The sequence below is a fragment of the Actinomadura verrucosospora genome, from assembly GCF_039540335.1.
Lineage (GTDB): Bacteria > Actinomycetota > Actinomycetes > Streptosporangiales > Streptosporangiaceae > Spirillospora > Spirillospora verrucosospora.
Genome location: NZ_BAABEV010000029.1, coordinates 55,830 through 113,500, shown reverse-complemented (window position 1 = coordinate 113,500; position 57,671 = coordinate 55,830). Strand labels below are relative to the sequence as shown.

Sequence of the window (57,671 nt, the reverse complement as noted above, 5' to 3'; positions counted from 1 at the left end):
TCGATGCCGGACGCGGTCAGGGTGGCCGCCAGGGACGTGCCGTGGAACGCGCTGGCGTACTGCTTGGTCACCACGGTCTCCCCGGGGCGGGGGGCCGCCCCCTCGGCGAAGTCGCCGAGGGGGCTGCCCTCCTCGAACACGCGGAGCGCGGGGATCTTGCGGCGGAACAGGCCGCCGTCCGCGCCTCCCTGCTGGTAGCTCACCCGGGTGAACAGCACGGGCAGCCCGGCCGCCCGGCCCGCCTCGATCAGGCTCGCGGCGGCGGCCACCGCGCCCTCGACCGGGGCGCGCAGCGGCGACCCGTCCACCAGGTAGGCGCGGACGAGGTCCACCGCCAGCACCGCCGGCGACCGGCCGCAGCCGAGGCCGCGGCCGAATCCCGACGCACGGTAGCCGGCGGCGAGGTCGTCGCTCACCGGCGGTCCCGGAGCGCGGCGGCGGACCGCACGTCGACCGGCGGGCGCGGCGCGGGAAGGCCCGTCTCCTCCTCGCAGCGGGCGAGGATCTCCTCCAGCGGCGGGCCCATGTCGAACACCGGGATCTCCGTCCGCTCCGCGGCCGTCCTCGCCCGCAGCAGGCCGGTGGCCTCCTCGTCGAGGACGCCTCCGGCGGTACAGACGACGCCGTAGCCGTCGCGCGCGCCGTCCGCGGTGACCAGGCCGCGCAGCACCTCCAGCGCGACCAGCTCGGCGGGACGGGCGAGCGGGTCGCCCCACCCGCCGCCGCCCCAGGTCACGAAGTGCAGGACGTCCCCGGGCCCGACCGCGACATCGTGGATCTTGCTGGGCAGCACCTCCCGGGTGCCGTCCGCCCGCTCGATCCACTTGCGGCCCCGCTCGCCCGGGCGCCCGCCGTTCACGCCCCACGGGTAGGTGAGCCAGCGGTCGTCGTGGATCGCGATCGTGCCGGGCTCCTCGAAGCGGTACGCGACGTCGACCCCGTTGCCGCCCCGGTGCAGGCCCGCGCCGCCGGAGTCGGCGATCGTCTCCCACCGCTCGACGCGCAGCGGGTAGTACGACTCCAGGTACTCGCAGGGGATGTTGACGAAGGACGGCCACAGCGAGTGCCCGTCCGGGCCGTCCCCGACGGGGCGCCCCGGCACGCCGCCGAACCCGATCGAGTACAGCTGGAACCACTCGCCCTCGCGCGGCCCCGAGCCGTAGTGGCCCGAGTACATGAAGTGCGGCGAGGACGAGAAGCCGGCCGCGTTGAGGATCTCCGGGTTGGTCTGGCCGAGCAGCCCGCCGAACAGGTCGAACACCCGGCCGATGCCGTGGTTGCGGGCGTTCAGCGCCGCCGGGTGGCGCGGCTTCCAGAACGAGTCCTCGGGGATCGTCACGTCGATCAGCGGGTAGAAGCCGTCGTTCCAGAGGATCTGCGGGTCCGCGACGGTGATCACGTAGATGCCGAAGAACATCCGGACGAGGTTCTCGTTGATGAAGTAGTTCACCGGCCCGACGGCCTGCGGAGCGGCGTGCGAGAAGTCCAGATGGATCTTCTCTCCGGTCCGGGTGAGCGAGATCTTCAGCTCGTACGGGCCGTACCCGCAGCCGTCGTCGCAGATGTAGTCGGCGAACTCCAGCGTCCGGCCGTCCTCGAAGAGGGTGGCCAGCAGCACCTTCATGGCCTGGTAGTTGCGGTCGAGCAGGGCGTCCAGCGCCGACAGGTACGTCTCGACGCCGAACCGGGCGCACAGCTCGGAGACCCGCCGCGCGGCCGTGGTGCACGCGGCGACCAGGCCGTTCAGATCGGCGCGGTTCCAGTCGGGCATGCGCACCTGATTGAGGATGATGCGCAGCGCCGGCTCGTTCAGCACGCCGCCCTCGTACAGCTTGAACGGCGGGACGACCACGCCCTCCTCGTAGATGGTGCGGGCGTCGGCGGGCATCGAGCTGGGCGTCTTGCCGCCCACGTCCGACATGTGCCCGAACATCGAGGACCAGCCGACCAGCCGTCCCTCGTGGAAGATCGGCACCACCAGCAGCCAGTCGTTGGCGTGGCTGATCGCGGCCCCGCACGCGTACGGGTCGGACGTCATGAGGATGTCGCCCTCGCCGATCGTCCCGTCGAAGTTCTCCAGGAAGTCGGGGACCGAGAGCCCGAACTGGCCGACGACCATCTTCCCCGACGGGTCGGCGATCAGCGGGAACTCGTCGTGCTGCTCGCGGATGCCCGGGGACAGCGCGGTGCGGAAGAGCACCTCGTCCATCTCCTGGCGGGCGTTGCGCAGCGCGTTCTCGATGATGTCCAGGGTCACCGGGTCGACGTCGACGCGGCCGGCCGGCGCGGTCGCGGTCTGCAGGATCTCGGCCATCAGCCCTCCTCGTTCAGCGGACGGATCAGCAGGCTGCCGCTGGGGTGCACGGTCGCGGCGTGCCCGGCCAGCACGAGGGTGGTGGAGTCCATCTCCACCACCACGGCCGGCCCGGCCACGACGTCACCGGAGAGCAGCTTGGAACGGTCGTAGATGCGGGCGGGCGTCGTGGCGCCGTCCATCCACACCTCGGTCTCGCGGACGAGCGCGGCGGACGGGTCGCCCGACCCCTCCGGCAGGACGCGCCAGGCGACCCGCGGGCGCGGACCGCTCACCGTGACCCGCAGGTTGATCACCTCGCGCTCGTTGCCGAGCAGGAAGGAGAACAGCCGCTCGTGCTCGGCGTCGAACGCGGCGCCCAGCCCGGCCAGCAGCTCGCCGTCGACGGTGGCACGGTCCACCTCGACCGGGATCTCGAAGCCCTGCCCGTGGTAGCGCAGGTCGATCTGGTACGTCGCGGTCTGGCTCGCGCGCGGCACGCCCTCCGCCTCCAGCCGCGCGGCGGCGGCGTCGGCCAGTTCGGCGAGCGCGGTGCGCAGCTCGTCGTCGTCGAGGGTGGAGAAGCGGCGCACCATCGTCCGGGCGCTCTCGTCGCGCGGGCAGGTGGTCGCGTCGCCGTAGGCGCACAGGACCCCCGGCGACGGCGGAACGATCACCGGCCAGGAGCCGGTCAGCCGGCCGAGGGCGTTGGCGTGCAGGGGGCCCGCGCCGCCGAACGACATCAGCGCGAAGTCGCGGGGGTCGTAGCCCTGCCGGACGCTGATCAGGCGGAGCGCGCCGAGCATGTTCTCGTTGACGATGTCGATCACGCCGGCCGCCGCGGCCTCGACGCTCGGCAGGCCCATCGCGTCGGCGATGGAGCGCATCGCCTTGCGGGCCGCCTCGGCGTCCAGCGCGATCTCGCCGCCGGCCAGCCGCGTCGGGAGGTAGCCGAGCACGACGTTGGCGTCGGTCACGGTCGGGTCGGTGCCGCCCGCCCCGTAGGCGGCGGGGCCCGGGTCGGCGCCCGCCGACTGCGGGCCGACCCGCAGCGCCCGGGTCAGCTCCGGGACGTGCGCGATCGAGCCGCCGCCCGCGCCGACCGTGCGGACGTCCACGCTGGTGGCGCGGACGGTGAGGTCGCCGACGGTGGTCTCCCGGCCGATCCGGGGGCGCCCGCCGAGCACCAGCGCGACGTCGGTGGACGTGCCGCCCATGTCGAAGGTGAGGAAGTCGGGGAACCCGGCCTGCTCGGCGAACCAGACCGCGCCCGTCACCCCGCCGGCCGGGCCGGACAGCAGCAGCGAGACCGGGTCCTCGGCCGCCTTGGCGGCCTTGGTGAGCCCGCCGTCGCTGCGCAGCACCGACAGCGGCGCGTCGATCCCGCTCGCGCTCAGCGACCGGTCCAGGTTGCCCACGTACCGGGCCACCTCGGGCTGGACGTAACTGTTCGCCACGGTGGTGACGGTGCGCTCGTACTCCCGCATCTCCGGCAGGACGTGGCTGGACAGCGAGACCGGCACCCCGGGCAGCTCCTCGGCGGCGAGCTCCGCCACCCGCCGCTCGTGCGCGTCGTTCGCGTAGGAGTTGATCAGCGAGACGGTCAGGGCCTCGATGCCGGCGCCGCCGAGCCGCCGCAGCTCCGCCCGCGCGCGGTCCTCGTCCAGCGGGGCGACGACCGAGCCGTCGGCGGCGATCCGTCCCGGGATCTCCACGGTGTGCTCCAGCCGGGCCAGCGGCTCCGGCTTCGGCCAGATGATCCAGCCGGCGAGGCCGCCGGGGACGAACGACCGGCCGATCTGCAGGACCTGCCGGAACCCCTCGGTGGTCACCAGCCCGACCCGGGCGCCCCGGCCCTGGAGGATCGCGTTGGTCGCCACGGTGGTGCCGTGCAGGACGTGCGCCACCTCGCGCATCTCGATCCCGGCGTCCCGGCACACCTTGCGGATGCCGTTCAGCACGCCCTCCGACTGGTCCGCCGGAGTGGACGCCGTCTTGGCGCGGTGGCTGACGCCGGTCCGCTCGTCGACCAGCAGCACGTCGGTGAACGTGCCGCCCACGTCGACGCCCAGTCGATAACCCATCTGCTCTCCCGGTGCTGTGCTCAGATGACGCCGCGCTGCGACAGCGCGGCGATCTCGTCTTCTGGTAGGTCGAGGAGGCCGCCGTAGACCTCCCGGTTGTGCTCGCCGAGCCCGGGGCCGGGCCGGCGGACCGACCCCGGGGTCTCGCTGAGCCTGGGGAACGCGTTGTGCATCGGGAGCTCGCCGAAGTCCGGGTGGACGAGGCGCACGATCGCCTCCCGGGCGGCGAAGTGGGGATCGTCGAACATGTCCTTGGCGGTGTAGATGCGGCCGGCCGGGACGCCGCCGGCGTGCAGCCGCTCCAGCAGCTCCCCGGTCCCGATCCCGGCCGACCAGGCCGAGATGATCTCGTCCAGCTCGGCCATGTTCCGGCCCCGGTCGGCGTGCCCGGCGAACCGGGGGTCGGCGCTCAGCTCGGGCCGCCCCATCGTCGCGGCGAGCCGTCCGAACACGGTGTCCTGGTTGGCGGCGATGAGGATCATCTCGCCCGACGCGGTCGGGTAGACGTTGCTGGGCGAGACGTTGGGCAGCACGGACCCGGTCCGCTCGCGCTGGTACCCGGCGACCGCCCACTCGGGCAGCAGCGACTCCATCATCGCCAGCACCGCCTCGTAGATCGCCGAGTCGACGACCTGGCCGCGTCCGGTGGCGTGCCTGCGGTGGACGGCGACGAGCGCGCCGATGGTGGCGAACACCGCCGCCAGCGAGTCGCCAAGCGAGATACCGGCGCGGGCGGGCACGCCGCCGGGGTCGCCGGTGACGTAGCGGATCCCGCCCATCGCCTCGCCGATCGACCCGTATCCGGCCCGGGGCGCGTAGGGGCCGGTCTGCCCGAACCCGGACACGCGCACCAGGATCAGTCCGGGGTTCGTCTCGCGGAGCCGGTCGAAGTCCATCCCCCAGCGCTCCAGCGTGCCGGGGCGGAAGTTCTCGACCACGATGTCGGCGCGCCCGATGATCCGCCGGGCGAGGTCCTGCCCCTCGGGGGTGCGCAGGTCGCAGGTCACCGACTTCTTGTTGCGGGCGACCACCGGCCACCACAGGGACTTGCCGTGCGGCTTCTCGCGGCCCCACTGGCGCATCGGATCGCCGGCGCCGGGCGACTCCAGCTTGATCACCTCCGCGCCGAAGTCGCCGAGCAGCTGGCCGCAGAACGGTCCGGCGAGCAGCTGCCCCATCTCCACGACGCGCAGGTCGGCGAGCGGGCCCCTGGCGTCCGGCGCGGCGCCGTCGTGCGTTGACATCTACCCGGTCCTCGTTTCCGTGTGGTCGTTCCGGTCGTTCCGGTCGTTCCGGTCGTCCGGGGCGGGGGCGGCGCGCAGCAGCACCGCCTTGGCGGCGAGCACGTGCGCCCGCATCACCGACTCGGCCCACGTCCCGTCCCGGGCGCGCAGCGCGGCGGCCAGCTCGCGGTGGTGGGCGGAACTGCGGGCCAGGTCGGCGGGGGAGTAGCGGTGGAAGGTCCGCATCACGAGCGGGAGCTGCACCACCGCGTTGAGCATGGACACGAGCCGGCCGCTGGCGGCGGCGGCGCGGACGATGTCGTGGAACTCGGCGTTGAGCTCGGCGACCCGGTCCAGGTCCTGGCCGGCGCCCGGCTCGACGGCGGCCTCCATCAGGCGGCACAGCTCGTCCATCTGGTCCACGTCGGCGTCGGTGACGCGGGCGGCGGCGCGCCGCGCGGCGGCGCTCTCCAGCAGCATCCGCAGGTCGTAGATCTCCTCCAGGTCCTCGGCCGTCCAGTCCGGGACCCGCGCGCCGCGGTGCGGCAGCACCTCCACCAGGCCCTCGACCTCCAGCCGCCGCAGCGCCTCCCGGACGGGCGTCCTGCTGGAGCCGGTGGCCTCGGCCAGCTCGGCCTCGCCGAGGCGCGCCCCGGGCGGGTGGACACCGTCGAGGATGTCGGCGCGCAGCCGTGTGTAGACACGGTCCACGGCACGGACCATCCGAACCTCCTCGGGTCGATTGCATGCAAGATAGACAGAACGTGAGCCTTGACACAAGAGACTTCCCAGGACAATCCTGCAGATGGCTCTGGATTGCATACAAAGGATGCTCATGGTCGAGATCATCGAGGTGGCGCCCCGGGACGGGCTGCAGAACGAGTCGGCGATCCTCGCGACCGCCGACAAGGTGCGGCTCATCGAGCGCAGCGTCGCGGCGGGCCTGCGGCGGATCGAGGCCGTGAGCTTCGTGAACCCGAAGCGGGTCCCGCAGATGGCCGACGCCGAGGCGGTGATGGAGCGGCTCCCCAGGCCGGACGGCGTCAGCTACGCGGGGCTCGTCCTCAACCGGCGCGGGCTCGACCGCGCGCTCGCCGCCGGAGTGGACGAGATCAACGTCGTCGTGGTGGCCACCGACGAGTTCAGCCGGCGCAACCAGGGCTGCACGGTCGAGGAGGGCGTCGCCGCCTGGGCCGCCATCGCCGCGGACGCCGGCGCCGCCGGCGTCCGCCGCACCGTCACGATCGCCGCGGCCTTCGGCTGCCCCTTCGAGGGCGAGGTCCCCGCGGACCGCGTGCTCGACCTGGTCCGGCGGGTCGCCGAGAGCGGGCCCGACGAGATCGCCGTGGCCGACACGATCGGTGTCGGCGTCCCCGCCCAGGTCCGTGCGCTGCTGACGGGCGCCGCGGAGATCGCCCCCGGCGTGCCGCTGCGCTGCCACTTCCACAACACCCGCAACACCGGCTACGCCAACGCCCTCACCGCCCTCGACTGCGGGGCGAGCGCCCTGGACGCCAGCGCCGGCGGCTTCGGAGGCTGCCCGTTCGCGCCCGCCGCCACCGGCAACATCGCCACCGAGGACCTGCTGTACGCCCTGGACCGCTCGGGCGTCGACACCGGCGTCTCGATGTCCGCGGTCGCCGGGACGGCGGCCTGGCTCGGCGACCGCCTCGGCAGGCCGGTCCCGGCCCTGCTCGGCCGCGCGGGTCCGTTCCCCGCCGGAGCGGCGGTGCGGGACGGCTAGGGGGCGAGCAGGCCGTCGTCGCGGATCGTGCGGAGGACGTCGCGGGCCGCTTCGAGCGTGCGGTCGATGTCCTCCGCCGTGTGGGCGGCGGAGATGTGGTTGCGCTTGAGCGACAGGGGGAGCATCAGGAAGCCGCGGTCGGTCATGCGGCGGTGGAACGCCACGTAGGCGGCGTCGTTGTTGCGCATGAGGTCGCGGTAGCCGCGGATCGGGCCCTCGGTGAAGTAGAGGGCGAACACGCCGCCGAAGCCCGCCGCGGTCCCCGCGATGCCCAGTTCCGCGCAGATGCCGGTGAGCCCGGCGCGTACACGGTCGCCGAGGGCGTGGGTGCGCTGGTAGAAGTCCGGGTGGTCGCGCAGGTAGGTGATGGTGGCGATGGCCGCCGCGGAGGAGACCGGGTTGCCGTTGAAGGTCCCGGCCAGCAGCACGTCGCCGCCCGCGGAGCTGAAACGCTCCATCAGCCGCCGGGGTCCGGCGAGGCCGGCGATCGGGTACCCGTTGCCCATCGCCTTGCCGAAGGTGGTCAGGTCCGGCAGCACGCCGCAGACCTCCTGGTAGCCGCCCGGCGCGTGGCGGAAGCCGGTGATCACCTCGTCGAAGACCAGCAGGGAGCCCCGCTCGGCGGTCAGGGCGCGCAGCCCCTCCACGAACTCCCGGTCGGGCACCAGGGCGCCGACGTTGTGCGGGATCGGCTCCATGATCACTGCCGCGATCCGGTCCGGATGCCGCTCGTAGAGGGCGCGCACGGACTCCAGGTCGTTGAACTCGGCGATGAGCGTGGAGTCCAGCGCCTCCGGCAGGATGCCGCGCGACAGGGGGTCCTCGCCGTAGGCGCGGTCCGGCGCGGAGATCACGTTGCGGGCGACGGCGTCGTGCCAGCCGTGGAAGCCGCCCTGGAACTTGACGATCAGCGGGCGGCCGGTGACGGCCCGGGACAGCCGGACCGCCTGCGCGGTGGCCTCGCTGCCCGACATCGCCGAGATCATCTGCTCGGCGGACGGGATCGTCTCGACGACCAGCCGGGCGAGCTCGATCTCGGTCTCGGTGACGCCCCAGCCGACCAGGTCGAGCCCGCCGACGGCGGCGCGCACCGCGTCGTCCACCTCGGGCGCGGCGTGGCCCAGCAGGATCGCGCCGAACGCCGCGTGGTAGTCGAGGTAGCGGCGGCCGTCGGCGTCGGTGACATGCGCCCCGGACGCCGCGGTGAGCGCGTGCGGCGCGCCGACCAGGCGGGTCGCGGAGTTGACGCCGCCGGGGATCACGGTCCGCGCGGCGGCGAGCAGTTCCACGCCGCGCGATCTCTGCCCGGCCAGCTCGGCGGTGGTCATTCTGGGAGCCCCCAAGTGGTTGACGAAGATGGTCGGAGCCGTTCGGTCGAATAGTTCATGGAAAGGTGTTCCATGTCAACAGTCCAGAAATCAGGCTTGTTCTGACCAGGGTGAGCTCGGAGTTTTTTCCGGCCGACCCTTGACATGGGAATGGTCTGACGATCAGGATCCGTCGGCATGGAATCCCATTCCGTGCCGCTTCCGGTGCTGGTCGTCGGCACCGGTTTCATCGCCGCGCAGCACGCCGCGGCGATCCATGCCGAACCCCGGCTGGAGCTCGTCGGCGTGGTCGACGTCGACCCGGCGCGGGCCGCCGCGGCGTCCCGCGCCAACGGCGGCGTCCCGGCCTTCACCGACCTCGCCGCGGCGCTGGCCGGGACCGGCGCGGGCGGCTGCGTCGTGTGCACTCCGAACGACACGCACGCCGGCATCGCCGTCCAGATCGCCGAGGCGGGCGCCCATCTGCTGATCGAGAAGCCGCTCGCGACCGAGGTGGCCGGGGCCCGGCGCGCCGTGGAGGCGTTCGCCGCGGCCGGGCGGGTGCTGATGCCCGCGCACAGCCACCGCTACTACGACTACGCGCGGACGGTCCGGGACGTCCTGCGCTCCGGCGAGCTCGGCACGGTCGACCTCGTCCGGCTGTCCATCCTCGGCGGCTGGATCTGGCCGGACTGGCGCGGCTGGATGCTCGACCCCGTCCGGTCCGGCGGCCATGCCCTGCACAACGGCGTCCACCTGCTGGACCTCGTCACCTGGTGGACGGGCGACACCCCGGAGACCGTGTACGCGCGCGGCCGCCGCCAGACCGCCGCCGAACTCGGCGTCCACGACTACCTGGAGATGACGGTCGCGTTCAGCGGCGGCGCGACCGCCGTGTGCGAGATGAGCCGCGGGCACCGCCCGGCCTCGCTCGCCCGCCGCGACGTGGTGGTCGCCGGCACCGGCGGGATCCTCACGCTCCCCTGGGACGGCGAGGCCGGGACCGTCACCGACGAGACGGGAACCTCCCTGCTCCCGCCCGGCGGCGCCGACGGTTTCGCCGCCCAGATCGGCGCCTGGGCCGACGCCGTCACCGGAGGCCCGCAGGCCGTGACCGGCGCGGACGGGCTGCTGGCCGTGGCCATGGGCGTCGCCGCCGAACGATCGATCGCGACCGGTGCGCCCGTCCGCGTCGCCGACGTCCTGAAGGAGGCGCCCTGATGCGCGCGCTGAGGGTGCTGCCCTGGGGGTCCGGCGGGTTCGGGACCCAGGACCACCAGCACGACATGTACCTTCCCGCGTTCCACGAGCACGCCGGGTTCACGGTCGTGCGGAGCGGGCTCACCGACCTCGCGGCGGCCGTCCGGGAGTCGGGCGCCGAGGTCGTGTCCGTGTGCGCGCCGCCCGCCGAGCGCGCCGCCACCGTCGTCGAGGCCCTGCGCGCCGGCTGCCACGTCCTCGCCGACAAGCCGCTCGCCCTGGACGTCGCCGGGGTCGAGGCGATCGCCGCGGTGGCGGCGGAGACGGGCCTGGTCTGCATGCCCGCGCACCACCACCGGTTCGGCGCGGCCGTCCAGGCCGCCGGAAGGGCGCTCGCCTCGGGACGCGTCGGGCTGCCCTGGAACGTGCAGGCCGACTTCCTCGTCGACGGCGGCGACCCCTGCCCGGACGGGGAGCTCGCCAACTTCGGCCTCTACCCCGTGGACGTGGTGCGGGCCCTCACGGGTCAGGCCGTCCGCCGCGTGCACGCCCTGCCGGCCGGCGGGCGCGGCACGATCACCGTCCTCCTGCTCGACCACGAGCACGGCCTGACCAGCACGATCACCGTCGGCCGGCTGCGCGGCACCGCGGACGCCCCGGGCATGGCGCTGCACCGCTACCGCGTCAGCGGGTCCGGCGGGGTCATGGACGTCGACGCCGCCCGCCCGGGCGCGTCCCTGCGGACGGTGACGGGCAACCGCACCGCCTGGCACGGCCCCGGCACCGTCGGCCGGATGCTCACCGCCCTGCACACCGCCGTCGTCACCGGGCGCCCGCCGGAGGCCGGCCCGGCCGACGCCCTCGCCGCGCTGCGCGTCACCCGCGCCGCGGCCCGCTCGCTCGCCCTCGGCACGCCCGTGCCGATCGACTCCCCGGAGGTCTGAACCATGAAGTTCGCGACGTACCGCCTGCCGGACGGCACGGTCCGCCACGGCGAGGTCGTCGACGGCGGCCGCGTCACCGACCTCGGGCCCGGGGACCTCTCACCCGTGGTCGCCGCGCTGGCCGGCGGCGGACCCGGCTCGGTGCCGTCCGGCGAGCGGGCCCGCGCCCTGGACGAGGTGACCCTCCTCGCGCCGCTGCTGCGTCCCGGCAAGGTCCTCGCGGTCGCCGCCAACTACCAGGAGCACGTGACCGAGACGGGCGGGGAGCCGATCGACAAGGCGCGGATCTCGCCGCGGCTGTTCATCAAGCCCGCCACCTCCGTCAGCGGCCCCGGCGAGGAGATCGCGCTGCCGTCCGTCAGCCCCAGCGTCGACTGGGAGGCGGAACTGGTCGCGGTCATCGGGAGCGGCGGCAGGGACATCCCCGTCGAGGACGCCCTCGCCCACGTCGCCGGCTACACGGTCGGCAACGACGTGTCGGCGCGGCGGATGGACTACGGCCACGAGCGCGACACCGCCGACCCGGCGGTCGCGTTCTTCGACTGGCTGAACGGCAAGTGGCTCGACGGGTTCGCCGCGCTCGGCCCCTACCTCGTCACCGCCGACGAGGTGCCCGACCCGCAGAAGCTCGAGGTGACCCTGGAGGTCAACGGGCGGGTCCGGCAGCACGGCGACACCGGTCAAATGATCTTCAGCGTCGCGGAGCTGGTGGCGTTCGCGTCCCGGCTGATGACGCTGGAGCCCGGCGACGTGCTCTACACGGGCACGCCGTCCGGGGTGGGACTGGCATCGGGGGAGTTCCTGTCCGCAGGCGACGAGATGACCGTGCGCGTGAGCGGGCTCGGAAGCCTGGTGAACCGCGTCCGCTGAGCGGACCAGTGGCCGGGCGCGCTCCCGGCCACCGCCGAGAAGAGGCAAGTCAATGACCATTCGTTCCGGCAGACCGACGGCCGGCGCGACCCGGCGGGCCGTCGCGGCCGTGCTGGGCGGCGCCCTCGCGGCAGCCGCGCTCGCCGCCTGCAGCTCCGACCCGACGCAGAAGTCCTCCGGCGGCGATGCCGGCGTGCTGAACATGTACCTGTACCAGAAGCCGAAGACCTTCAGCCCCCTCGCGCCGAACAACGGCCCCGACCAGCTCGTCATGTCGTTCGTCTTCGACTCGCTGTACGGCGCGGACGCGTCCTACGGGCTGAAGCCGCACCTGGCCGCCGCGGCGCCGGAGGTGTCCGGCGACGCCAAGACGATCACCTTCAAGCTGAAGCCCGGCCTGAAGTGGAGCGACGGCGAGCCGCTCACCTCCAAGGACGTGGTCTTCACCTACACCGCCCTCGCCGACCCGGCGACGGGCAGCGCCCAGGCGGGCAAGTTCGCCGCGGTGACCGGCGCCAAGGCCCTGGCGGACGGCAAGGCCGACTCGCTGGCGGGGGTGACCGCGCCCGACGCCGCCACCGTGAAGATCACCACGACGCGGCCGGCGGCGGGCCTGCCCGGGCTGATCGGCGGCACCCCGATCCTGCCGGAGCACGTCCTCGGCGGCGTCCCGGCGAAGGGGCTCGGCGACAACGGGTTCTTCACCAAGCCGGCCGTGGGCTCGGGGGCGTTCACCTTCGTCGACTACAAGACCGACCAGTACGTGGAGCTGAAGGCCAACCCCCACTTCCGGGAACCGGTGTCGATCAAGAAGGTGTACCTGAAGCCGGTGACCTCGGACGTGGCCACCGCGCAGCTGCGCACCGGCGAGATGGACCTCACCCAGGTCTCGCCGACCGACCTTCCGACCGTCAGGAAGATGGACGGCGTCAAGGTGGTCTCGGCCAAGAGCCCCGGCTACACCCGGATCGCGCTCAACCAGACCCAGGGCCGGTTCAAGGACGCGCGCGTCCGGCAGGCCCTCCTCACCGCGATCGACCGCGAGGGCCTGGTCGGCAAGGTGCTCGGCGGGGCGGGCACGGTCGTGAACTCCAGCTTCTACGGGGACGCCGGCGCGTCGGCGAAGGAGGCCTACGCCTACGACCCCGGGAAGGCCAGGAGCCTGCTCGCCGCCGCCGGCTGGGACGGCTCCAAGCCCGTCACGCTGTCGTGGATCCCCGGACAGCGCGACCGCGACACCGCCGTGACGGTGATCCAGAGCCAGCTCAAGGCCGTCGGCGTGAACGTGGAGCTCAAGCAGGTGCAGGCGGACGAGCTGCTCTCCTCCTACGAGAAGAAGTCGTTCGACATGGCGCTGTTCGGCGGCGGCAACTACGCGACCGAGCCGTCCACCGTCGCGACCATCGACGCCTGCGACCAGGGCTACCCCGCGGGCGGCAACATCGGCCGCTTCTGCGACCCGAAGCTGGACGGCCTGCTGTCCCGGGCCGACGCGGTCGCCGACCCGGCGCAGCGCACGAGCCTGTTCCAGCAGGCCGCCGGGGTCGAGAACGCGCAGGTCCCGTACCTGTGGCTCTACAACCCGGACGCGGTCTGGGCCTACCGGACGCGCCTGTCGGGCTTCGAGCCGTGCGGCCTGCCGACCAACGAGGTCGGGACCTGGGACTTCGCGAACTGGAAGCTGAGCTGACCGGCCCGGGGCCGGGGCCGCTCGCCCCGGCCCCGGCCGGCACCGACGAGAGGGGGTGAGGCGTGGCGGCCTATGTCGTCCGGCGCCTGCTGGTGAACGCGCTCGTGTTCCTGCTGATCAGCGTCGGGATCTTCGTACTGGTGCGGGTCGCGCCGGGCGACCCGGTCCGCATGATGGTCGACCCCGAGCAGATGCGCGGGGGCGGCGCCGCCTTCATCGAGGCCAAACGGCACGAGCTGGGCCTGGACCGGTCCGTCGTCGTCCAGTACGGCCACTGGCTCTCGGGCGCGCTGCACGGCGACTTCGGCTACTCCTACGTCGGGCACCGCCCCGTCTCGGCGGTGCTCGGCGAGCGGGTCGGGCCGACACTGCAGCTCATGAGCGCCGCCCTGGTGGTCGCGCTCGCGGTGTCGATCGCGCTCGGCGTCGCCGCCGCGGTGCGCCGCAACACCGCGGTCGACTACGGCGCCACCGTCCTCGGCCTGGCCGCGGTGTCGGTGCCGCCGTTCTTCCTCGGCATCGTCGGGATCTACCTGTTCTCCCTGAAGTGGGGCGTGCTGCCGTCCGCCGGGATGACCACTCCGGGCGGCGGCGGCCCCGCCGACCAGCTCCGGCACCTGATCCTTCCGGGGCTGATCCTGGCGTTCGTCACCGCCGGGCCGTTCACCCGCTACGTGCGGGGCGGCCTGGTGGACGAGCTGGGCGCCGACTACGTCCGCACGGCCGAGGCCAAGGGCGCGTCCCGGGCCCGCGTCGTGCTGCGGCACGCGCTGCGCAACGCGCTGATCCCGCTGATCACCGTGGTGATGTACCAGATCCCGCAGATGCTGGCGGGCGCGGTGGTGATCGAGCAGGTCTTCGCCTGGCCCGGCATGGGGCAGCTCGCGGTCAGCTCGATCGGCCAGCACGACTACCCGGTGATCGTCGGGTTCGCGCTGTACGTGGCGGTGCTGGTGCTGCTCTGCAACCTGATCGCGGACGTGCTGTACGCCGTCGTCGACCCGAGAGTGAGCCTGCGATGACCGCGACGCCCGCCGGCGCGCCGGCCGAGAAGCTGAGAAGGCCCCGTCAGGGGAAGGCCGCGCCGCCCGGGAAGGGGCGGGGCGGCGAGGGCCGCGCCGGCTCCGCCTCGCCCCGGGCGCGCGCCGTGCGCCGGTTCCGCCGCAACCGCCTCGCCGTCGCCGGGAGCGCCGTGCTCGGCGCGGTCGTCCTGGCGTCGCTGCTGGCGCCGCTGATCGCCGCGCATCCGAACGCGGTGGACCTGGACGCGGTCCGCGAGGCCCCGTCCGGCGCGCACTGGTTCGGCACCGACACCTCCGGCCGCGACGTGTTCGCCCGCACCCTGCACGCCGGACGGGTGTCGCTGCTGGTCGGCCTGGCCGCCGCGCTCGGCGCGGTCGTGGTCGGCACGCTGTTCGGCTCGGTGTCCGGGCTGTTCGGCGGCGTGGCCGACAACGTGATCATGCGGATCGCCGACATCGTCATGTCGTTCCCGACCGTCGTGGTGATCCTGGTGCTCGCCGGGATCGTCGGGCCGAGCGTGACCGTGCTGATCGTCGCCATCGGGCTGACGCAGTGGCCGGTCGCGGGCCGGGTGGTGCGGGGCGTGACGCTGTCGCTGCGCGACCGCGAGTACATCCAGGCGGCCGAGGCGAGCGGGGCGAACGCGTGGTGGCTGATCCGCAAGCACATCGTCCCCGCGGCGCTGGCGCCGGTCACCGTGACCGGCACCCTGGCCGTCGCGCAGGCGATCATGCTGGAGACCACCGCGTCCTTCCTCGGGCTCGGCGTGCGGCCGCCGCAGGCGAGCTGGGGGAACATGCTGAACGACGCGCAGAACCTGACGCTGATCCAGACGATGCCGTGGCTGTGGATACCGCCGGGCGTGGCGATCGCCGTGACGGTCCTCGCCGTCAACTTCGTCGGGGACGGGCTCCGCGACGCCGTCACGCCGGGGGGACGGACATGAGCGCGCCCGCCGGGAAGGCGACCCCGCGGGAGACCCCGGGGCGCGCGGACGGACGCCCGCTGCTGGAGATCGAGGACCTGGTCGTCGAGTTCGCCGGCGACGAGGGGACCGTCCGGGCCGTGGACGGCGCCGGGTACACCGTCGCGCCGGGCGAGACGCTCGGCGTGGTCGGCGAGTCGGGATCGGGCAAGAGCGTCACGGCGATGTCCGCGCTCGGGCTGGTCAGGCCGCCGGGCCGGGTCGTGTCGGGACGCGTCGTGTTCGACGGGGCCGACCTGCGCGCGATGCCCCCGCGCGAGCTGCGCCGGCTGCGCGGCGGCCGGATCGCGATGATCTTCCAGGATCCGATGACCGCGCTGAACCCCGTCCTGTCGGTCGGCGCGCAGATCCGCGAGGCGCTGCGGCTGCACCGGCCGGGCATGTCCCGCTCGCAGGCGCGCGAGCGCGCCGCCGAGCTGCTGACCCTGGTCGGGGTGCCGGGCGCGGAGCGGCGGCTGAAGCAGTACCCGCACGAGTTCTCCGGCGGGATGCGGCAGCGCGCGATGATCGCGATGGCCATCGCCAACGACCCCGACCTGCTGATCGCGGACGAGCCGACGACCGCCCTGGACGTGACCGTCCAGGCCCAGGTCCTGGACCTGCTGCGGCTGACCCGGCGGGAGACGGGCGCCGCCACCGTGCTGATCACCCATGATCTCGGCGTGGTCGCCGAGCTCGCCGACCGGGTCGCGGTGATGTACGCGGGGCGGGTCGTCGAGCACGGCCCCGTCGAGGCGATCTTCGACTCGCCCCGGCACCCCTACACGCGGGGGCTGCTGGAGAGCCTGCCCGCGCTGGACGGCGACGCCGGCGAGCTGACCCCGATCCCCGGTGCGCCGCCGGCGCCGGGCGAGATCGCGCGGGGGTGCGCGTTCGCGCCGCGCTGTCCGATGGCGCGGGACCGCTGCCGGGTGGAGCGCCCCGAACCCGCCCAGTCCGGTCCCGGGCGCGCGAGCGCCTGCCATTTCCACCACGAGATGGCCCCGCCCGGCGGGGAGAAGGGAGGCGACCGATGACCGTACCGGACGAGGTCCTCGGCGTCACCGGCCTCACCAGGCATTTCCCGGTGCGGTCGGGGCCGCTGCGCAGGCGGACCGGCAGCGTCCACGCCGTCGACGGCGTCGACTTCTCCCTGCGCGCCGGGCGGACGCTCGGCCTCGTCGGCGAGTCGGGCTGCGGCAAGACGACCACGGGGCGGATGGCGGTGCGGCTGCTGGAGCCCACCGCCGGCCGGATCGTCGTGGCCGGGCGGGACGTCACCCGCGCGCGCGGCGCCGAGCTCCGCGCCCTGCGCCGCGACCTGCAACTGGTGTTCCAGGACCCGTACGCGTCGCTGTCGCCGCGGATGACCGTGCACGACATCGTCGCCGAGCCGCTGCGCGTCCAGGGCCGCTACGGGGACGGGGGACCCGAGCGGGTCGCCGAGCTGCTCGACATGGTGCGGCTCGCGCCCTCGCACGCCCGCCGGTACGCCCACGAGTTCTCCGGCGGGCAGCGCCAGCGCATCGGGATCGCCCGCGCGCTCGCCCTCGGCCCGAAGGTCCTCGTGCTGGACGAGCCGGTCAGCGCCCTGGACGTCTCGATCCAGGCGCAGGTCGTCAACACGCTGCGGGAGCTCCAGCGCGAGCTGGGCGTGGCCTACCTGTTCATCTCGCACGACCTGTCGGTGGTGCGGCACGTCTCGCACGAGATCGCCGTGATGTACCTCGGGACGATCGTGGAGCGCGGCACCCGCGAGGAGATCTTCGGCGGTCCCGCGCACCCCTACACGCAGGCGCTCCTGTCGGCCGTGCCGCGCCCGCGTCCCGGCGCCCGCGGCGGACGCGAGCGGATCATGCTGACCGGGGACGTGCCGAGCCCGATCGACCCGCCCTCCGGCTGCCGGTTCCGCACCCGGTGCTGGAAGGCGCGCGACATCTGCGCGACCGAGACGCCGCCGCTCGTCGCCCACGCCGGGGCCGGCCATCCGACCGCCTGCCACTTCGCCGAGCCGGCCACCGCCTGACCCCGCCACCGTCCGACCCGCCATCGAAGGAGTCACCATGCACGACGCCGACCAGCGCCTGGCCGCCGCCTCCACGGACCCGGGGCCCGCGGGGGAGCGCCCGGCCGTCGCCGCGGCGCGCCGCTCGGGGGAGATCCTGATCGCCTCCGGCCAGGTCGCCGTCCGCGACGGAAGGCTGCTCGCCGAGGGCCGCGTGGGAGACGAGGTCGCGCTCGACACCGCCCGCGCCTGCGCGCGGCAGTGCGCCCGCAACGTCCTGACCGCCGTCCGGGACGAGCTGTCCGGTGACGGCGGGCTCGGCGCGGTCGCGCATGTCGAGGCGGTCTCGGTGTGGGTCGCGTCCGCGCCCGGGTTCACCGACCAGCATCTGGTGGCCGACGCCGCGACGGCCCTGTTCACCGAGGTGCTCGGCGACGGCGCCGGGCGGCACGCGCGGGTCGCGCTCGGCGTCGCCGCCCTGCCCACGGGCAGCCCGGTCGAGGTGGGGGCCACGTTCCGGCTGCGCCCGGAGCCGGCCGCGCCATGATCGATCTGCTCATCGCCGGCGGGACCCTCGCCGACGGCACCGGGGCCGCGCCGGTCCGCGCGGACGTCGCCGTCACCGGCGGGCGGGTCACGGGGATCGGCGACCTGGCCGGGCGCCCCGCTGCCCGGACGATCGACGCGTCCGGTCACGTCGTCGCGCCGGGTTTCGTGGACGTGCACACCCATTCGGACCTGACCCTCCTGTCGTCCCCCGAGGCGCACAGCGCCGTCCGGCAGGGGATCACGACCGTCGTGGTCGGCAACTGCGGCCTCGGCGTCGCGCCCGTCGCCGCCGGAGACGACCGGGAGGCGCTGCGCGCCGCCGCCGGCTACCTCGACCTGGACCCGTCCGTCCGCTGGGACTGGGCCGACCTGCCCGGCTACCTGGCCGCGCTCGACGCCGCGCGCCCCGCCGTGAACGTGGCCGCGCTCGTCGCGCACACGCCGCTGCGCGCGGCCGCCGTCGGGTTCGGCGACCGCCCGGCGGACGCCGCCGCGCTCGACCGGATGCGGGGGCTGCTCGGCGACGCGCTCGCGGCGGGCGCCGCCGGCGTCTCCACCGGCCTGGTCTACGCGCCCGCCTGCTACGCGCGCGAAGACGAGCTTGAGGCGCTCGGCCGCACGGCCGCCGCGCACGGCCGGCTGTTCGCCTGGCATGTGCGCGACTACGCCGACGGGCTGCTCGACTCCGTGCGGCAGGCGCTGCGGGTCGCGGCGGCCACCGGCTGCCGCACCCAGATCTCGCACCTGGTCGCGGTCGGGCGGCGCAACCACGGCTCCGTCGCGCGGGCGCTGGAGCTCATCGACGCCGCGCGGGCCGCAGGGCTGGACGTCGGCTTCGACATCTACCCCTACCTCGCCGGGAACGCGCCGCTGTCGCAGCTGCTGCCCGCGTGGGCGCAGGAGGGCGGCGAGCGGGCGATGCGGGCCCGGCTCGACGGCCGCGCCGTCCGCGCCCGCGTCCGGGACGGGTGGCGGGACATGCCGAACTCCTGGGACGACATCACCGTCGGGGGGCGCCCCGTCACCGCCCTGGCCGCCGAGGCCGGGACGGAACCGCCGGACCTCGTGCTCGACCTCGTCGCCGAGCACGGCAACGCCGTCCAGATGGTGGCGGGAGGCCGCAGCGAACGCGACCTCGCCGACGCGCTCACCCATCCCGCCGGGGTCATCGGCTCCGACGGCCAGGCCCTCGACCCCGCCGGGCCGACCGGGCGCGGCACGCCGCATCCCCGCTCCTACGGCTGCTACCCGCGGCTGTTCGCCGCGTACGTCCGGCCGGGCCTGCTCGGGCTCGCCGAGGCCGTCCGCAGGTGCACGTCCGCGCCGGCCGAGCGGGCGGGGCTCGCGGGGCGCGGCGTCCTGCGGCCGGGGGTGCACGGGGACATCGTCGTTTTCGACCCCGCGCGCATCGCCGATCGGGCTACGTTCGCAGCACCCCAGCGATATCCGGACGGGATCCGCGCGGTCGTCGTCGGCGGCCGCGCCGTCGTCGAGGACGGCGCGCACGGCGGCGCGCGGCCCGGCGAGATCCTGCGCGTCCCCTGAACCGCGCATCCCCAGAACAGAGACGAGGCACCATGGACAGAGCCAGAGGGACGAGAGCCGCCGGCACGCGGCCCGCGGCCCGCCGCGCCAACGTGGACGACGACCGCCCGGCGGCGGCGAACTACCACGCCAACGCCCTGGCACGGGGCCTGGCGCTGCTCGAACGCCTCGCCGCGCAGGGCGGCGCCCTCACCCTGAACGACTTCTCGGCCGGCACCGGCCTGCCGAAGAGCACGCTCGTGCGGCTCCTCGGCGTGCTGGAGGAGATGGGCTACGTGGTCCGCGCCGACGAGCGGCCCGCCTACCGGCTCGGCCACAAGACCCTGACGCTGTCCACCGCGTACCTGACCGGGCTGGACCTGTCCCAGGTGGCGGGAGGCCACCTGGCGAAGGTCGCCGAGGCCACCGGCCAGACCGCGAACCTCGGCGTGCTGGACGGCCGGGAGGTGCTGCACGTGTGCGTCCGCGAGCCCGACCGGCCGATCCGGTTCCACACCATGCCGGGCACCCGCGACGCCGCCCACTGCACCGGGCTCGGCAAGATGCTGCTCGCCCGGCTCGACCCGTCCAAGGTCGCCGCGCACCTGCCGCCCGAGCCGTTCCCGGCCCGCACCGAGCACACCCTCACGACGGCGAGCGCCCTGGCCGAGGACCTGCGGGCCACGGCCGAGCGCGGTCACGCCCTCGACGACAACGAGGGCAGCGTCGGGCTCCGCTGCGTCGCCGTGCCCGTCGAGGTGGGCGGCGACTGCGTGGCCGCCCTCAGCGTGTCCGGGCCGTCCGCCGAGTTCGACGGCGACCGCCGCGCCGACTACCTGGAGGGCCTGCGGGCCGCGGCGGCGGACCTCGCGGCCGACGCCGACGTCGTCGCCGCCCTGGAGTACCTGCGCTCGTCCCTGCGCTCCGGCGCGCCCAGCACCCGGGAGGATGCTTGATCGACTTCCATACCCACTGCCAGCGGCCCGAGCACTGGGGCCACGAGTGGGAGCACCACTGGAGACCCGTCTACGGGCGGGGAGCCCACGAGTTCACTCCCGCCGACTACGACCGCGCCATGGCGGACGTGACCGCGGCGTGCGTGTTCGGCATCCGCGCCACGGCCGCCGGGGTCCTCACCCCGAACGAGTACACCGAGCGGTTCTGCGCGGAGACCGCCACGGAGACGATCGGGTTCATGGCGCTCGACCCCACCGACCCCGACGTGCTCGACCAGCTCGCCGACGGCGTCGCGCGCGGGCTGCGCGGCATCAAGCTGTATCCGGTGCTGGCCCTGTTCGACCCGCGCGACACCGCCTACGACCCGTTCTACCGGGCCGCGGCCGACGCCGGGCTCGTCGTCCTGTGGCACATGGGCGCCACGCCGAGCCCGGCGGGCGACCTGTCGGTCAGCAACCCCCTGGTCGTGGACGACGTCGCGCGCCGCCACCCCGGCCTCGTCCAGATCATCGCGCACCTCGGGCACCCCTGGCAGCGCGAGACGATCGTGACCCTGCGCAAGAACCGCCGGGTCTACTCCGACGTGTCGGCGTGCTGGGCTCGTCCCATGGACGGCTATCTGGCGCTGGCCCGCGCCCAGGAGTGGGACGTGGTCGACAGGCTCGTCTTCGGGTCCGACTTCCCGCTGTGGACGCCCGCCGAGGCCGTCGCGGGGCTGCGCGAGATGGCCGGGCAGCGACCCTCCGGCTTCCCCGAGATCAAGAAGGAGACCGTCGAGTGGCTGCTGGACGGGGACCCGCGGCCCCGGATGGGACTGGCATGAACCCGGACCTCCCGCCCGGCGGGCTGCCCCTGGACGCCCTTCCGACACCCGCGCTGCTCGTCGACCGGGCCCGCATGGAGGCCAACCTGGCCGCCATGGCGAGCTCGATCGGGGCCGCCGGGATCGCGCTGCGGCCCCATTTCAAGACGTCGAAATGCCTCGCGGTCGCGCGCCGCCAGCTCGCTCACGGCGCGACAGGGTTCACCTGCGCCACGCCCCCCGAGGTCGGGCTCCTGCAGGAAGCGGGCGTCGATGACGTCCTGTGGGCGCACCAACCGGTGGGGCCCGCCAAGGTGGCCTTCGCCGTCCAGGCCCTGGCCCGGGGTGGGCTGACCATCGCTCTCGACTCGCTGGAGGCCGCCGGGCCGCTGTCGGACGCGGCCTCCTCCAGCGGGGTCACCGTCCCGTTCGTCCTGGAGGTCGACACGGGCCTGCACCGGGCGGGCGTCGATCCCGGTAAGGCCGTCGAGAGCGCGGGCGCGCTCTCCGCGCTGCCCGCTCTGGAGATGCGGGGTGTCCTCACCCATGAGGGGCATCTCGCCGCGCACGGTCCCGACCGCCCGGGGCTGGAGGCGGCGGGCGACCTCGCCGGACGCACGCTGGCGCAGGTCGCCGAGGCGTTGCGCACCGCCGGGCACGAGTGCCCCCTGGTCTCGGTCGGCTCGACCCCCGGCGCCACGTCCGCGCCGTTCGCCGCGGGGGTCACCGAGGCGCGCCCCGGCACCTACGTCTACTACGACGCCAACCAGGTCGGCCTGGGCAGCGCCGGGATCGACCAGTGCGCGCAGACCGTGCTGACCCGCGTCACCAGCGCCCAGCGCCCCGGGACCGTCATCATCGACGCGGGGATCAAGGCGATGAGCTCCGACTCCGTCGCGACCGCCGGAACGCTGGGCGTCGTCTGCGACGCCGCGGGCGCCCCGCTGGACGGAGTGGAGTTCACCGGCGGCAACGAGGAGCACGGCTACCTCACCGGGCCCGGAACCGCCGGCCTGCGCGTGGGCGACCTGCTGCGCGTCGTCCCCAACCACGCCTGCGGCACGACCAACATGTGGAGCGCGCTGTACTTCGTGGACGGCGACCGCGCCGCCGAACGCCAGCCGATCCGGGCGCGCCATTAACGGAATTCGAGCATTGACATGGAATGATATTCCGTGTTCTATCCGGGAGCCATGCGAATGCATCGAGGTATCTCCATCGCCATGGGCGCCCTGCTCGCGCTGGGGCTTCCGGGCGCCGTGGCGCACGCGAGCCCGTCCACCCCCTCGGCTCCGGACCGTCCCGACGTGATCGTCGCCCAGGCGGCGCCGGGCAAGAAGCTGCATTTCCCGAACATGGAGCGGCTCGGCGACGGGTCCCTCGTCGCGGTGGCGCGGGAGGGGGCCGGGCACACCGGGCAGGACGGCCGGCTGGTGATGCTCGACAGCCGGGACGGCGGCCGCACCTGGTCGCCGCCCGAGGCCGTCCACGACTCCCCGTACGACGACCGCGACCCGATGATCACCCAGCTCCGCTCGGGCAGGCTCCTGCTGAGCTGGTTCCAGATCGACTACTCGGTCGCGCCCCCCGAGCCGATGGGCGTGTTCGTCCGGCACAGCGACGACGGCGGGGCCAGCTGGTCCGAGCCCGCGGCGGTGCGGACCTCGATGAGCGGCGAGTCCGACATCGTCGACACCTACGAGCTGGGATGGGCGGCGAGCCACGGCCAGATCAAGGAGCTGCCCTCCGGCGAACTGATCATCCCCCTCTACGGCACGGTCCCCGACGACCGCTGGCAGCGCGCCACCGTCGTGCGCAGCCTGGACGGCGGCGCGTCCTGGCACGCGGGCACCGAGTCGCTGATCGCGTCCGCGCAGGGCACGCACTACCAGGAGCCCGTGCTCACCGTCCTGCGCGACGGGACCGTCCACGCCCTGCTGCGCATCGGCACGGGAGCCTCCACGATGGGCGCGGTCCATTCCCAGGAGTCCTGGTCGCGCGACGGCGGCCGCACCTGGACGCCCCCGGCCGAGATCGACCTGGTGACCTCCTCGGCCCACACCGAGGTCCTGCGGAACGGCGACGTCTTCCTCGCCTACGGCGACCTGTCGGGGCACTTCACCAACCGCCGCGGAACCGTCGGCGCCGTCCTGCGGCACCCCGACCGGCCGTGGACGGGCGCGCCGCGCGAGCTGGTGTACGACTCCGGGACCGGTGACCAGGCCAACCCCGCCGTCGCGGAGGTCTCTCCCGGCCGGGTCCTCGTGCTCGGCTTCGACTCCGACCGGAGCCAGCTGGTCGGTGACTTCGTCGATGTGGCGGGCATCCGGTCGGAGCCGGCGGACCCGCGCCGCGTGGACCTGGCCGCGCTGCACGCCGCGGGCCGGCTCGGGATCGACACCGACCTCGTGTACACGGCCCCGAGCCAGCCGAAGGTGGGGCGCACCGGGCCGATCGACGGCGTGGTCGGCTACTACGACGCCGCCTGGAAGGCCACGGCGGCCCCGGCCCAGTACACGATCACGTTCGACGAGCCGACCCGGGTCGCCGAGGCCGGCATGGCGCTCAAGCCGGGCCACGCCGAAGCGGCGCAGATCAAGGTCCGGACCGCCTCGGACGGCGCGTGGCACGCGGTCGGCGACCTCGACTACCGCGTGCGCTGGGGAGACGACCTCACCTGGTTCCGCGTCGACGCCGGCGCCCCGGTCGACAGGGTCCAGGTCGAGATCACCCGGTCCAGCGGTGCGGCCGTCCTGGCCGAGCTGGGCGTCCGCGCCCCCGCCGCTCCCTGACCCGCACGTCCCGACGGGACGAGGGCGGAGAGCCAGGTCGGCACGTCACCACCGGTGGCGTGCCGACGTCCGTCACAGCGATTCGATGAGGCGCAGGGACGCCTTGATCTCCTCGTCGGTGGGAGCGACGTCGACGGTCTGCCCGGAGAGGTGGCTCTCGTAGGCGCCGAGGTCCAGCAGTCCATGGCCGCTGAGACCGACCAGGACGACCCGCTCCTCGCCCTCGTCCCGCGCCAGCACCGCCTCGTCGATCGCGGCGGCGACGGCGTGGGCCGACTCGGGGGCGGGAACGAGCCCTTCGGCCTTCGCGAACGCGGCGCCGCTCTCGAAGACGCGGGTCTGGGAGTAGGAGGTCGCCTCCACCATGCCGTTGTCGTACATGGCGCTGACGATCGGAGCGGCGCCGTGGTATCGCAGGCCCCCGGCGTGGATGTGGTAGGCCGTGAACGTGTGCCCCAGGGTGTACATCTTGACCGCGGGGGTCACACCGGAGTAGTCGGTGTAGTCCAGCATGTAGCTGCCCCTGGTCATCTTGGGGCACGCGTCGGGCTCCACCGCCAGGAACCGCGTCCCGGTGTTCTCCGCCAGCGCCGCCCGGTAGAAGGGGAAGGTCAGCCCCGCGAAGTTGCTGCCCGCCCCCATCGCGCCGATCACGACGTCGGGGAACTCGCCGGCCAGCTCCATCTGCAGCAGGGCCTCCTCGCCGATGACCGTCTGGTGCATGAGGACGTGGTTCTCTCCGCTGCCGATCGAGAACCGCGCCTCCTTCCGGCCGTTGGCGTACTCGATCGCCTCGGCGTTGGCGATCCCGAGGGTGCCCGGCGAATCCGGGTCGGCGCGCAGGGCGGCCCTGCCCACCTCCGTCCTCGTGCTGGGGCTCGGGACGACCTCGGCCCCGTTCAACCGCATCAGCGTGCCCCGGTACGGCTTCTGCTCGTAGCTGGACCGCACCATGAACACGGTGCAGGCCATCCCGTAGGGGTGGCAGGCCATCGCGAGCGCGGTGCCCCACTGGCCGGCGCCGGTCCCCGTCACCATCTCCCTGACGCCGGACCTGCCGTAGTAATAGGCCTGTGCCAGCGCGGTGTTTATCTTGTGGCTGCCGGACGGACTGGTGCCTTCGTACTTGAAATAGATGTGCGCCGGGGTGTCGAGGGCCTTCTCCAGCCTGGACGCCCGGAAAAGGGGTGTCGGGCGCCAGCGCTGGTACTCCGATCGAACGGGGCCGGGTATCTCGACGTAGCGCTCACGGCCGATGCTCTGGCGGTACATCGACAACGGCAGTTGCGGCTGCAGTGGCGCCGAACCGCCGTTCCTCGGCGGCGCCGGCCGTGCCGGGGGCACCTCGATCGGAAGGTCGGCGAGGATGTTGTACCAGTGCGTGGGAACCCGGTCACGGTCCAGTTCGAAAACATCGCGCATGTTACGCTTTTCCGCCCTCCGCGCCGATGATTCCGCTGATCATGTCGATAAGGCTTCCCACGTTCCTCAGTTCGGCGAGCATCACGTCCTCGTCGTCGATCTCGATGCCGAACTCTTTCTCGATCTCCACGAGGGTGTGCAGCAGGCTCAGGGAGTCCATGCCCACGACCGGCGAGTAGAGCGAGACCGTGTCGTCCAGGCGTTCGGGGGCGACGTCCAGATCGAGAACGCGGATCATGATGCTCTTGATCTGCGCCGGCAGATCCGCGTTGCTGGCACGATCCATGGCATGCACCTCGTCTGCGGCGTCGGCCCGGGAATGGCGGGGGTGAGTCGGCAGGAGTGAGTCGGCAGGACGGGAATCGATACCCGCGGAGGGAGGGCGCCCGTTTCGGGGAACGGCGCATCGCTTACCGGCGACCTGGCCGTCCGAGCCCCGGTTCTTGCCGACGAACCGGTGGCAGGCCGTCCACGGCCGGAACGTTTTCCGCTTCGATTGGCTGACGGTCCGTACCGTACGACAGGCGTCCGGGGGGCGCAAGAGGCCGTACGGAGCTCTCCGCCGGCGGCCATTTGGCAGAAGTTGGGCTTCTCAAGATCGCTTCACGGATGCACAATGACAGCGATCGGTGCGGCGCGGCCGGGTTTCCCGTGGCCGCCTGGCGGACCGGAGGGGCGACGCTTGCGATTCCGCGCGGTGGTGGCGACCGTCCCGCCGCCGGCGATTCTCGATATGGCATGACATCCCGCTCGGGGGATTGGAGAGCCATGCGGTTCGAATGGGACGGCGACCAGGACGGGCTGTACCGCGTTTTCCGCGCGTTCGGCGAAGAGGCGCTGAGCAAGGACGTGACCGAGCGGGACAGGATCGGGCTGTTCAGCCGCGACGATTGGTCGCGGTGCGCCGAGCAGGGTGTGCTCGGCCTGATCCTGCCGTCCGAATACGGGGGATCCGGGTGCGGTCCCGTCGACTATGCGCACGCGATGGAGGGTCTCGGGCACGGCTGCCTCGACAACGGCCTCATGATGGCGATCGGCGCCCACGTCCTGGCCGTCGAGGTGCCGGTCTGGAAGTTCGGCGACGAGGAGCAGCGGCGCGCGTACCTGCCCGGGCTCGCCGCCGGCCGGCTCGTCGGGGCCAACGCGATGACCGAGCCGGGAAGCGGGTCGGACGCGCTGTCGCTCGCCACCACGGCCGAGCGCGACGGCGACTCCTACGTCCTGACCGGACGCAAGCGCTATGTGACGAACGCGCCCGTCGCCGACGTGTTCGTCGTCTACGCGACCGTCGACCCGGAGCTCGGATTCACCGGAGTCACCGCCTTCCTGGTCGAGCGCGGCGATCCCGGCGTCTCGGTGCACGAGCAGGCCGAGAAGATGGGTCTTCGCACCGCCCGCTGGGGCGAGGTCGAGCTGGACGGGTGCCGCGTTCCCGCCTCCCGGCGGCTCGGTGCCGAAAGGCAGGGATCCGCCGTGTTCGCGCAGACGATGGCGTGGGAACGGGCGCTTCTGCTGGCGCCGTGGCTCGGCGTCATGGGGCGGGAGATCGAGGAGTGCACGCGCTTCTGCCGGCGGCGCCGCCAGTTCGGCAGGCACATCGGGCGGTACCAGTCGGTCTCCAACAGGATCGTCGACATGCGGATCCGCTGGGAGATCTCCCGGATGCTCCTGCACCGCGCCGCGGCGGAACTCGACGGCGCGGAGGCGAGCATCTTCCCCGAGGTCGGCAAGCTGTACGTGAGCGAAGCGGCGGCGGAGATCTTCACCAGCGCGATGCAGGTGTACGGGGCGCTCGGCTATTCCTCCGACGGGCGCGCCGAGCGCAATCTCCGGGACGCCCTCGGCATGACGATCTCCTCGGGCACCTCGGACATGCAGCGAGTGATCATCTCCGGGAAGCTCGGCCTCGCCTGGCCGGAATCCGAGGGAGGCGGGGAGGGAAGGTGAACGGTCTGAGCGACTGCCTGCGCCACTGGGCCGGAACGCGTCCGGAGGCCCCGGCGGTCGAGTTCCGGGGCGAGGCGCTGACCTACGGCGAGCTGGACCGGCTCAGTTCGGCCCTCGCCCGCACGCTGGCCGAAGGCGGCGTCGTCCCCGGTGACAGGGTCGTCCTGTGGCTGCACAAGTCGATCGAGGCGGTCATCGCCGTCTACGGGGTGCTGAAGGCCGGCGCGGCCTACGTGCCCGTCGACCCGAGCGCGCCCTTCAAACGGGCCGGCCACATCATCGCCCACTGCGAGGCCGCCTGCGTGATCGCCCAGGACGACCGGGTCGAATGGCTGCGGAAGAACTCCTCCTGCCGGATCGTGTCCACCGGTCCGGCCGCGGACGCGTCCGTCACCGGCTGGGAGGAGGCGCTCGCCGCCGCTCCGGCGGAGGGCGAAGCCGGACCCGTCCTCGACCTCCACAGTCCGGCCTTCATCCTCCACACATCGGGATCGAAGGGCGTCCCCAAGGGCGTCGTGCTCTCCCACGGCAATGCCCGCGCGTTCGTGGAATGGGCGGTCGACGAATTCGGTCTGGGCCCCGCCGACCGGGTCTCCAGCCACGCGCCCTTTCACTTCGACCTGTCCGTGCTCGACCTGTTCGCGACGTGCAGGGCGGGCGGCTGCGTGGTGCTCGTCCCCGAGAGCCAGGTCGGGCTCGGGGGCGCCCTCAACAAGTTCGTCGCCGAGCAGCGCATCACCGTCTGGTACTCGGTTCCCGGAGCGCTGACCCGCATGCTGGCCGCGAAGAACAGCGGACTGCTGGCCGGGTCGCGGCTGCGGGTCGTCCTTTTCGCCGGTGAGACGTTCCCGATCGCCCGGCTCCGGCACCTGCACTCGCTCGTCCCGGAGGTCGGTTTCTACAACCTCTACGGCCCGACGGAGACCAACGTCTGTGTCTTCCACCGGGTCCGCCAGTCGGACGTCGCGGAGCACCGGCGGCAGCCCGTGCCGATCGGCCGCGCCTGCCCGTACGCGGCGACGTTCATCGTCGACGGGGCCGGGCGTCCGGTGGAGCACGAGCCGGGCGCGTCCGGGGAGCTGTGCGTCGCCGGAGACTCGGTGATGCTCGGCTACTGGCGCGACGACGACCTCACGGCGGAGAGGACCCTGTCGATCGCCCAGGCCGGCTTGGAGACGGTGCGCGCGTACCGGACCGGAGACCTGGTCCGGCTCGACGACGAGCTGAACTACGTCTTCTGCGGACGTGAGGACGACATGGTGAAGATACGGGGCCACCGCGTCGAGATCGGCGAGATCGAGGCGGTCCTGTCGGCCGCGGACAACGTCCGGGAGGCCGCGTGCGTGGCGGTCGACGACGGCACCGGGGAACGGGTCGTCGAGGCGTACGTGGTCCCCGAGACGCACCCGCTCGACGTCTCGGCCGTGCGCCGGCACTGCCTGGCCGAGATCCCGCGCTACATGGTCCCGGAGCGGTTCCACGTCAGGACCGCGTTCCCGGTCACCGGGACCGGGAAGATCGACCGGAAGCGGCTGGGAGAGACCCGGGCGGATCCGCGATGAAAGTCCTGACCGAGACGTGGCGGAGCGCGTCGATCGGCCGGGAGAAGTCGGTGAACGTCCTCCTGCCGTCCCGGTACTCGTCGACCGGCCGCGCGTTTCCGGTGCTGTACCTCCTGCACGGCTTCGGCGGCAACCGGAACACATGGCTCCAGTGCGGCGACCTCTCGACCGTCGTGGATTCGGCCGGGCTGGTCGTGGTCCTCCCCGAATCCGGACGCTCGTGGTTCATCAACGACGCCCGGGGGCGGCGCTACGAGGACTACCTCGTGCACGAGGTCGTCGGCCATGTCGATGACGCCTTCAACACCGTGGCGTCCCGGGACGGGCGAGGCGTCGGCGGGTTCTCCATGGGCGGGGCCGCCGCCCTCTACCAGGCGTTGCGGCACGGTGAGGTGTTCTCGGTGGTGTGCAGCAACGCGGGCGCCTTCGAGGCCCCCCTGCGGGAAGGCGACCCCTACGACCACCTGCGGGACGGGCAGAGGCTGGCCATGCCGACCACGAGGGACCACGAGCGCGTCTGGGGGCCGGTCGGCAGCGAGGTCCGGCGCGAGTACGACCCGTACCGCGCGCTCCGGGACCGGGACGCGAAGCACCCGATCGAAGTGCATCTCGACGTCGGCCTGGACGACTATCCCCGCATGATCGGCATGAACCGGAGAATGCGCGCGGCCCTCGCGGCCGGCTCCGTTCCCCACCGCTACCGGGAACGGCCCGGCGGGCACGACTGGGAGTTCGTCAACGCCGGCCTTCCCGACCTCTTCGCGTTCGCGCGGAGCCGCCTCCTTTCCGCCTGACCCGCGCACCCAAGAGGACAACGGAAGGAGCGCACATGTGCGGCATAACCGGATGGGCCGACTGGACGCGGGACCTCTCCGCGCAGGGCCCCGTCGTGACCGCCATGACGCGGACCCAGGCGCCGCGCGGCCCCGACGACGAGGGGACGTGGCTGTCCCGCCACGCCGCACTGGGCCACCGGCGGCTCGCCGTCATCGACATCGAGGGCGGGCGGCAGCCCATGCGGCGGGACGGGCGCGACGGCGAGCCGGTCGTCATCACGTTCAGCGGCGAGATCTACAACTTCCACGAGCTCCGTGCGGAGCTGCGCTCCGCCGGCTGGTCGTTCAGCACCCGGTCGGACACCGAAGTGCTGCTGACGGCCTACCTCCAATGGGGCGCGGATCTCGTCACGCGCCTCAACGGAATGTACGCCTTCGCCATCTGGGACGAACACGCGCGACGGCTGCTTCTGGTGAGGGACCGGCTCGGCATAAAACCGCTCTACTACGCCCGGCTGGGCGACGGGATCATCTTCGGGTCGGAGCCCAAGGCGCTGCTGGCCCATCCCGAGATGAAGGCCGAGGTGGATCTGGAGGGCCTCGCCGAGCTGACGGCCGTCCCGCGCGCGAGGACGCCCGGCCACGCCGTCTACCGCGGGATGCGGGAGCTCAAGCCGGGGTGCCTGGTCGTCGCCGACGCCTCCGGATGCCGCGAGAGCCGGTACTGGCGGCTGGAGGCCCGCCCCCACACCGAGGACTTCCGCGCGACGACGGACGAGGTCCGCTCCCTGCTCACCGACATCGTCAGGCGCCAGATCGTGGCGGACGTGCCGGTCGGCACGCTGCTGTCCGGAGGGATCGACTCCAGCGCGATCACGGCCCTGGCGGCGCGGGAGTTCGCGGGGGAGCTGACCAGCTACTCGGTGAGCGTCCCGGCGCCGGCGCGCCCGGGCAGCGACCTGTGGCGGCCCAGCCCGGACGAGCCGTACGCGCGCCTGGTCGCCGAACGGCTCGGCCTCAAGCACTCCGTGGTCCAGGTCGGCACCGGCGCTCTCGTCGAGGGGCTCGACCGCGGGCTGCGGGCGCGCGACCTCCCCGGCTGGGGCGATCTCGACATCTCGATGTACCACCTGTTCAGCGGGGTCCGGGAAGACTGCACGGTCGCGCTGTCGGGGGAGTCGGCCGACGAGATGTTCGGCGGCTACGCCTGGCAGGTCGACGACCGGTACGTCCGGCACACCTCGTTCCCCTGGATGTACGCGCGGCGCCAGCCGCAGTTCCTGCTCCGCGAGGAGGTGAGGCGCGCGATCCGGCCGGAGGAGTACGAGGCCGACCGCTACCGGGAGGCGCTGGCGGAGGTCCCGCACGTGGACGGGGAGGACCGCACCGGACGCAGGCAGCGGGAGGTCTTCCACCTCGGCCTGACCCGCTGGCTGGGCGCGCTGCTGGACCGCAAGGACCGGATGAGCATGGCCGTCGGCCTCGAGGTGCGGGTGCCCTTCGCCGACCACCGGCTCGCCGAGTACCTGTTCAACGTGCCCGCGGACATGAAGGCCGACGGGGGGACGGAGAAGGCGCTGCTGCGCCGGGCGTGCGCGGACCTGCTCCCGGAGGAGATCGTGAACAGGACCAAGAGCGCCTACCCGGCCAGCCGGGACCCCGGCTACGTCGAGACGCTGAAGAACCTGGTCATCGAGATGATCGACGAGCCGGGCGCGCCGCTGTTCGACCTCATGGACCGGGCGAGGGTCCGCCGGGCGGTCACCTCCGAGCTGGACGCGCTGCCCGGCCCGATCACCGCTCGGACCTCGGCGATCGGCCTGTCCTACCTGCTCGAACTGAACCGGTGGCTCACCCGGGTCCGCGTCGTGGCGTGACCCGGGGCGGCCGTCACCCCCGCGTCCCCTCCGGCCGCGCGTAGCGCCGGCGCAGCTCCTCCTTCCGGATCTTCCCCGTCGCGGTCGTGGGAAGGACCTCCAGGAGTTCGAGCCGCCGCGGCCAGTACGCCTTGGTCATCCCGGCCTCGTCCAGGGAGCTCTGCAACTCCTCCAGGGTGACCGGGGAGGCCGCGGAGACCGGCGTCACCACCGCGCAGATCGTCTCGTCCTCGTGCTCGTCGGGGATGCCGATGACCGCGACGTCGCGCACGCCCGGATGCCGTCCGATGATCGACTCCAGGTCGGTGACCGGCGCGATGTTCGCGTTGCGCAGGATCATGTCCTTGGCCCGGCCGGTGATCCGGATGCCGCCCCGGCCGTCCGGCCGGGCCAGGTCGCCGGTGTTGAACCATCCGTCCTCGTCGAGGTCGGCGGCGTACAGCTCGTCCCGCCGGTAGTAGCCGAGGCACTGCGTCGGCCCCCGCACCCACAGCACGCCCTCGCCCCCGGTCCGGTCCGACACGGGGTCGATCCGCAGCTCCATGTCGGAGATGGGGCTCCCGTCGCTGTGGGCGGCCCAGTCCTCCGGATCGTCCGGGCGGGTGATCGTCACCGGGCCGTTCTCGGTCATGCCCCACAGCGAGTGCAACCGCAGCCCGAAGACGCTCGCGGTCTCGGCGATGAAGTACGGGGGGATCGGCGCCGAGCCGCTGACCAGCCACGCCAGTGCGGGCAGCGCGCGCGGCGCGGACCGCTGCTCCTTGATCAGGCTCAGCAGGTAGAAGGGGGCGCAGTAGAAGAACGTGACCCCGTGCCGGGCCATGAGGTCGAGAGCGTCGCCGGGGTCCTTGGCGTCCTGGAACGCCATGGTGCCGCCCAGCGTCAGCGGCATCAGCATGCCCTGCACGACACCGGTGTAATGCGTGTAGAGCGCGGTGGTGTACATGACGAGCGTCTCGTCGAGGCCGAAGGTCTCCGCCTCGCCGCGAACGGCGGCGTACAAGGTGTTCTGGCTGTGCAGGACCCCTTTGGGATCGCTCGTCGTGCCCGAGGTGAACAGGACCAGGTACGGGTCGTCGGGCCCGAGCTCCCGCTCGTCGAGCAGGTGGCCGTGCCGCTCCTCCCAGGCGGTCCCGAAGAAGAACGACTCGAAGTCCTCGGTGCCGTCCGGTCCCTGCCCGTCCGCGACGAACACGCGCTCCAGGGACGGCAGCTCCGCGGCCAGCTCGGCGCCGAGCTCGCCCAGCCGGTCGCCGTTGTCCTCCTCCATGGTGACGAGGACCCGCGCCTCGGTGACGCGCAGCATGACGTCGAGCTCGCGGCGCCGGTAGGTCTTCATGAGGGGGCAGTACACGACCCCGGCCCGGATGCAGCCGAGCGTGATCGCGGCGAGTTCCCACCGGTCGGTGAGCTGGGCCGCGAACACGTCCCCGGGCCGCAGGCCGAGCTCGACCAGAGCGCCGGCGCACCGGTCGGCGGCGGCGGCGAGCCGCGCGTAGTCGAGCCGGTGCGTCCGCCCGTCGGACTGGCGCCTGGTGACGACCGCCGCCTTCTCCGGCCTTTCGCGCACGTGCCGCCGGAGGTCGTCGAGAAAGGTCTCGTCCCGCCACCAGCCGCGGTCACGGTAGCTCGCAGAGGTCGGGGTCATGCCTGCACCACCATCACATCTTCGGGAAGGGTGGACGGTCCGCGCGGAATTGGAGATCAACATAACCCGGATTCCCGCCCGGTCACCACCCTTGGAACCGCGCCCGAATTCCGGTCAGGCGCGGTCGCGGACCAGCGAGTACCGGTGCTCGACGGACCCGTCGGGGAAGGTGCGGGAGCCGGTGAGCTGGAGGGGGGCGGCGCCGCTCTTCTCCATGGTGAGCCGGAGGCCGTCGCCGAGGAGGATGGGCATGACGACCACGCCGAGTTCGTCCAGCGCGTCGATGTCGCGGAACGCCTGGATGGTCTGCCGGCCGCCGACCAGGTGGACGTCGCCGGTGAAGTCCGCCTCCCGCATGAGACGGAGCAGTTCGGCCGGGTCCGAGGCGGACACGACGCCGTCGGGGGTCCCCTCCGGGAGGGGACCGCCGGTGAGCACGAAGACCCGGAGGTTCGGCCACGGCCAGTGCGACGACCCCACCGCGGGCGCGAAGGTGTTGCGGCCCATGACCACCGCGCCGCAGTCGGCGATGAACTCCGGATGGCCGTGCGAGACGCCGGACTCGAAGTCCGGTGCGGTGAGGATGGTGGGCAGCCCGTCCGGTGAGGCGATGAAACCGTCGACGCTGACGGCCATGTGTGTGCGGATGCGCATGGGGGATCCCTTTCGGTCTGGTGTCCCTCCAGAATCTCGGGCACGGGAGGCGAGCACATTGGGCTGATGCCCAAGACGGACCGTCATCGCCTCTTTAGATTTCGGGCGCGGGCTATTCTGTGGCGATGGCGAGCCGTTTGGTGAGCCCGGTGCTGGTGGGCAGAGGGCCGGAGCGTGCGGCACTTCTGGCCGCGTACGGCGAGGCCCGGCACGCGGCGACCGTGGTGCTCGTCGGCGGCGAGGCCGGCATGGGCAAGACCAGGCTGGTGCGGGACTTCACGTCCGGGCTGGGGTCCTCCGCGCGAACGGTGGTGGGCGGCTGCACCGATCTGGGCATGGACGGGCCGCCGTTCGGCCCCTTCGTGACGGCCCTGCGCCGGCTGGTGCGGGCGATGGGCGTCCCCGCGGCGACGAGGCTGCTCCCGGGCGGCGGCAGGCGGGGGCTGGCCCGGCTGCTGCCGGAGCTGGGAGAGGACGACGGTGACCCGGACCGCGCCCTCGGCCGTGCCCGGCTCTTCGAGGAGATCCTCCTGCTGCTGGAGGGCGGCGCGGCCGACCGGCCGCTGGTCGTGGTCCTGGAGGATCTGCACTGGGCCGACCGCTCGACCGGCGAGCTCCTGGCCTTCCTCGCGCAGAACGTCGGCGGACCGGGCCTGCTGCTCGTCGGGACGTACCGGCCCGACGAGATCACCGCCGCGCATCCGCTGCGGCCGCTGGTCTCGCGCGTGGAGGGCGTCCACCGGATCGCGCTGGCGGGGCTGACCCGTGACGCGGTGGCGCAGCAGGTCGGCGCTCTGCTCGACCACGAACCCGACGAGCCGCGGGTGGAGCGGATCTTCCGCCGCAGCGGCGGGAACCCGCTGTTCGTCGAGGCGCTGGTGGACGCCGGCGACGCCCCGGTCCGGTCGTTGCGGGAACTGCTGCGGACGGACGTCGAGCGCCTGCCCGAGCCGAGCCGGCGGGTCGTGCACGCGGCCGCGGTGGCGGCCGGGCCCGTGGAGCACGCCCTGCTGGCCGCGCTCACCGGGATGGGCGACCTGGAGTTCGAGGACGCGCTCCGGCCGCTCGTGCGCCGCAGGCTCCTGGACGTGGTCGAGGGCGGGTACGCCTTCCGCCGCGACCTGATCCGCGAGGCGGTCTACGACGGACTGCTGCCCGGCGAGCGCGTGCGGCTCCACCGGCGCTGCGCAGAGGCGATCAGCGCCGACCCGCGGCTGGTCCCCGCCGATCGCGCCCTGATCGAGATCGCCGTGCACTGGTACGCGGCCGGCGAGGACGCCCGCGCCGCCGAGGCCGCCTGGCGGGCCGCCGAGTCGGCCCGCAGGGCGTACGCGTACGCGGAGCGCCACCGCATGCTCGACCGCGTCCTGCGGCTGTGGGACCGGTTGCCGGACCTGCCGGACCGGATCGGCGCCGACCGGGCCGCGGTCCTGGAGATGGCCGCCGAGGCCTGCCTGAACGCGGGCGAGCTGGAGGCCGGGATCGCCGTGGCGACCGCCGCGCTGGACGAGTCGCCCGGTCCCGAGCGCGCCGCCGCGCTGCTGGAGATCCGGGCGGCGCTGCGCGACCGCAACGGCGAGGATCCGCTGCCCGACCTGGTGAGGGCCGTCCGGTCGCTGCCGCCGGCCCCGCTCTCGGCGGTGCGCGGCCGGCTGCTGGCCGAGCTGGCCACCGCCCAGCGCAACCACCGCCGGTTCGCGCCGGCCCGGGCGGCGGCCGAGGAGGCGCTGGAGATCGGGCGGCGGACCCGTGACCGCGCCGTCCAGGCGAGGGCGCTCGTCACGCTCGGCGCGCTGGCCGCGGCCGGGGCGGACCCGGCGACCGCGAGCGATCTGTTCGGCCAGGCCGGCGCGGCCGCCGCCGACGCCGGGGCGCACGACACCCGGCTCCTGGTGGCGGCCACCGAGTCGGACGCCCTGGAGGCCGCCGGCGAGCATGCCCGGGCGGCGCGGGTCGCGCGCGAGGGGATGGCCCTCGCGGACGGCCTCGGGCTGGCCCGTACCCGCGGCACGCTCCTGGCGCCGAACCTGTCGGAGTCGCTGCTCTCGCTCGGTCGCTGGGCCGAGGCGAGCGAGGTCAACCGGAACGCCCTGAGCCTGGCGCCGCCGCCGCTCTACCAGGCGTACCTGCGGGTGATCCAGGCGACCGTCGACCTCAGGCGGGGAGACCTGGACCGGGCCGGGGCGGCGGCCGGGCAGGCCAGGGCCGCCATGCGCGGCAACAGCCGCGGAGAGGAGTCGTGCCTGGAACCCGATCTGCTGGACTGCCGGCTGGCCCGCGTCAGGCAGGACGCCGGGGCGCTGACCGCGGTCGTCGGCCACGTCCTCGACGACCACGACCTGCTGGCCAGCCCCCGGTACGGCTGGCCCCTGCTGCTCGCCGCCGCGCAGGGCCTGAACGACCACCGGCGGGCCGGGGGCTCGATGGAGCGGCTGATCACCTGGGCCGGGAAGCTCACGGTCGGCGGCCGGCTCCAGCGGGCGTACCAGGTGACGTTCGAGGCCGAGGCGGGAGAGCCCGGCCTCGGCGCATGGCACCGGGCGATTGCGGCGTGGCGCGACCTGGAGCAGCCGTACGCCCTGGCCGAGACCCTGGTGCGCGCCGCACGCGCGGCCCTGTCGGCCCAGGACAGGAAGCAGGCCGCCGTCCTACTGGCCGAAGCGACGTCGATCGCGACCGGCCTGGGGGCGGCTCCTCTGCGCGCCGAGGCCGAGAAGCTGGCCAGGCGGTCCCGGCTGACCTCCGGCGCGGCCGCCCCGCCCGCCCGGCGGGAGGCCCCGGCCGGGCTCACCGGCCGCGAGCTCGAAGTACTGGAGCTCGTGGCCGCCGGGCTGAGCAACCGCCAGATCGGCGAGCGGCTGTTCATCTCCGCCAAGACCGCCGGCGTCCATGTGTCGAACATCCTGGCCAAGCTGGGTGTCACGACCCGTCTCGAAGCCGCCGCATGGGCCCACCGAACCCGCCTTTTCGACGCGAGGTGACCGCCGGCGGGAGTGATGTTCGGGGTTTTCCTGGACCGCGCGGCACCATCCGGCCACTGGAAAGAGTGGTTTCCACGATGTAGTGCGGCGACTACTCAGCGCACTCTGCGGTGAGCCGAGTCTCACAGCCGTCCACCAGAGCGGCGGCCGGGAAGACCGTGGAGGAACCTCGATGGCGAGTGAAGGCATATTCCGGTTCATGACCGTGCGCCCGGCGCGCAGGCAGGCGACCCTGGCCGGGATGCCGGTCATGGTCGAGACGTCCGACCTCTACCGGCGGCTGGCCGAGGCCGCGGCGGAGGGCGCCGACCGGGAGAGGCTCCGCGAGATGGCGAGCGGTCCCGCCCGGCCGGACGCGGCCGCGCGCACCGCCGGCCTGGACCTCGCCCCCCTGCGGGCCTGGTTCTACGCGAACGAGAAGAGCACGCTGGGCGAGGCCGACCTGGACGGCTGCGTCTCGCGGGCCTACGGGCGGTCCCTGGCCGAGCTGGTCGACGCGCCGGAGTTCGCCGCGGCCCGGGCCGAGCTGAGCGACCGGCTGCTGGCGGCGGCGCTCCGCGGCGACGCCGAGGGGACCGCCGAGCGGGATCTGCTCGACGCCAAGCTTCTCTCGCTGGCCGCCTCGGCCGGGGCGGCCGGGCAGGAGCGATCACTCGGCGACGTCATGAGCACGCCGGCGACGCTGCCCTCGTTCCTGGGGCGACTCGCGCCGGCTCCGCCGTCCGCGCCGGTGCCGCCCGTCCCGGCAGAGCGCGACGACGGGGAGAGGGCCTGGCTGGACGACCTGGGCCGCGCGCACCGCGAGCTGCTCAGGCTGATCCACGACGGCAGGCACCTGGTGTTCTCGTCGGTGACCGCCGCGGCGGCCCCGGGCGCCGCCGCCGAGGCCCCGGAGGCGGCGAGCGCCGAGCCGATGCTCTCCGCCGACGCCGTGGCGGGGCTCAGCGAGGAGACGCGGGGAGTGCTGGACCGGCTGGGGCTGCTCGCCGGCGACCTGCGGCCGTTCCGGGCGATCCCCGCGGTCGAGGCCGAGCTGCACCACGCCGCCGGGCAGGCCGCGGCGGACGTCCGGCCGACCGGGACCCTGGCCTTCGACGGGGGCGAGATCGACCTGGACCGGTTCCACCGGGCCATGAGCGCCCGGGGCGAGGGGCTCGCCGCCGGGCCGCCGCCGCCCGCGCCGCAGCACTCCGCCGCCGGGGTGGCCGACCTGCTGGTGGTGCGGCAGAAGATCAAGGCCTACGAGCTGGGGGAGTTCGCCCACGTCGAGAACATCATGGCGGGGGAGACGCGGGAGCGTTCGACCCGCCGGCTCACCCAGGTGGAGGTGACCACGGAGGACGAGACGGAGACCGAGACCGAGAAGGAGCGGGACCTGCAGTCCACCGAGCGGGACGAGCTGCAGAACGAGGCGGAGAAGCACGTCAAGAGCCAGCTCGACATCGAGGCCGGGCTCCAGGTGAGCGGCAGCTACGGCCCGGCCGCGTCGTTCTCCTCCAGCGTCAAGGCCGGAAGCTCGACCTCCACCGAGGAGTCCCAGCGCAAGGCGTCCTCGTTCTCGCAGGAGGTCACGCAGCGCACGGCGGAGAAGGTGCGCGAGCGCGTCCGCAGCCTCGTCCGGCGGCGGACGCTGGAGGAGTTCGAGGAGACCAACCGGCACGCGTTCAGCAACAGCTTCGCCAAGCACGTCCGCGGCATCTACCGGTGGCTGAACAAGGTCTACGACGCGCAGGTCTTCAACTACGGCCAGCGGTTCATGTTCGACTTCGTGGTGCCCGAGCCGGCGGCGTACTACCTCTACGGCCTGGTGGAGAACCCGCCGCAGGACAGCGAGCTGGTGAAGCCGCAGGCGCCGGCCATGCCCGACGGGCAGCCCCTGCGGCCGTCCTACCTGACCCGCGGCAACTACACCGAGTTCGTCGCCCGCTACCGCGTCGTCAACGCGCCCGCTCCGCCGCCGTCGACCCGCACGGTCACGTTCTTCGACAAGCAGGACGGCACCACCACGACCAACTTCGGCCGCGCCGGGAAGATCGACATACCGGAGGGGTACGCCGCCAAGAGCGTGACCGTGCAGGCGACCCATCTGTTCGAGGCCGGCAGCGTGCACAACTTCCACATCGTGATCGGCGGCCAGCTGTACATCTACACCGACATCTTCGGCGCCAAGAGCGGGACGGCCTCCGGGGAGAAGGAGCTCTCCGTCTCGATCGCCGTGACGGCCCTGTGCTGGTCGGTCGGCGTGGACGTGGAGTGCGTCGTCACCGCGGAGGCGGAGGCCCGGTGGCAGCAGTCGGTCTACGACGCCGTCATCGCCGCCTACCAGCAGCAGCTCGCGGAGTACAACGAGAGGGCCGCGCAGCGGGAGCTCCAGCGCAGCACCAACCAGCAGTTCGGCCGCAACCCGCTGGTCAACCGGCGGGTGGAGCGCGACGAGCTGAAGAAGTGGGTCATCATGATGCTGGCCAAGAAGCCCGACCTGAACCTCGACTCCTTCCAGCCGCCGGTGCCCAAGACCCCGCCCGAGCCGGTTCTCGACCTCGACAAGGCCAACGCCAACGGCAAGTACATCCGGTTCCTGGAGAACGCCTTCGAGTGGCAGAACATGCTCTACGTCTGCTACCCCCACATGTGGGGCCGGCGGGCCCGGTGGATCTCCGCGCTGAACATCACCGACCCGGACGCCGACTTCGCCGCCTTCCTGCGTGCCGGCGCGGCGCGCGTGCAGGTGCCGGTGCGGCCCGGCTTCGAGAGCGCCGTCGCCTACTTCGTGTACACCGGCAACATCTGGGACGGCAACGACGTTCCGCGGATCGACGACGAGCTGTACGTGCCGATCATCGATGAGATCACCACCAACCTCGGCAAGCTCGACAACGGCGTGCCGTACCCGGCGAACTCCAAGCCCTGGGAGGTGGTCATCCCCACCGACCTGGTGCTGGTCCAGGACGTCTCGGACGTGCCCCCGCTGCGGGACGCGCTGAAGCCCTCCGCCCCGGTGGCGCTGGCGGACGGGGAGACCGGCCGGGGCGAGGGGGCCGCGGACGCTCCCGCCGGGTCCGGCGCCGGGCACGAGGCCGCGAGCGGTCGATGACCGCCTACCGGCTGCACGCCGACTTCGACCGCGACGGCAGGCTCTCCGCGCGGCCGGGCGAATGGGCGCGGCGGCAGGCGCCGCCGGGGGCCCTGGTCCGTGCCAACCTGGACGACGACGCCCGGCGGCTGCCCACGACGGTCACCCGCGGCGACCCCGTCCGGCTGGACCGCGAACTGCCGGTGAAGACGGCCGGGGACGACGAGCCGGCCGGGCTGCTCGTGGAGGAGGTCACCGCGGCCCCCGGCCCGCTGTTCGTCGTGCTGCGGGTCGCGGACGCCGCGCGATGCGCGGTGGTCGACGCCACCGGCAGGCGGCTCGCCGGGGCCGCCGGGGCGGGGAATCGGGTCCGTTTCCGGCTGCCGGTCGCGCCGTTTCCCCGCAGGCTGGCGCTGGAGGCGGTGGACCTTCCGGCCGCTCCGCCGGCCGCCGCGGCGCTCAGCGGACCGGCTCCGGGGCTCCCGGACGGCCGGGTCACGGTCTGGCTGGAGCGCGACGACCCGGCCGGCACCGTCGTCGAGGACGAGGTGCTGTTCACCGTGTCCCCGCTCGTCCTCATCGGGAACGCGGGCGCGCTGGAACGGCTCTACATGTGCCAGGTCACCGCGGACGACCCGGCCAGGCCCCTGGACGACAACGGTCCCGCCGTCGCGGAGGTGCAGGCGGCGCTCCAGCCGCTCGGCGTGCCGCTGACCCTCGTCCCGATGGAGGTGCACGGCGGCGACAGCTGGATCCAGGACCAGTACCAGCTCGGCTTCACCGAGACCCCGGACGGGCCGACGCGCGTGCTCCTCCACACGCCGCGCACCCGTTCGGACGCCGCGCAGGGGGTCGTCGCGCCCAACCTGAGCTCGATGGTGACCGCTCATTTCCCGAGCCGGGACCTCGGGATCTGCCAGTCGTTCTGGGACCGGGAGCTGACCATCGCCTCCCCGGACGGCACGACCGGGCGGCTCGGCTTCGTCGGCAGCGACCGCGCCCTGGTGATCATGATCCGGGTCAAGATGCTGCGCCGGCAGCTGTTCGAGTCCATCGCGCGGATCGGCACCGACGTCGAGCTGAACACGACCGTGGCGGTGTTCGGCGACGCGACCGTCGAGTTCTTCCGCGCCCGCAACGAGCTGCCCGCGCTGGTCGGCCGGCTGAAGCAGGTCGCCAGGGCGGCGGCCGAACGTCCGGACTCGCCCTTCTACAAGCAGCACGACAAGCTCGGCCGGCTCGTCCAGAACGCCGAGAAGCAGGTCGAGGACGTCCGGCGGGAGATCCCGGTCCCGCAGGGCGCGCCCCAGCTCCGGCTGCGGCTGCCGGCCGTGGGGAAGCTGCCTCAGCAGGACTTCCTGATGTCCGAGGCGGAGGTGGGCCGCCTGGAGAAGCGCCTCCAGCAGTGGCACTCCAGCCACAACTTCGGCGGCAACATCGAGGTGGGGCCGCCGCACGCCAAGGCCCCGGCGGGCGTGGTGGTCGTCGGCAACCAGACCACGCCGCAGCCGGACGGCTCCACCGCGACCGACATGGACCCCGAGCTCCTGGCCTTCCTGCGCGGGCAGGCGCAGGGCCGCCAGCGGGTGCTGGAGGTCGACACCAGCTGGCTCGACGTCGGCCACGTGGACGAGGTGCTGGCGTTCGTCCCCGACCTGCGCGACCCGCAGAGCCCGAAGGGCGCCGTGCTGCGCTCCTCGCCGCTCGTCGCGCTGAAGCTCGTCGAGGCCGCACGGCAGGAGTTCATGGCGGGCCTCTCGCCGGGCGAGCTGACCCGGTACAAGAACTGGATCCCCACCCGCACCGGGCGGCTCACCTACGAGGGCGCGAACCCGGTCACCCATCTGCTCCGCGGCATGCAGTGGCTGCACCAGCACGAGAGGGGGCAGCTTCTGCCGATCGAACCGCCGGAGATCTACCTGTCGATGGCGAAGCGGTACCGGGACTTCGCCGGCCCGATCCCGAACTCCCCGCTCCCGCTGCCCGACTCGCCCTGGCAGCCGACCACCCCTCCGCTGCCGGCCGGCATCTCGATCTTCGAGCTGGACTTCTTCCGCGACGGGACGAACGAGGACCTGGAGGACCCCGAGCCGGCCGCTCAGCGGACGGGGCCGGACGGCGCGTCCGTCCCGGCGAAGGGGCAGCTGACCGAGACCGAGGAGAAGCTCACCACCGAGTACGGCGCGCTCCCCATCCTCAAGCTCCCGGTCGTCTTCGACGACCGGTCGGCGCTCGCCGAGCAGACCGCCGCCTTCACCCCGAACCTGGCGAACCTCCAGGTCGCCGCCCCCTGGCTGCTGGTCCCGCGGCCGCACGGGCCGCGGATGGACGTCGAGGCGGCCGCCCGGGTGCTGCGCGCCGTGGCCGAGCAGGTCGGGGACGTGAAGGCGGCGCGCTTCACGCCGCAGTGGCTGCGCGCCCGCGGGCTCGACCGCACGGTCTACTGGGCACGGCCCGGCTCGATACCGGGCGACCTCGCCGGGGACGACGCGCAGAAGCTGACCTCCGCCTTCCGCGACGGCTGGCCCAAGGAGGCCGACCGCGGGGAGATCCGGCAGCAGATCGTCCGGGCCAACCCCGGCGCGTTCGACTCGCGCGGCTTCCTCAGAGGGAGCGCCTGGCGGAAGCTGCAGATCCCCGAGCGGAAGGTCGACCTCTTCGAGGCCTGGACCGAGGCCGTCGCCGACCGGATCGGCTACCGGGTGACCTGGGTGGAGGCGTGGTACTACCACGTGCGCCTGGGCTCCATCCACTGCGGGACCAACGTGCTGCGCACCGCCCCCACCGGCCTGCGATGGTGGCGCTGAGGCCCGCCGGGGGCGGCGTCAGCGGCCGAGGTCGCGGCGGCCGAACCGCCAGGCTCCGAGGGCGACGAGCGTCGCCGCGACGACGGCCAGGACGGCCGCGTCGGCGAGCCGGAAGCCGTTCTTCAGCGGTTCGCCGCCGATGTAGTAGTGGAAGGGCGTGAGGGCGCGGAGCCGGTCGGCGCCGATCTGGGCGGCGAAGCCGTTCAGGGCGTAGGTCAGTACCCCTGTTCCCGCGGTGACGCCGAAGACGAAGGCGCGGCCCTTGCCGGTGGCCGCGCCGAGAGCGGTGGACAGGGCGCCGAAGACGAGTGCCAGCAGCGCCAGGTTGAGGGTCTGCGCGGTGAAGCCGGAGACGGCGACGGACTCCAGTCCCGCGCTCGTGCGGACGGCGAGCATCGCGGCCAGCACCGCACCGGCGATGGCGACGGCTCCGGCGGCGAGGGCGGCGAAGCGGTGCAGCAGCAGGCGGGTGCGGCCGATCGGATGGGCCAGCAGCAGGTCCAGGTAGCCGGACTCCTCGTCGGCGGAGATCATGCGGGCGCCGGTGGCGGCGCCGTAGAACGTGGCCAGCAGCGGCACGAGAAGCCCGAACACGGCGCCCTGGAGGTAGCCGGCGGCCGAGGTGAGGTCGTCGAACCCGAACCCGCTCATGGCGGCGGGCACGCTGCCGGCGGCGTCCGCGGTGACCTGCGGGTAGAAGCCGGCGTACGCCGCGGCCAGCAGGCCGGTGGCCAGGGCCCAGGCGGTGAGGACGCGCCGGTTGTCGAAGAGCGTCCTGGCGAACATCGTGCGGCTGAACACACGGGCGGGGCCGGAGGCTCCGGGAAGAACGGCGCCGGCGGGGGTGGTGGTCATGGTCTCGTCCTTGGAAGGGGGTCGGTCGTGGCCGGTCAGGCGGCGGGGACGGCGTCGTCCTCGCCGGTGTAGTAGGCGTGGAAGAGCTCTTCGAGGTCCTGCTCGTCGGCGTGCAGGCGGGTCACGGTGTGCCGGGCGGCGGCCTTGACCAGGGCGTCGGGGCTTCCGTCCACGCGGCAGGTGAGGACGCAGCCGCTGCCGGCGGGCTCCACCTCGGCGCCGGTGACGCCGGGCAGGGCCGCGAACTCGGCGCCCGCGACCGGGGCGGCGAAGCCGATCCGGACGCGCAGGGAGGAACGGGCGCGCAGGCCGGCGATGGTGTCGGTGGTGACGAGGCGCCCCTGGCGGATGATGGCGACCCGGTCGGCGACGGCCTCCACCTCGCTCATGATGTGGCTGGACATGAAGACCGTCTGCCCGGCGTCGCGGGCCTCGGCGACCATCTCCAGGAACGTCTGCTGCACCAGCGGGTCCAGGCCCGAGGTGGGCTCGTCCAGGATCAGTAGTTCGGGATCGTGCATGAACGCCTGGACCAGGCCGACCTTCTGCCGGTTGCCCTTGGAGAGGCTTCCGATGCGGGCCGCCAGGTCCAGGTCCAGCCGCTCGGCCAGACCGGCGATCCTGTGGACGGGGACGCCGCCGCGCAGGCCGCCCAGGAAGGTCAGGCACTCCCCGGCGCGCTGGCGGCCGTCGGCGACGAAGTCGCCGGGCAGGTAGCCGACGCGGCGGTGCAGTTCGACCGCGCCGGAGCGCGGGTCCAGGCCGAGCACCCGGGCGGTGCCGGAGGTGGGACGGATCAGATCCAGCATCAGCCGGATGGTGGTGGACTTCCCGGCGCCGTTGGGGCCGAGGTAGCCGACCACCTCCCCGGCGCCGACCCGCAGGGACAGGCCCGTCAGGGCGCGCCGTGAGCCGTAGTTCTTGGTGAGCCCGGTCAGCTCGATCACCGTGTGCATGGCTCGAAGTTATCAGAAGTTTCAAAGATTTCTGAAGACTCTGAGCTGTTAAGCTCTGCTGGAGATCGCGAGGAGAGGGGAGCATCGTGGCCGACACGGGCGAGGCCGCCGAACGGCTGGCGCTGACCCTGTCCCAGGGGGGTCTGCAGAAGGCGACCGCGCGGGTGCTGGCGGCGCTGATGTTCGCCGAGACCGACAGTGTGACCGCTCCCGAACTGGCCGAGCGGCTCTCCATCAGCTCCGGGTCGGTGTCCGGAGCGATCAAGATGCTGTCCACCGTGGGGCTGATCGAACGGGTCCCGGCCCCGGGCAGCCGCCGGGAGCACTACCGGCTCCGCGAGGGCGCCTGGGCCACGCTGATGTCCACGCAGAACGGGCTGATCCAGGCCATGTTCGAGGCCGCCGACCAGGGCATCGCCGCCGCGGGCCGTGACAGCCTCGCCGCCGGCCGCCTCGGGGAGATGCGCGACTTCTACGGCTTCATGTTCCGCGAGATGCCCGCCCTGGTCGACCGCTGGCGGGCCGAGTACCCCCGCCGGCGGGCCGAGGGCCGGTAGCGCCCGGGGGCGAGGGAACGAGCGTTCTCGGCGCACGCCGGAATCCCAGGGCGTTAAGGAAGCGTTAAGCGCGGCCTCCCGCGCGCTAAGAACGCGTCAACGGTTCGGAGAAGTGCCGGGCAAGTGCCGTTTACTGCCTGATGCACCCCCAAAGCGGGTGCGGTGTGACGAGCACCCGGCGCTCCGTGGCGGCATTCCGCCGCCCTCCAAGGAATCGAGAAATGTCAGATCTGGCGTTCATCCTGCTGACGGTGGCGGTCTTCGCCCTGTTCGCGCTGGTCGTGAAGGCGGTCGAGCGGCTGTGACCGCGGAGAACGGAATCGGCCTGACGCTGGCCGTACTGCTGGTCGCCTTCCTGGTCGCGGCCCTTCTTTTCCCGGAGCGTTTCTAGTGAGCCCGACGGTCGCCGGGGTCCTTTTCCTCGGCTCTCTCCTGCTCGCCCTCGCTCTGGCGTACAGGCCGCTGGGCGACTATATGTACAGGGTCTATTCCGGGACGCGGCATTCGCGCGTGGAGAGGCTGCTCTACCGGCTGATCGGAGTCGATCCCGAAGCCGAGCAGAGGTGGGGCGTCTACGCGCGCAGCGTCCTGGCCTTCTCGGTCGTCGGTGTGCTGTTCCTCTACGGCTTCCAGCGGGTGCAGAACCACCTCCTTCTCAGCCTGGGGTTCGACCCGGTCAAGCCCGACCAGGCCTGGAACACCGCGGTCAGCTTCGTGACCAACACCAACTGGCAGTCGTACGCGGGCGAGTCGACGATGGGCCACCTGGTGCAGATGGCCGGGCTCGCGGTGCAGAACTTCGTCTCGGCGGCCGTGGGCATGGCCGTGGCCGTCGCGCTGGTGCGCGGATTCGCGCGCCGCAAGAGCGATCACCTCGGCAACTTCTGGGTCGACCTGACCCGAGGGTCGCTGCGGATCCTGCTCCCCATCGCCTTCGTCGGCGCCGTCGTCCTGGTGTCCGGCGGGCTGGTCCAGAACTTCTGGGACCCCGCGCACCACACGGTGGACACGGTCGCCGGGGGCGTCCAGACGCTGACGGGCGGCCCGGTGGCCTCCCAGGAAGCGATCAAGGAACTCGGGACGAACGGCGGCGGCTTCACCAACGCCAACTCCGCGCACCCCTTCGAGAACGGCGCGGCGTGGACGAACTGGCTGGAGATCCTGCTGATCCTCCTCATCCCGTTCGCGCTGACCCGGACCTTCGGCCGCATGGTGGGCCAGCCGCGGCAGGGGTACGCGATCGCGGCGGTCATGGGTCTGCTCGCCCTGGTGAGCGTCTCGCTCACCATGGTCTTCCAGGGCCTGCACCACGGGACGGTCCCGACCGCGGTCGGCGCGGCCACGGAGGGCACCGAGGCGCGATTCGGGGTGCTGAACTCCGCGGTGTTCGCCGCGGCGACCACGCTGACGTCGACCGGCGCCGTGGACTCCTTCCACGACTCCTACACCGGCCTCGGCGGCATGATGACGCTGGTCAACATGATGCTGGGCGAGGTTGCGCCCGGCGGCGTCGGCTCGGGCCTGTACGGGATGCTGGTCCTCGCCGTGATCACGGTGTTCGTGGCGGGGCTGATGGTCGGCCGCACGCCCGAGTACCTGGGCAAGAGGATCGGTGCGCGGGAGATCAAGTTCGCCGCGCTGTACTTCCTGGTCACGCCCGCGCTCGTGCTCGCCGGGACCGCCGCGGCGATGGCGACCGGCAGCGGCCGCGCGGGCCTGCTGAACTCCGGCCCGCACGGGCTGACGGAGGTCCTGTACGCGTTCACCTCCGCGTCCAACAACAACGGCTCCGCGTTCGCGGGCCTCACGGTCAACACCGTCTGGTACGACACGGCGCTGGGGCTCTGCATGGCCCTCGGCCGGTTCCTGCCCATCGTCTTCGTGCTCGCCCTGGCCGGCTCGCTGGCCCGCCAGGGGCACACCCCCGAATCGGACGGCACCCTGCCCACGCACCGGCCCCAGTTCGTCGGGCTGGTCGCGGGCGTCACCGTCGTCCTCGTCGCGCTCACGTTCCTGCCCGCGCTCGCGCTCGGGCCGCTGGCAGAGGGAATCCACTGATGGCCACGACGCAGACCGCGCGGACGCCCGCGCAGTCGCCCGCCTCCGAACCCTCGGGCCGTGCCCGGGGCGCCCTGCTCGATCCGCGGCAGATGCTGCGGTCCCTGCCGGACGCGCTCCGGAAACTGGATCCCCGGACGCTGTGGCGGAACCCGGTGATGCTGATCGTCGAGATCGGCGCCGTGTGGTCCACGGTCCTGGCGGCCACCGATCCGACCTGGTTCGGCTGGCTGGTCGTCGCCTGGCTGTGGCTCACGGTGGTCTTCGCCAACCTGGCCGAGGCGGTGGCCGAGGGCCGCGGCAAGGCCCAGGCGGACACGCTCCGGCGGGCCCGGCGGGACATGACGGCCCGGCGCCTGGCCGGCTGGCGGCCCGGGGCGGTGGACGTGCGCGAAGAGCCGGTCCCCGCGCCCGAGCTCGCGCAGGGCGACATCGTGGTCGTCGAGGCCGGGCAGACCATCCCGGCGGACGGCGACGTCGTGGACGGCATCGCCAGCGTGGACGAGTCGGCGATCACGGGGGAGTCGGCCCCGGTGATCCGGGAGTCGGGCGGCGACCGCAGCGCGGTGACCGGCGGCACCCGGGTGCTGTCGGACCGCATCGTGGTGCGGGTGACCCAGAAGCCCGGCGAGAGCTTCATCGACCGGATGATCGCGCTGGTGGAGGGGTCGAGCCGGCAGAGGACGCCGAACGAGATCGCGCTGAACATCCTGCTCGCCGCGCTGGCGGTCGTCTTCCTGCTCGCCACCGCGACGCTCCAGCCCCTGGCGATCTACTCCAAGGACACCAATCCCGGAGTGCCGGACTCGCCGGCCCTGGGTGCGGACGGGGTGACCGGGATCGTGCTGGTGTCGCTGCTGGTGTGCCTGATTCCGACGACGATCGGTGCGCTGCTGTCGGCGATCGGGATCGCGGGCATGGACCGGCTGGTCCAGAGGAACGTGCTGGCGATGTCGGGGCGCGCGGTGGAGGCGGCGGGCGACGTCAACACTTTGCTGCTGGACAAGACCGGCACCATCACCCTCGGGAACCGGCAGGCGGCCGAGTTCCTTCCGCTCGACGGAGTGGGGGAGGACGCGCTGGCCGACGCGGCGCAGCTGTCCAGCCTCGCCGACGAGACGCCCGAAGGTCGCTCGGTGGTGGTCCTCGCCAAGCAGCGGTACGGACTGCGCGAGCGCACGCCCGGGGAACTGTCCCACGCCGAGTGGGTGCCGTTCACCGCCCAGACCCGCATGTCGGGCGTCGACCTGGACGAGGGGACGAAGCGGTCGCTGCGCAAGGGCGCGGCCGGCGCGGTCACCGACTGGGTCCGCCGGGAGGGCGGGACCGTGCCGCCGATGCTCGGCCAGATCGTCGACGGCATCTCCGCCTCCGGCGGGACACCGCTCGTGGTCGGCGAGGCCGCCGGCGGGGGAGCGCGCGTCCTGGGGGTGATCCACCTCAAGGACGTGGTCAAGGAGGGCATGCGCGAGCGGTTCGCCGCGATGCGGGCCATGGGCATCCGCACCGTCATGATCACCGGGGACAACCCGCTGACCGCCAGGGCGATCGCGGACGAGGCGGGCGTGGACGACTTCCTCGCCGAGGCCCGGCCCGAGGACAAGCTCGCTCTGATCAAGAAGGAGCAGGAGGGCGGCCGCCTCGTGGCGATGACGGGGGACGGCACCAACGACGCCCCCGCCCTGGCCCAGGCCGACGTGGGGGTGGCGATGAACACCGGCACCTCCGCCGCCAAGGAGGCCGGGAACATGGTCGACCTGGACTCCGACCCGACCAAGCTGATCGAGATCGTCCAGATCGGCAAGCAGCTGCTGATCACCCGCGGGGCGCTGACCACGTTCTCCATCGCCAACGACATCGCCAAGTACTTCGCGATCATCCCGGCGTTGTTCGTGAGCCTCTTCCCCGGCCTGGACGCGCTCAACGTCATGCGGCTGGCCAGCCCGCAGTCGGCGATCCTGTCGGCCGTGGTGTTCAACGCCCTGATCATCGTCGCGCTGATCCCGCTGGCGCTGCGCGGGGTGAGGTACCGGCCGAGCAGCGCCTCACGGCTGCTGTCGCGCAACCTCCGCGTCTACGGGCTCGGCGGCATCGTCGCGCCCTTCGCCGGCATCAAGCTCATCGACCTCATCGTCCAGTTCCTTCCGGGGATGTCCTGACATGCGTATGCCAATCTGGATCCGCCGGCACGTGGCCGCGGTCCGGGCGTTGCTCGTCCTCACCGCCGTGCTCGGCGTCGCCTACCCGCTCGCCGTCTTCGCGGCCGCCCAGCTCCCGGGCCTGAAGAGCCGGGCCGACGGGAGCATCGTGAAGACCGCCGACGGCCGGGCCGCGGGCAGCGCGCTCATCGGCCAGTCCTTCACCGACAAGGAGGGGAACCCGCTCAGGCAGTACTTCCAGAGCCGCCCCTCCGCCGCAGGCGACGGCTACGACCCGACCTCGACGGGCGCGAGCAACCTCGGGCCCGAGGACGTCCTCGACACCCTCGCCGACCCGGCCGCCGGGGTCGAGGGCGGGCAGAGCCTCCTCACCCAGGTCTGCTCGCGGAGCAAGGCCGTCGGCGATCTCGAAGGCGTGGACGGCGGGCGGCCGTACTGCACGCCCGACGGGGTGGGCGCGGTGCTCAAGGTGTTCGGGACGCGGGCGCCCGACGGCGCCGTCCCGAAGCCCTCCCGGGTCGTCAGCGCCAACCAGGCCTGCCCCGCCGTGCCCTTCGTGGCCGTCTACAAGGGGGTCCGGGTCGAGTGCGCCAGGCCGGGTGAGGACCTCGCCCGGGGCCTGACCGTCCCGGTCAGGGGGAGCGCGCACGCGAGGCCGCAGGTGCCGCCCGACGCCGTCACGGCGAGCGGCAGCGGCCTGGACCCGCACATCACGCCCGCCTACGCGAGGCTCCAGGCGCCGCGGGTCGCCAAGGCCCGCGGCATCTCCGAGGCGCGGGTCCTGGCGGCCGTCCGGCACAACCAGACCGGCCGTGCGCTCGGCTTCATGGGGGAGCCGGTGGTGAACGTCCTCCGCCTCAACCTCGAACTGGACCGCGACCACCCCGTCGGCGCCGGGAGGGGCTGATCATGACGCGCGGGCGGCTCCGCGTCTACCTCGGGGCCGCCCCGGGCGTGGGCAAGACGTACGCGATGCTCGCCGAGGCGCACCGGCGGCGGGCCCGCGGCACCGACGTCGTCGCGGGGTACGTGGAGACCCACGGCCGGCCCCTGACCGCGGAGCGGCTCGCCGGGCTGGAGACGCTGCCCCGCAGGACGGTGGAGTACCGCGGGGCGGCGTTCACCGAGCTCGACACCGAGGCCGTGATCGCCCGGCGCCCGCGGGTCGTGCTCGTCGACGAGCTCGCGCACACCAACGTGCCCGGCTCCCGGCACGCCAAGCGCTGGCAGGACGTCGAGGAGATTTTGGACGCCGGGATCGACGTCGTCTCCACCGTCAACGTCCAGCACCTGGAGTCGGTGAACGACGTCGTCGAGCAGATCACCGGCGTGCCGCAGCGCGAGACCGTCCCGGACGAGGTCGTCCGCCGCGCCGACCAGGTCGAACTCGTCGACATGACCCCCGAGGCGCTGCGCCGCAGGATGGCGCACGGCAACGTGTACGCCCCCGAGAAGGTCGACGCCGCGCTCGGCAACTACTTCCGCGTCGGCAACCTGACCGCGCTCCGGGAGCTGGCGCTGCTGTGGCTGGCGGGCAAGGTCGACGACCAGCTCGACCGCTACCGCGCCGAGCACGAGATCGACGGCATCTGGGAGGCGCGGGAGCGCGTCGTGGTCGCGCTCACCGGCGGGCCGGAGGGCGACACCCTGATCCGCCGCGCCGCCCGCGTCGCCGCCCGCACCAAGGGCGCCGACCTGCTGGCCGTCCACGTCCTGCCCGGCGACGGCCTCACCGGCGCCGATCCCGCGCACCTCGTGCGGCAGAGGGCCCTCGTGGAGAACCTCGGCGGCACCTACCACCAGGTCGTCGGCGACGACGTCCCGTCCGCGCTGCTGGACTTCGCGCGGGGCGTCAACGCGACCCAGCTGGTGCTGGGCGCCTCCCGGCGGGGCCGGGTCGCCCAGCTCTTCTCCCGGGGCGTCGGCGTGACGACGACCGCCCACTCCGGCCCGATCGACGTCCACCTGGTCACGCACGAGGAGGTCAGCAAGGGACGCCGGGCCCGGCCGTCGCGCGGCGGCCTCACCCGCCGGCGGCGCACCGCGGGCTTCACGATGGCCGCCGCGCTTCTTCCGCTGCTCACCCTGGTGCTCCACCACCTGCAGGGGGAGTTCTCCCTGCCCAGCGACATCCTGCTGTTCCTCGTCCTGGTCATCGGGGTCGCGCTGGTCGGCGGCCTGTATCCCGCGCTCTTCACCGCGGTGTTCGGGTCGCTCCTGCTGAACTTCTACTTCACGCCGCCGCTCAACCGGTTCACGATCTCCGAGCGGGAGAACCTGCTGGCCCTGGTGGTCTACGTCGTCGTGGCCGCCGCCGTCAGCGCCGTGGTCGACCTGAACTACCGGCGCAGCCGCGAGGCGGCCCGGACCCGGACCGAGGCCGAGGTCCTGTCCGCCCTCGCGGGCGGGGTGCTGCGCGGCCAGAGCACGCCGCGCGACATCCTGGAGGACCTGCGGCAGACCTTCGGGCTCACGGCGGTGACCCTGCTGGAGCGCGAGCCGGAGTCCGCCGGGACGCTCGGCTCGCAGGGCGATCCGGGCCGCTGGCGCATCGTGTCGACGGCCGGGGGCCCGCCCTGCACCGCCCCGAAGGCGGGCGAGACCGGGATCCCGATCGACGACGACCTCGTCCTGGTGCTGCGCGGCCGGACGCTGCGGGCCGAGGACCGCCGGGTGGTGGAGGCCTTCGCGGCCCACGCCGCGGCCGCGCTGCAGCAGCAGCGGCTGACCGCCGAGGCCGAGCGGGCGCGTCCGCTGGCCGAGGCCGACCGGGTCCGCACCGCCCTGCTCAACGCCGTCGGCCACGACCTGCGGACCCCGCTGTCCTCGGCGAAGGCGGCCGTGGACAGCCTGCGCAGCCCCGATGTCACCTGGATCGAGGAGGACCGGGACGAACTGGTCGACACCGCCGCCGAGTCCCTGGCGCGGCTCGACCGGCTCGTGGCCGACCTCCTCGACATGAGCCGGCTGCAGGCCGGCGTGCTCGGCGTCGTCGCGCGGCCCCTGGCGGTCGAGGACGTCGTGCCCCGCGCCGTGGCCTCCCTCGACCACCCCGGCGCGGCCGGGGTGCGCATCCGGATCTCCGGCGGGCTGCCCGAGGTGCCGGCCGATCCGGTCCTGCTCCAGCGGGTGCTGGCGAACCTGATCGCCAACGCCGTCCGCCACAACCCTCCCGGGGAGCGCGTCACGGTGACCGCGAGCGCCCACGCGGACCGGGTCGAGCTGCGGGTGATCGACCGCGGTCCCGGAATCCCCGCGTCCGAGAGGGACGCGGTCTTCGCGCCCTTCCAGCGGCTGGACGACCGCGGCGACGGTGCCGGTGTCGGCCTCGGGCTGGCGCTGGCGCGGGGGATGACCGAGGCGATGGGGGGCACCCTCCTTCCCGAGGAGACTCCCGGCGGCGGGCTGACCATGGTGGTCACCCTGCGGACCGGCGGCCGTTAAGAAAGCGTCAAATCCCGGTCCGCGGGGACGGACCGCGCAGGGCCGCCCACCGGGCTTTGCTAGATTTCGCCAGGCCTCATAAAGGGACAATTCAGGCGAGGGGGAGGCGGCGCTCGGCATGGGCAGGCGGGGCGCATGGCGCATCTATCTGGGCGCGGCGCCCGGGGTGGGCAAGACCTACGCCATGCTGAACGAGGGCCGGCGGCGCGCCGGGCGCGGCACGGACGTGGTCGTCGGGCTCGTCGAGACCCACGGGCGCTCCCGGACGGCCGAGCAGATCGGCGACCTGGAGGTCGTCCCGCCCCGCCGCACGCGCCACCGGGGGGCGCGGCTCACCGAGCTGGACGTGGACGCCCTGCTCGCCCGCCGTCCCGAGGTCGCGCTGGTCGACGAACTGGCCCGCGCCAACGCGCCGGGAGGCCGCAACGCCCACCGGTGGCAGGACATCGAGGAGCTCCTGCGGGCGGGCATCGACGTGGTCTCCACCCTCAACGTCCAGCACCTGGAATCGCTCAGCGACGTCGTGGAGGGCATCACCGGGGTCCGGCAGGGCGAGACCGTCCCGGACGCGGTCGTCCGGCGGGCGGACCAGATCGAGCTGGTCGACATGACCGCCGAGGCGCTCCGCCGGCGGCTCGCGCACGGGAACGTCCACGCGCCGGACGAGGCCGCCCTGCCGCCCGGCTACTTCAGGACGGGCAACCTCAGCGCCCTCCGCGAGCTGGCGCTGCTGTGGGTGGCCGGCCGCGTCGACGAGGGGCTGGCCCGCTACCGCGACCAGCACGGCATCACCGAGCCGTGGGAGGCGCGCGAGCGCATCGTGGTGGCGCTGGGCGGCGGCCCGGAGGGCGATGCGCTGCTCCGCCGCGCGGCCCGCATGGGCGCCCGGGCCGGGCGCGCGGACCTCCTCGCCGTGCGGGTGGTGCGCAGCGGCGGTCTCGACGAGGGCTCCGCGGCCGCGGTCGCGCGCCAGCGCGCCCTGGTGGAGAGCATGAACGGGACGTTCCACCAGGTGGTGGGCGACGACGTGGCGACGGCGCTGCTGGAGTTCGCCCGCGGCGTCGACGCCACGCAGCTCGTCGTGGGGGCCGGGCGCCGTTCCGGTCGGCGGCGAATCCTCGCTCACGGGATCGGGAGCGCCGTGGCCAGGGAGTCCGGTGACTTCGACGTCCACATCGTCGGCCACGAGCACGCCGGGAGGCGCGCCGGCGCCACCCGCGCGAGCGGCCCGGCGCTGAGCCGCCGGCGCAGAGGGGCGGGCTGGGCGCTCGCCCTCGCCGGCCCCCCGGCGCTGACCGCCCTGCTGGCCGGGACGGGCCTGCGGTTCGGCCTGGTCATCGACATCCTGCTCTACCTGGTGCTGGCCGTCGGAGTCGCCCTCGCCGGAGGGCTGTGGCCGGCGGTGGCCGCCGCGGTGCTGGGCAGCCTGCTGGCCAACTGGTTCTTCACCCCGCCCTTCCACACCCTCACCATCGGCGACCGCGACAACGCGCTCGCGCTGGTGATCTTCGTCGGGGTGGCGGCGGCGGTCGCCTCGGTGGTCGACCTGGCCGCGCGCCGAGCCCGGCAGGCGGCGCAGAGCGGCGCGGAGGCCGAGACCCTGAGCATGCTGGCGACCAGCGTGCTGCGCGGAGAGAAGGCGCTGCCCGCCCTGCTGGAGCGGGTCCGCGAGACCTTCGGCGTGACCTCGGTCGCGCTGCTGGAGCGGGCGGGGGACGGCTGGACCGTCCTGGGGTCGACCGGCTCCGACCCGTGCCCCGACCCCGACCGGGCCGACGCGCAGGCCAGGGTCGGCGCGGACCGGAGCGGCGAGACCGTGCTGGCCCTGCGCGGGCGCGTCCTGCCCGCCGCGGACCGGCGGGTGCTGTCGGCGTTCGCGTCCCAGGCCGCCGCCGCGCTGGAGTGGCGGCGGCTGGCCGAGGAGGCCGGACAGGCGCGGCGCCTCGCCGAGGGCAACAAGATCCGTACCGCGCTGCTCGCCGCGGTCTCCCACGACCTGCGCACCCCGCTGGCCTCGATCAAGGCGGGGGTGAGCAGCCTGCGCCAGACCGACGTCGACTGGGACCCCGAGGACGAGGCCGAACTGCTGGCCACCGTCGAGGAGTCGGCCGACAGGCTCGACGGCCTCATCGGCAACCTGCTCGACATGAGCCGCCTGCAGACGGGCGCCGTCTCCCCGCTGACCCAGCCGATCGCCCTGGAGCAGGTGGTGGCGCCCGCCCTCCAGGGCGTCCCGGCCGGCCGCGTCGAGGTGGACGTCCCGGAGACGCTCCCGCCGGTCCTCGCCGACGCCGGGCTGCTGGAGCGGGCGCTGGCCAACGTGGTCGAGAACGCCGTCCGGCACAGCGCGGGCGCCGTCACGCTGCGGGCCGGCGAGGTGCGGCCCGACCGGGTCGAGATCAGGGTCGCGGACCGGGGCCCGGGGGTGCCGGAGGCGGCCAAAGAGCAGATCTTCGCGCCGTTCCAGCGCCTCGGGGACTCGCCTCGGGGTACCGGGGTGGGGCTGGGCCTGGCCGTGGCCAGGGGGTTCACCGAGGCGATGGGCGGCGCCCTGCGGGCCGAGGACACCCCGGGAGGCGGCCTCACCATGGTCTTCGCGCTGCCGGCCGCCGGCGCGTGCGGGGACGGCTCCGCGGCCGGCGGCGAGGACGGGGGGCCACGGTGACGCGCGTACTCCTCGTCGAGGACGAGCAGCAGCTCGTCCGGGCGCTGCGCATCAACCTGCGGACGCGCGGCTACGAGGTGGACACCGCGCCCGACGGCCGCACCGCCCTGGACCTGGCCGCCCGGCGCCGGCCGGACGTGGTGGTGCTCGACCTCGGGCTGCCCGACATGGACGGCGTCGAAGTGATCCAGGCGCTGCGCGGCTGGCTGAACGTCCCCATCCTCGTTCTCTCCGCGCGGCACGCCTCCGAGGAGAAGGTCCGGGCCCTGGACACGGGGGCCGACGACTACGTCACCAAGCCGTTCGGCATGGACGAGCTCCTGGCCCGCCTCCGCGCGGCGGTCCGCCGGGCCGCCCCGGCCGAGCCGGCCGCCGCCGTGGTGGAGACGGGGGCCTTCACCATCGACCTGGGCGCCAAGCGGGTGACCAGGGCGGGCCGGGAGGTCCGCCTGACGCCCACCGAGTGGAACATCCTGGAGGTCCTGGTCCGCAGCCCCGGCGCGCTGGTCGGCCAGCGGCAGCTCCTCCACGAGGTGTGGGGTCCCGCCTACGACAAGGAGACGAACTACCTGCGCGTCTACCTCGCCCACCTGCGCCGCAAGCTGGAGCCCGACCCGGCGCGCCCCCGCTATCTGATCACCGAGCCGGGCATGGGCTACCGCTTCGAGCCCTGACCCGCGACGGCGCGGCGAGGACCGTCCGGTTTCCGCCGTTCCTCAGCCCTGCCGCCTGCCGACGGCCTTGCGGATCGCGTCCCGGGTGCGGTCGGCGACGGCGGCGAACGGCCCCGCCACCAGGTTGGCGGGGGCGGACTCGAACCCGACGTGCGGCCGGGTGGGGGCCACGGCTTCGGCGGCCTTCACCGCGGTGGCCATCCTGCGCAGATCCTTCTCGGTGGCATGCCGCCGGATCTGGGGGAACTCCTCTTCCTCCTCGTGCCGGGCGTGGTCCATGACGGACAGGCGCAGGTCGCCGAGCCGCTGGAGGAAGTCGGAACTCGTGGGGCCGAAGTAGTCGACGTCCGACAGGAGTTGCTTGGCCTGGTTCTCTTCGGCCAGGCGGGCGGCGACCACGTCCTGGCCCCGATCGATGTGACGGCGGGCGAAGGGGTGCACGACCTCCTCCTCGGCGGTCTCGTGCACGGCCAGCAACCGGCGCAGCCGGTCGAAGGCCTCGGCCCGCTCGTGCCCGGCGGAGGCCTCGACCCGGTCGAACAGCCGCCGGATCTCCGAGTGCTGCCTCAGCAGGAGGTCGACGACGTCGCCGGGCGCGGCTTCTGATCGCTCACTCATCTTCCCCCCTGGAGAGTCGACGGCGATGGTTGGCCCCTGCCCCTCTTGCGCCGTCGAAACATCCTCCCCGGTACGCCGGACGCCGGTCGCGCACGGTCAGAGGGCGGGGCCGGGCGGTGTCCAGCGGGCGTTCTTCGAGGGGACCCCGAAGTCGGATTTGAGTTCCTGCGGGATGGCGTAGTGCATGACGCGCCCGCGCGTCAGGGAGGACAGTTCCAGCATGGTGACCAGGTGGCCGAGCCGGTCGGAGATGTGCTCGGCCCACGGCCCGCGGTCCTCGACCCATTCCAGGGCGCCCAGCAGGGCCGGGGCGAGCCCGATGAAGGAGTCGAACCGCGAGCGGGGGACCTGGAGCCAGTCCGCGGACGTGTCGCCGATGAGGTAGCGGATGAGCGCGGGCACGATCGGGTCGAGCAGCGTCCCGGGGACGACCTCCTCGTACATGTCGATCAGCTGCCGGGTCAGGTGCGCCCCCTCGGGGGAGGGGCCCATGTGGCGCACCATGTACCGGTCGGAGAACTCCCGGGCCGCCTCCAGGTCCGGGGGGATGGTCGCGGGGTCGATGCCGAGGATCGTGCCGACGACGCGCCAGGCGTAGTAGTAGGCGTCCGCGCCTTCGGCGGTGATGTGGACCCCCATGCGGTGCAGGGCGTCCAGGACCTGGATGCTGAACATCATCAGCCCGCCGAGCATGTCCTCCTGGCAGATCGCGACGGGCTCGGGCCAGCGGTTCTCCTCCCTCAGGTGGCGGCGGATGGAGGCGTGCAGGAGCCGGACCTTCTGCGCCGCCGGCAGGAACCGCCCGCCGGCCTGGAACGCGTCGGGCCGCATGAGGTAGACGGTGAACTGCCCGGTCTCGGCCATGCGGCGGGAGGGGTAGGCCAGCGAGTGCGTGGCCGACAGGAGCCTGGCCACGTGCGGGACGACGTAGCAGGCCGGCATCGCCGCGAACGACAGGGCGGTGGAG

Annotated in this window: 45 protein-coding genes (2 of these 45 cut by a window edge); 31 read left to right on the top strand and 14 right to left on the bottom strand. The window is 73.4% G+C overall.

Annotation, left to right across the window (positions count from 1 at the left end; translation table 11 throughout):
* The 5 genes in view from ABD944_RS27495 to ABD944_RS27475 are tightly spaced (at most 20 nt apart) and all read right to left on the bottom strand, a layout consistent with a single transcriptional unit that may run on beyond the window.
* Positions 1 to 416 carry the 5' portion of an isochorismatase family protein gene (locus tag ABD944_RS27495; protein WP_345181495.1) on the bottom strand. Its footprint begins 235 nt before the window's first position, so the window shows 416 of its 651 coding nt (coding positions 1-416); its start codon is at positions 414 to 416; its stop codon lies beyond the left edge, outside the window.
* Complete coding sequence (locus ABD944_RS27490; RefSeq protein ID WP_345181492.1) at positions 413 to 2,314, bottom strand: hydantoinase B/oxoprolinase family protein; 1,902 nt, start codon at positions 2,312 to 2,314, stop codon at positions 413 to 415. Before ABD944_RS27490 ends, ABD944_RS27495 begins: the two co-directional genes overlap by 4 nt.
* Positions 2,314 to 4,377, bottom strand: coding sequence for a hydantoinase/oxoprolinase family protein (locus tag ABD944_RS27485; protein WP_345181490.1), 2,064 nt, complete (start codon positions 4,375 to 4,377; stop codon positions 2,314 to 2,316). Before ABD944_RS27485 ends, ABD944_RS27490 begins: the two co-directional genes overlap by 1 nt.
* A 20-nt stretch (positions 4,378 to 4,397) precedes the next feature.
* A complete protein-coding gene (locus tag ABD944_RS27480) occupies positions 4,398 to 5,621 on the bottom strand; it encodes a CaiB/BaiF CoA transferase family protein (RefSeq protein ID WP_345181488.1) in 1,224 nt (407 codons plus the stop codon).
* Positions 5,622 to 6,323: a GntR family transcriptional regulator gene (locus tag ABD944_RS27475; RefSeq protein WP_345181485.1), complete on the bottom strand. Its 702-nt coding sequence runs from the start codon at positions 6,321 to 6,323 to the stop codon at positions 5,622 to 5,624.
* 112 nt (positions 6,324 to 6,435) lie between these two features.
* On the opposite strand from ABD944_RS27475, the gene ABD944_RS27470 reads away from it, so the two are divergent.
* A complete protein-coding gene (locus ABD944_RS27470) occupies positions 6,436 to 7,344 on the top strand; it encodes a hydroxymethylglutaryl-CoA lyase (protein ID WP_345181483.1) in 909 nt (302 codons plus the stop codon).
* Here the strand turns inward: ABD944_RS27470 and ABD944_RS27465 are convergent.
* Complete coding sequence (locus ABD944_RS27465; protein WP_345181480.1) at positions 7,341 to 8,672, bottom strand: aspartate aminotransferase family protein; 1,332 nt, start codon at positions 8,670 to 8,672, stop codon at positions 7,341 to 7,343. The genes ABD944_RS27470 and ABD944_RS27465 overlap by 4 nt on opposite strands.
* A 177-nt stretch (positions 8,673 to 8,849) precedes the next feature.
* Between ABD944_RS27465 and ABD944_RS27460 the strand changes: the two genes are divergently transcribed.
* From ABD944_RS27460 to ABD944_RS27395, 14 genes are all read left to right on the top strand, one after another.
* Positions 8,850 to 9,872 carry a Gfo/Idh/MocA family protein gene (locus ABD944_RS27460; protein WP_345181478.1) on the top strand — a complete coding sequence of 341 codons (1,023 nt, stop codon included), beginning with the start codon at positions 8,850 to 8,852 and terminating at the stop codon, positions 9,870 to 9,872.
* Complete coding sequence (locus ABD944_RS27455; protein WP_345181474.1) at positions 9,872 to 10,795, top strand: Gfo/Idh/MocA family protein; 924 nt, start codon at positions 9,872 to 9,874, stop codon at positions 10,793 to 10,795. The genes ABD944_RS27460 and ABD944_RS27455 overlap by 1 nt, the downstream gene beginning before the upstream one ends.
* A 3-nt stretch (positions 10,796 to 10,798) precedes the next feature.
* Positions 10,799 to 11,665 (top strand): fumarylacetoacetate hydrolase family protein, encoded by an 867-nt coding sequence (locus ABD944_RS27450; protein ID WP_345181471.1) that lies wholly within the window; start codon positions 10,799 to 10,801, stop codon positions 11,663 to 11,665.
* A 52-nt stretch (positions 11,666 to 11,717) separates the two neighbouring features.
* Positions 11,718 to 13,355: an ABC transporter substrate-binding protein gene (locus ABD944_RS27445; protein WP_345181468.1), complete on the top strand. Its 1,638-nt coding sequence runs from the start codon at positions 11,718 to 11,720 to the stop codon at positions 13,353 to 13,355.
* Positions 13,356 to 13,417: 62 nt separating this feature from the next.
* Positions 13,418 to 14,377: an ABC transporter permease gene (locus tag ABD944_RS27440; RefSeq protein ID WP_345181465.1), complete on the top strand. Its 960-nt coding sequence runs from the start codon at positions 13,418 to 13,420 to the stop codon at positions 14,375 to 14,377.
* Positions 14,374 to 15,324, top strand: coding sequence for an ABC transporter permease (locus ABD944_RS27435; RefSeq protein WP_345181462.1), 951 nt, complete (start codon positions 14,374 to 14,376; stop codon positions 15,322 to 15,324). Before ABD944_RS27440 ends, ABD944_RS27435 begins: the two co-directional genes overlap by 4 nt.
* Entirely contained in the window at positions 15,321 to 16,379 is a 1,059-nt protein-coding gene (locus tag ABD944_RS27430) for an ABC transporter ATP-binding protein (RefSeq protein WP_345181459.1), read from the top strand. Before ABD944_RS27435 ends, ABD944_RS27430 begins: the two co-directional genes overlap by 4 nt.
* A complete protein-coding gene (locus tag ABD944_RS27425) occupies positions 16,376 to 17,368 on the top strand; it encodes an ABC transporter ATP-binding protein (RefSeq protein WP_345181457.1) in 993 nt (330 codons plus the stop codon). The genes ABD944_RS27430 and ABD944_RS27425 overlap by 4 nt, the downstream gene beginning before the upstream one ends.
* Positions 17,369 to 17,405: 37 nt before the next feature.
* The gene (locus ABD944_RS27420; protein ID WP_345181454.1) at positions 17,406 to 17,894 is read left to right on the top strand and encodes a RidA family protein; all 489 of its coding nucleotides are present in this window, start codon (positions 17,406 to 17,408) and stop codon (positions 17,892 to 17,894) included.
* Positions 17,891 to 19,441 (top strand): N-acyl-D-amino-acid deacylase family protein, encoded by a 1,551-nt coding sequence (locus ABD944_RS27415; protein WP_345181451.1) that lies wholly within the window; start codon positions 17,891 to 17,893, stop codon positions 19,439 to 19,441. The genes ABD944_RS27420 and ABD944_RS27415 overlap by 4 nt, the downstream gene beginning before the upstream one ends.
* A gap of 32 nt (positions 19,442 to 19,473) precedes the next feature.
* Positions 19,474 to 20,376: an IclR family transcriptional regulator gene (locus ABD944_RS27410; protein ID WP_345181449.1), complete on the top strand. Its 903-nt coding sequence runs from the start codon at positions 19,474 to 19,476 to the stop codon at positions 20,374 to 20,376.
* Positions 20,373 to 21,200 carry an amidohydrolase family protein gene (locus ABD944_RS27405; RefSeq protein ID WP_345181446.1) on the top strand — a complete coding sequence of 276 codons (828 nt, stop codon included), beginning with the start codon at positions 20,373 to 20,375 and terminating at the stop codon, positions 21,198 to 21,200. The genes ABD944_RS27410 and ABD944_RS27405 overlap by 4 nt, the downstream gene beginning before the upstream one ends.
* Positions 21,197 to 22,321, top strand: coding sequence for an alanine racemase (locus ABD944_RS27400; protein ID WP_345181443.1), 1,125 nt, complete (start codon positions 21,197 to 21,199; stop codon positions 22,319 to 22,321). The genes ABD944_RS27405 and ABD944_RS27400 overlap by 4 nt, the downstream gene beginning before the upstream one ends.
* Before the next feature lie 57 nt (positions 22,322 to 22,378).
* Positions 22,379 to 23,971 (top strand): sialidase family protein, encoded by a 1,593-nt coding sequence (locus tag ABD944_RS27395; RefSeq protein ID WP_345181441.1) that lies wholly within the window; start codon positions 22,379 to 22,381, stop codon positions 23,969 to 23,971.
* Between the two features lie 72 nt (positions 23,972 to 24,043).
* Here ABD944_RS27395 and ABD944_RS27390 read toward each other — a convergent pair whose 3' ends face one another.
* The gene (locus ABD944_RS27390) at positions 24,044 to 25,393 is read right to left on the bottom strand and encodes a TrpB-like pyridoxal phosphate-dependent enzyme (RefSeq protein ID WP_345181438.1); all 1,350 of its coding nucleotides are present in this window, start codon (positions 25,391 to 25,393) and stop codon (positions 24,044 to 24,046) included.
* Position 25,394: 1 nt separating this feature from the next.
* Positions 25,395 to 25,679, bottom strand: coding sequence for an acyl carrier protein (locus ABD944_RS27385; RefSeq protein ID WP_345181435.1), 285 nt, complete (start codon positions 25,677 to 25,679; stop codon positions 25,395 to 25,397).
* A 482-nt stretch (positions 25,680 to 26,161) separates the two neighbouring features.
* Here ABD944_RS27385 and ABD944_RS27380 point away from each other — a divergent pair, with 482 nt between their 5' ends.
* The 4 genes from ABD944_RS27380 to asnB are packed head-to-tail and all read left to right on the top strand — an operon-like array spanning position 26,162 to position 31,555.
* Complete coding sequence (locus ABD944_RS27380) at positions 26,162 to 27,340, top strand: acyl-CoA dehydrogenase family protein (protein ID WP_345181433.1); 1,179 nt, start codon at positions 26,162 to 26,164, stop codon at positions 27,338 to 27,340.
* On the top strand, positions 27,337 to 28,902 hold the full coding sequence (locus ABD944_RS27375) for an amino acid adenylation domain-containing protein (RefSeq protein WP_345181432.1): 1,566 nt from the start codon (positions 27,337 to 27,339) through the stop codon (positions 28,900 to 28,902). Before ABD944_RS27380 ends, ABD944_RS27375 begins: the two co-directional genes overlap by 4 nt.
* A complete protein-coding gene (locus ABD944_RS27370) occupies positions 28,899 to 29,696 on the top strand; it encodes an alpha/beta hydrolase (RefSeq protein WP_345181430.1) in 798 nt (265 codons plus the stop codon). Before ABD944_RS27375 ends, ABD944_RS27370 begins: the two co-directional genes overlap by 4 nt.
* 35 nt (positions 29,697 to 29,731) lie before the next feature.
* Positions 29,732 to 31,555: an asparagine synthase (glutamine-hydrolyzing) gene (asnB, locus tag ABD944_RS27365; RefSeq protein ID WP_345181427.1), complete on the top strand. Its 1,824-nt coding sequence runs from the start codon at positions 29,732 to 29,734 to the stop codon at positions 31,553 to 31,555.
* A 13-nt stretch (positions 31,556 to 31,568) separates the two neighbouring features.
* Here asnB and ABD944_RS27360 read toward each other — a convergent pair whose 3' ends face one another.
* Positions 31,569 to 33,203: an AMP-binding protein gene (locus ABD944_RS27360; protein WP_345181425.1), complete on the bottom strand. Its 1,635-nt coding sequence runs from the start codon at positions 33,201 to 33,203 to the stop codon at positions 31,569 to 31,571.
* Between the two features lie 114 nt (positions 33,204 to 33,317).
* Positions 33,318 to 33,857 (bottom strand): dihydrofolate reductase family protein, encoded by a 540-nt coding sequence (locus ABD944_RS27355; RefSeq protein ID WP_345181422.1) that lies wholly within the window; start codon positions 33,855 to 33,857, stop codon positions 33,318 to 33,320.
* Between the two features lie 125 nt (positions 33,858 to 33,982).
* On the opposite strand from ABD944_RS27355, the gene ABD944_RS27350 reads away from it, so the two are divergent.
* The 3 genes from ABD944_RS27350 (at position 33,983) to ABD944_RS27340 (ending at position 42,718) form a co-directional block, all read left to right on the top strand.
* Positions 33,983 to 36,838, top strand: a complete 2,856-nt coding sequence (locus ABD944_RS27350) for an ATP-binding protein (protein WP_345181419.1) — start codon at positions 33,983 to 33,985, stop codon at positions 36,836 to 36,838.
* A 199-nt stretch (positions 36,839 to 37,037) separates the two neighbouring features.
* Positions 37,038 to 39,932 carry a hypothetical protein gene (locus ABD944_RS27345; RefSeq protein ID WP_345181416.1) on the top strand — a complete coding sequence of 965 codons (2,895 nt, stop codon included), beginning with the start codon at positions 37,038 to 37,040 and terminating at the stop codon, positions 39,930 to 39,932.
* A complete protein-coding gene (locus ABD944_RS27340; protein ID WP_345181413.1) occupies positions 39,929 to 42,718 on the top strand; it encodes a protein-arginine deiminase family protein in 2,790 nt (929 codons plus the stop codon). Before ABD944_RS27345 ends, ABD944_RS27340 begins: the two co-directional genes overlap by 4 nt.
* Before the next feature lie 18 nt (positions 42,719 to 42,736).
* On the opposite strand, the gene ABD944_RS27335 is transcribed toward ABD944_RS27340, so the two are convergent.
* Together ABD944_RS27335 and ABD944_RS27330 are read right to left on the bottom strand one after the other, a co-directional pair.
* On the bottom strand, positions 42,737 to 43,573 hold the full coding sequence (locus ABD944_RS27335; RefSeq protein ID WP_345181410.1) for an ABC transporter permease subunit: 837 nt from the start codon (positions 43,571 to 43,573) through the stop codon (positions 42,737 to 42,739).
* A gap of 35 nt (positions 43,574 to 43,608) precedes the next feature.
* Positions 43,609 to 44,529, bottom strand: a complete 921-nt coding sequence (locus ABD944_RS27330; RefSeq protein WP_345181408.1) for an ABC transporter ATP-binding protein — start codon at positions 44,527 to 44,529, stop codon at positions 43,609 to 43,611.
* Between the two features lie 86 nt (positions 44,530 to 44,615).
* Here ABD944_RS27330 and ABD944_RS27325 point away from each other — a divergent pair, with 86 nt between their 5' ends.
* From ABD944_RS27325 to ABD944_RS27285, 9 genes are all read left to right on the top strand, one after another.
* Positions 44,616 to 45,086 (top strand): GbsR/MarR family transcriptional regulator, encoded by a 471-nt coding sequence (locus ABD944_RS27325; protein ID WP_345181404.1) that lies wholly within the window; start codon positions 44,616 to 44,618, stop codon positions 45,084 to 45,086.
* Positions 45,087 to 45,250: 164 nt separating this feature from the next.
* Positions 45,251 to 45,391, top strand: a complete 141-nt coding sequence (locus ABD944_RS27320) for a hypothetical protein (RefSeq protein ID WP_345181401.1) — start codon at positions 45,251 to 45,253, stop codon at positions 45,389 to 45,391.
* Positions 45,388 to 45,477 carry a K(+)-transporting ATPase subunit F gene (kdpF, locus tag ABD944_RS27315; RefSeq protein ID WP_345181398.1) on the top strand — a complete coding sequence of 30 codons (90 nt, stop codon included), beginning with the start codon at positions 45,388 to 45,390 and terminating at the stop codon, positions 45,475 to 45,477. The genes ABD944_RS27320 and kdpF overlap by 4 nt, the downstream gene beginning before the upstream one ends.
* A complete protein-coding gene (gene kdpA, locus ABD944_RS27310; protein WP_345181395.1) occupies positions 45,477 to 47,144 on the top strand; it encodes a potassium-transporting ATPase subunit KdpA in 1,668 nt (555 codons plus the stop codon). The genes kdpF and kdpA overlap by 1 nt, the downstream gene beginning before the upstream one ends.
* The gene (gene kdpB, locus ABD944_RS27305; RefSeq protein WP_345181392.1) at positions 47,144 to 49,303 is read left to right on the top strand and encodes a potassium-transporting ATPase subunit KdpB; all 2,160 of its coding nucleotides are present in this window, start codon (positions 47,144 to 47,146) and stop codon (positions 49,301 to 49,303) included. The genes kdpA and kdpB overlap by 1 nt, the downstream gene beginning before the upstream one ends.
* Before the next feature lie 7 nt (positions 49,304 to 49,310).
* A complete protein-coding gene (locus tag ABD944_RS27300; protein WP_345181502.1) occupies positions 49,311 to 50,210 on the top strand; it encodes a potassium-transporting ATPase subunit C in 900 nt (299 codons plus the stop codon).
* 2 nt (positions 50,211 to 50,212) lie between these two features.
* On the top strand, positions 50,213 to 52,747 hold the full coding sequence (locus tag ABD944_RS27295; protein ID WP_345181390.1) for a sensor histidine kinase: 2,535 nt from the start codon (positions 50,213 to 50,215) through the stop codon (positions 52,745 to 52,747).
* A gap of 118 nt (positions 52,748 to 52,865) precedes the next feature.
* Complete coding sequence (locus ABD944_RS27290; RefSeq protein WP_345181388.1) at positions 52,866 to 55,412, top strand: DUF4118 domain-containing protein; 2,547 nt, start codon at positions 52,866 to 52,868, stop codon at positions 55,410 to 55,412.
* The gene (locus tag ABD944_RS27285; RefSeq protein ID WP_345181384.1) at positions 55,409 to 56,086 is read left to right on the top strand and encodes a response regulator; all 678 of its coding nucleotides are present in this window, start codon (positions 55,409 to 55,411) and stop codon (positions 56,084 to 56,086) included. The genes ABD944_RS27290 and ABD944_RS27285 overlap by 4 nt, the downstream gene beginning before the upstream one ends.
* A 42-nt stretch (positions 56,087 to 56,128) precedes the next feature.
* On the opposite strand, the gene ABD944_RS27280 is transcribed toward ABD944_RS27285, so the two are convergent.
* Both ABD944_RS27280 and ABD944_RS27275 read right to left on the bottom strand, forming a co-directional pair.
* Positions 56,129 to 56,704, bottom strand: coding sequence for a hemerythrin domain-containing protein (locus tag ABD944_RS27280; protein ID WP_345181382.1), 576 nt, complete (start codon positions 56,702 to 56,704; stop codon positions 56,129 to 56,131).
* 96 nt (positions 56,705 to 56,800) lie between these two features.
* Positions 56,801 to 57,671 carry the 3' portion of an oxygenase MpaB family protein gene (locus tag ABD944_RS27275; RefSeq protein WP_345181378.1) on the bottom strand. The gene runs 272 nt beyond the window's last position, so the window shows 871 of its 1,143 coding nt (coding positions 273-1,143); its start codon lies off the right edge, out of view — the gene reads right to left on this strand; it ends in the stop codon at positions 56,801 to 56,803.

Bases quoted from the DNA above. Each gene is read 5' to 3' on its own strand.
- ABD944_RS27470 (WP_345181483.1), top strand. From the start codon at position 6,436: ATGGTCGAGATCATCGAGGTGGCGCCCCGGGACGGGCTGCAGAACGAG.
- ABD944_RS27360 (WP_345181425.1), bottom strand. From the start codon at position 33,203: ATGACCCCGACCTCTGCGAGCTACCGTGACCGCGGCTGGTGGCGGGAC.
- ABD944_RS27430 (WP_345181459.1), top strand. From the start codon at position 15,321: ATGAGCGCGCCCGCCGGGAAGGCGACCCCGCGGGAGACCCCGGGGCGC.
- ABD944_RS27455 (WP_345181474.1), top strand. From the start codon at position 9,872: ATGCGCGCGCTGAGGGTGCTGCCCTGGGGGTCCGGCGGGTTCGGGACC.
- ABD944_RS27355 (WP_345181422.1), bottom strand. From the start codon at position 33,857: ATGCGCATCCGCACACACATGGCCGTCAGCGTCGACGGTTTCATCGCC.
- ABD944_RS27420 (WP_345181454.1), top strand. From the start codon at position 17,406: ATGCACGACGCCGACCAGCGCCTGGCCGCCGCCTCCACGGACCCGGGG.
- ABD944_RS27385 (WP_345181435.1), bottom strand. From the start codon at position 25,679: ATGGATCGTGCCAGCAACGCGGATCTGCCGGCGCAGATCAAGAGCATC.
- ABD944_RS27415 (WP_345181451.1), top strand. From the start codon at position 17,891: ATGATCGATCTGCTCATCGCCGGCGGGACCCTCGCCGACGGCACCGGG.
- ABD944_RS27410 (WP_345181449.1), top strand. From the start codon at position 19,474: ATGGACAGAGCCAGAGGGACGAGAGCCGCCGGCACGCGGCCCGCGGCC.
- ABD944_RS27340 (WP_345181413.1), top strand. From the start codon at position 39,929: ATGACCGCCTACCGGCTGCACGCCGACTTCGACCGCGACGGCAGGCTC.
- ABD944_RS27395 (WP_345181441.1), top strand. From the start codon at position 22,379: ATGCATCGAGGTATCTCCATCGCCATGGGCGCCCTGCTCGCGCTGGGG.
- ABD944_RS27490 (WP_345181492.1), bottom strand. From the start codon at position 2,314: ATGGCCGAGATCCTGCAGACCGCGACCGCGCCGGCCGGCCGCGTCGAC.
- ABD944_RS27335 (WP_345181410.1), bottom strand. From the start codon at position 43,573: ATGACCACCACCCCCGCCGGCGCCGTTCTTCCCGGAGCCTCCGGCCCC.
- ABD944_RS27345 (WP_345181416.1), top strand. From the start codon at position 37,038: ATGACCGTGCGCCCGGCGCGCAGGCAGGCGACCCTGGCCGGGATGCCG.
- ABD944_RS27295 (WP_345181390.1), top strand. From the start codon at position 50,213: ATGACGCGCGGGCGGCTCCGCGTCTACCTCGGGGCCGCCCCGGGCGTG.
- ABD944_RS27400 (WP_345181443.1), top strand. From the start codon at position 21,197: ATGAACCCGGACCTCCCGCCCGGCGGGCTGCCCCTGGACGCCCTTCCG.
- ABD944_RS27290 (WP_345181388.1), top strand. From the start codon at position 52,866: ATGGGCAGGCGGGGCGCATGGCGCATCTATCTGGGCGCGGCGCCCGGG.
- ABD944_RS27350 (WP_345181419.1), top strand. From the start codon at position 33,983: ATGGCGAGCCGTTTGGTGAGCCCGGTGCTGGTGGGCAGAGGGCCGGAG.
- ABD944_RS27435 (WP_345181462.1), top strand. From the start codon at position 14,374: ATGACCGCGACGCCCGCCGGCGCGCCGGCCGAGAAGCTGAGAAGGCCC.
- ABD944_RS27330 (WP_345181408.1), bottom strand. From the start codon at position 44,529: ATGCACACGGTGATCGAGCTGACCGGGCTCACCAAGAACTACGGCTCA.
- ABD944_RS27450 (WP_345181471.1), top strand. From the start codon at position 10,799: ATGAAGTTCGCGACGTACCGCCTGCCGGACGGCACGGTCCGCCACGGC.
- ABD944_RS27300 (WP_345181502.1), top strand. From the start codon at position 49,311: ATGCCAATCTGGATCCGCCGGCACGTGGCCGCGGTCCGGGCGTTGCTC.
- ABD944_RS27465 (WP_345181480.1), bottom strand. From the start codon at position 8,672: ATGACCACCGCCGAGCTGGCCGGGCAGAGATCGCGCGGCGTGGAACTG.
- ABD944_RS27425 (WP_345181457.1), top strand. From the start codon at position 16,376: ATGACCGTACCGGACGAGGTCCTCGGCGTCACCGGCCTCACCAGGCAT.
- ABD944_RS27480 (WP_345181488.1), bottom strand. From the start codon at position 5,621: ATGTCAACGCACGACGGCGCCGCGCCGGACGCCAGGGGCCCGCTCGCC.
- ABD944_RS27380 (WP_345181433.1), top strand. From the start codon at position 26,162: ATGCGGTTCGAATGGGACGGCGACCAGGACGGGCTGTACCGCGTTTTC.
- ABD944_RS27370 (WP_345181430.1), top strand. From the start codon at position 28,899: ATGAAAGTCCTGACCGAGACGTGGCGGAGCGCGTCGATCGGCCGGGAG.
- ABD944_RS27280 (WP_345181382.1), bottom strand. From the start codon at position 56,704: ATGAGTGAGCGATCAGAAGCCGCGCCCGGCGACGTCGTCGACCTCCTG.
- kdpB (WP_345181392.1), top strand. From the start codon at position 47,144: ATGGCCACGACGCAGACCGCGCGGACGCCCGCGCAGTCGCCCGCCTCC.
- asnB (WP_345181427.1), top strand. From the start codon at position 29,732: ATGTGCGGCATAACCGGATGGGCCGACTGGACGCGGGACCTCTCCGCG.
- ABD944_RS27460 (WP_345181478.1), top strand. From the start codon at position 8,850: ATGGAATCCCATTCCGTGCCGCTTCCGGTGCTGGTCGTCGGCACCGGT.
- ABD944_RS27390 (WP_345181438.1), bottom strand. From the start codon at position 25,393: ATGCGCGATGTTTTCGAACTGGACCGTGACCGGGTTCCCACGCACTGG.
- ABD944_RS27485 (WP_345181490.1), bottom strand. From the start codon at position 4,377: ATGGGTTATCGACTGGGCGTCGACGTGGGCGGCACGTTCACCGACGTG.
- ABD944_RS27475 (WP_345181485.1), bottom strand. From the start codon at position 6,323: ATGGTCCGTGCCGTGGACCGTGTCTACACACGGCTGCGCGCCGACATC.
- ABD944_RS27445 (WP_345181468.1), top strand. From the start codon at position 11,718: ATGACCATTCGTTCCGGCAGACCGACGGCCGGCGCGACCCGGCGGGCC.